The organism is Ensifer sp. (assembly GCF_031989085.1).
GTDB lineage: Bacteria > Pseudomonadota > Alphaproteobacteria > Rhizobiales > Rhizobiaceae > Ensifer.
Genome location: NZ_DALZXU010000002.1, coordinates 1 through 55,694 on the forward strand (window position 1 = coordinate 1; position 55,694 = coordinate 55,694).

53 protein-coding genes (1 of these 53 running past the window's edge) are annotated in these 55,694 nt (G+C 62.8%); 23 read left to right on the forward strand and 30 right to left on the reverse strand.

The window, feature by feature from the left end; all coding sequences use genetic code 11:
- Positions 1–82: 82 nt before the first annotated feature.
- Positions 83–1,021: a sugar phosphate isomerase/epimerase family protein gene (locus tag RTP54_RS13010; protein WP_312363279.1), complete on the forward strand. Its 939-nt coding sequence runs from the start codon at positions 83–85 to the stop codon at positions 1,019–1,021.
- 14 nt (positions 1,022–1,035) lie between these two features.
- Complete coding sequence (locus tag RTP54_RS13015) at positions 1,036–2,754, forward strand: dihydroxyacetone kinase family protein (RefSeq protein ID WP_312363280.1); 1,719 nt, start codon at positions 1,036–1,038, stop codon at positions 2,752–2,754.
- 111 nt (positions 2,755–2,865) lie between these two features.
- Here the strand turns inward: RTP54_RS13015 and RTP54_RS13020 are convergent, their stop codons facing one another.
- The 7 genes from RTP54_RS13020 to phnG all read right to left on the reverse strand — a co-directional run bounded on the left by RTP54_RS13020 (position 2,866) and on the right by phnG (position 8,083).
- The gene (locus RTP54_RS13020; protein ID WP_112811368.1) at positions 2,866–3,480 is read right to left on the reverse strand and encodes a DapH/DapD/GlmU-related protein; all 615 of its coding nucleotides are present in this window, start codon (positions 3,478–3,480) and stop codon (positions 2,866–2,868) included.
- Positions 3,477–4,184 (reverse strand): phosphonate C-P lyase system protein PhnL, encoded by a 708-nt coding sequence (gene phnL / locus RTP54_RS13025; protein ID WP_112811369.1) that lies wholly within the window; start codon positions 4,182–4,184, stop codon positions 3,477–3,479. Before phnL ends, RTP54_RS13020 begins: the two co-directional genes overlap by 4 nt.
- A 65-nt stretch (positions 4,185–4,249) precedes the next feature.
- Positions 4,250–5,026 carry a phosphonate C-P lyase system protein PhnK gene (gene phnK, locus RTP54_RS13030; protein ID WP_112811370.1) on the reverse strand — a complete coding sequence of 259 codons (777 nt, stop codon included), beginning with the start codon at positions 5,024–5,026 and terminating at the stop codon, positions 4,250–4,252.
- Positions 5,023–5,901, reverse strand: coding sequence for an alpha-D-ribose 1-methylphosphonate 5-phosphate C-P-lyase PhnJ (locus RTP54_RS13035; protein ID WP_112817964.1), 879 nt, complete (start codon positions 5,899–5,901; stop codon positions 5,023–5,025). Before RTP54_RS13035 ends, phnK begins: the two co-directional genes overlap by 4 nt.
- On the reverse strand, positions 5,898–7,004 hold the full coding sequence (locus tag RTP54_RS13040) for a carbon-phosphorus lyase complex subunit PhnI (RefSeq protein ID WP_112811372.1): 1,107 nt from the start codon (positions 7,002–7,004) through the stop codon (positions 5,898–5,900). The genes RTP54_RS13035 and RTP54_RS13040 overlap by 4 nt, the downstream gene beginning before the upstream one ends.
- A 3-nt stretch (positions 7,005–7,007) precedes the next feature.
- The gene (gene phnH, locus RTP54_RS13045) at positions 7,008–7,616 is read right to left on the reverse strand and encodes a phosphonate C-P lyase system protein PhnH (protein ID WP_312363282.1); all 609 of its coding nucleotides are present in this window, start codon (positions 7,614–7,616) and stop codon (positions 7,008–7,010) included.
- A complete protein-coding gene (gene phnG, locus RTP54_RS13050) occupies positions 7,616–8,083 on the reverse strand; it encodes a phosphonate C-P lyase system protein PhnG (RefSeq protein ID WP_112811443.1) in 468 nt (155 codons plus the stop codon). Before phnG ends, phnH begins: the two co-directional genes overlap by 1 nt.
- A gap of 84 nt (positions 8,084–8,167) precedes the next feature.
- On the opposite strand from phnG, the gene phnF reads away from it, so the two are divergent.
- The 4 genes from phnF (at position 8,168) to RTP54_RS13070 (ending at position 11,755) form a co-directional block, all read left to right on the forward strand.
- The gene (gene phnF, locus RTP54_RS13055; protein WP_112811374.1) at positions 8,168–8,905 is read left to right on the forward strand and encodes a phosphonate metabolism transcriptional regulator PhnF; all 738 of its coding nucleotides are present in this window, start codon (positions 8,168–8,170) and stop codon (positions 8,903–8,905) included.
- Positions 8,906–9,009: 104 nt separating this feature from the next.
- Entirely contained in the window at positions 9,010–9,462 is a 453-nt protein-coding gene (locus RTP54_RS13060; RefSeq protein ID WP_312363283.1) for a hypothetical protein, read from the forward strand.
- Positions 9,463–9,701: 239 nt separating this feature from the next.
- Positions 9,702–11,096, forward strand: a complete 1,395-nt coding sequence (locus tag RTP54_RS13065) for a selenium-binding family protein (protein ID WP_312363284.1) — start codon at positions 9,702–9,704, stop codon at positions 11,094–11,096.
- Positions 11,097–11,128: 32 nt separating this feature from the next.
- The gene (locus RTP54_RS13070; protein WP_312363285.1) at positions 11,129–11,755 is read left to right on the forward strand and encodes a hypothetical protein; all 627 of its coding nucleotides are present in this window, start codon (positions 11,129–11,131) and stop codon (positions 11,753–11,755) included.
- A gap of 22 nt (positions 11,756–11,777) precedes the next feature.
- Here the strand turns inward: RTP54_RS13070 and scpA are convergent, their stop codons facing one another.
- The 4 genes from scpA to RTP54_RS13090 form a co-directional block, all read right to left on the reverse strand.
- Positions 11,778–13,916, reverse strand: coding sequence for a methylmalonyl-CoA mutase (scpA, locus tag RTP54_RS13075; protein ID WP_312363286.1), 2,139 nt, complete (start codon positions 13,914–13,916; stop codon positions 11,778–11,780).
- Positions 13,917–14,089: 173 nt separating this feature from the next.
- Positions 14,090–16,093, reverse strand: a complete 2,004-nt coding sequence (locus RTP54_RS13080; RefSeq protein WP_312363287.1) for an acetyl/propionyl/methylcrotonyl-CoA carboxylase subunit alpha — start codon at positions 16,091–16,093, stop codon at positions 14,090–14,092.
- 30 nt (positions 16,094–16,123) lie between these two features.
- Entirely contained in the window at positions 16,124–16,414 is a 291-nt protein-coding gene (locus RTP54_RS13085; RefSeq protein ID WP_312363289.1) for a hypothetical protein, read from the reverse strand.
- Positions 16,415–16,425: 11 nt separating this feature from the next.
- Entirely contained in the window at positions 16,426–17,958 is a 1,533-nt protein-coding gene (locus RTP54_RS13090; RefSeq protein WP_312363290.1) for an acyl-CoA carboxylase subunit beta, read from the reverse strand.
- A 141-nt stretch (positions 17,959–18,099) separates the two neighbouring features.
- Here RTP54_RS13090 and RTP54_RS13095 point away from each other — a divergent pair, with 141 nt between their 5' ends.
- From RTP54_RS13095 to mmsB, 4 genes are all read left to right on the forward strand, one after another.
- A complete protein-coding gene (locus RTP54_RS13095; protein ID WP_312363291.1) occupies positions 18,100–19,518 on the forward strand; it encodes an XRE family transcriptional regulator in 1,419 nt (472 codons plus the stop codon).
- Positions 19,519–19,741: 223 nt separating this feature from the next.
- The gene (locus RTP54_RS13100; protein ID WP_312363292.1) at positions 19,742–20,884 is read left to right on the forward strand and encodes an isobutyryl-CoA dehydrogenase; all 1,143 of its coding nucleotides are present in this window, start codon (positions 19,742–19,744) and stop codon (positions 20,882–20,884) included.
- A gap of 12 nt (positions 20,885–20,896) precedes the next feature.
- Positions 20,897–21,961, forward strand: a complete 1,065-nt coding sequence (locus RTP54_RS13105) for an enoyl-CoA hydratase/isomerase family protein (RefSeq protein ID WP_312363293.1) — start codon at positions 20,897–20,899, stop codon at positions 21,959–21,961.
- A gap of 54 nt (positions 21,962–22,015) precedes the next feature.
- Positions 22,016–22,912 carry a 3-hydroxyisobutyrate dehydrogenase gene (gene mmsB / locus RTP54_RS13110; RefSeq protein WP_312363294.1) on the forward strand — a complete coding sequence of 299 codons (897 nt, stop codon included), beginning with the start codon at positions 22,016–22,018 and terminating at the stop codon, positions 22,910–22,912.
- Between the two features lie 73 nt (positions 22,913–22,985).
- On the opposite strand, the gene RTP54_RS13115 is transcribed toward mmsB, so the two are convergent.
- On the reverse strand, positions 22,986–23,396 hold the full coding sequence (locus RTP54_RS13115) for a 4-oxalocrotonate tautomerase family protein (RefSeq protein WP_312363295.1): 411 nt from the start codon (positions 23,394–23,396) through the stop codon (positions 22,986–22,988).
- 105 nt (positions 23,397–23,501) lie between these two features.
- Here RTP54_RS13115 and RTP54_RS13120 point away from each other — a divergent pair, with 105 nt between their 5' ends.
- Complete coding sequence (locus RTP54_RS13120) at positions 23,502–24,365, forward strand: LysR substrate-binding domain-containing protein (protein WP_312363296.1); 864 nt, start codon at positions 23,502–23,504, stop codon at positions 24,363–24,365.
- 21 nt (positions 24,366–24,386) lie between these two features.
- Here the strand turns inward: RTP54_RS13120 and RTP54_RS13125 are convergent, their stop codons facing one another.
- From RTP54_RS13125 to RTP54_RS13140, 4 genes are all read right to left on the reverse strand, one after another.
- A complete protein-coding gene (locus tag RTP54_RS13125; RefSeq protein WP_312363297.1) occupies positions 24,387–25,136 on the reverse strand; it encodes an SDR family oxidoreductase in 750 nt (249 codons plus the stop codon).
- Positions 25,137–25,314: 178 nt separating this feature from the next.
- Complete coding sequence (locus RTP54_RS13130) at positions 25,315–26,094, reverse strand: methyltransferase domain-containing protein (protein ID WP_312363298.1); 780 nt, start codon at positions 26,092–26,094, stop codon at positions 25,315–25,317.
- Positions 26,087–27,448 carry an NAD(P)-binding protein gene (locus tag RTP54_RS13135; RefSeq protein ID WP_312363299.1) on the reverse strand — a complete coding sequence of 454 codons (1,362 nt, stop codon included), beginning with the start codon at positions 27,446–27,448 and terminating at the stop codon, positions 26,087–26,089. The genes RTP54_RS13130 and RTP54_RS13135 overlap by 8 nt, the downstream gene beginning before the upstream one ends.
- A gap of 30 nt (positions 27,449–27,478) precedes the next feature.
- Positions 27,479–28,480, reverse strand: coding sequence for a GNAT family N-acetyltransferase (locus RTP54_RS13140; RefSeq protein WP_312363301.1), 1,002 nt, complete (start codon positions 28,478–28,480; stop codon positions 27,479–27,481).
- Positions 28,481–28,835: 355 nt separating this feature from the next.
- Between RTP54_RS13140 and RTP54_RS13145 the strand changes: the two genes are divergently transcribed.
- From RTP54_RS13145 to RTP54_RS13165, 5 genes are all read left to right on the forward strand, one after another.
- The gene (locus tag RTP54_RS13145) at positions 28,836–29,879 is read left to right on the forward strand and encodes a Gfo/Idh/MocA family protein (protein ID WP_112817980.1); all 1,044 of its coding nucleotides are present in this window, start codon (positions 28,836–28,838) and stop codon (positions 29,877–29,879) included.
- 109 nt (positions 29,880–29,988) lie between these two features.
- Positions 29,989–31,119, forward strand: a complete 1,131-nt coding sequence (locus RTP54_RS13150; RefSeq protein ID WP_312363303.1) for a DegT/DnrJ/EryC1/StrS family aminotransferase — start codon at positions 29,989–29,991, stop codon at positions 31,117–31,119.
- Complete coding sequence (locus RTP54_RS13155) at positions 31,109–32,749, forward strand: glycosyltransferase (protein ID WP_312363305.1); 1,641 nt, start codon at positions 31,109–31,111, stop codon at positions 32,747–32,749. The genes RTP54_RS13150 and RTP54_RS13155 overlap by 11 nt, the downstream gene beginning before the upstream one ends.
- A gap of 512 nt (positions 32,750–33,261) precedes the next feature.
- Positions 33,262–34,323 carry a GNAT family N-acetyltransferase gene (locus tag RTP54_RS13160; protein WP_312363307.1) on the forward strand — a complete coding sequence of 354 codons (1,062 nt, stop codon included), beginning with the start codon at positions 33,262–33,264 and terminating at the stop codon, positions 34,321–34,323.
- Between the two features lie 65 nt (positions 34,324–34,388).
- Positions 34,389–34,847, forward strand: coding sequence for a GNAT family N-acetyltransferase (locus tag RTP54_RS13165; protein WP_312363309.1), 459 nt, complete (start codon positions 34,389–34,391; stop codon positions 34,845–34,847).
- Positions 34,848–34,888: 41 nt separating this feature from the next.
- Here RTP54_RS13165 and RTP54_RS13170 read toward each other — a convergent pair whose 3' ends face one another.
- From RTP54_RS13170 to RTP54_RS13180, 3 genes are all read right to left on the reverse strand, one after another.
- Positions 34,889–35,665 carry an ABC transporter substrate-binding protein gene (locus RTP54_RS13170; protein WP_312363311.1) on the reverse strand — a complete coding sequence of 259 codons (777 nt, stop codon included), beginning with the start codon at positions 35,663–35,665 and terminating at the stop codon, positions 34,889–34,891.
- Positions 35,666–35,794: 129 nt separating this feature from the next.
- Positions 35,795–36,190: a VOC family protein gene (locus RTP54_RS13175; protein WP_312363313.1), complete on the reverse strand. Its 396-nt coding sequence runs from the start codon at positions 36,188–36,190 to the stop codon at positions 35,795–35,797.
- 89 nt (positions 36,191–36,279) lie between these two features.
- Entirely contained in the window at positions 36,280–37,188 is a 909-nt protein-coding gene (locus tag RTP54_RS13180; protein WP_312363315.1) for a DMT family transporter, read from the reverse strand.
- A gap of 450 nt (positions 37,189–37,638) precedes the next feature.
- Between RTP54_RS13180 and RTP54_RS13185 the strand changes: the two genes are divergently transcribed.
- Positions 37,639–38,742, forward strand: a complete 1,104-nt coding sequence (locus tag RTP54_RS13185) for a DUF475 domain-containing protein (RefSeq protein ID WP_112817987.1) — start codon at positions 37,639–37,641, stop codon at positions 38,740–38,742.
- Between the two features lie 124 nt (positions 38,743–38,866).
- The gene (locus RTP54_RS13190; RefSeq protein ID WP_312363318.1) at positions 38,867–39,142 is read left to right on the forward strand and encodes a hypothetical protein; all 276 of its coding nucleotides are present in this window, start codon (positions 38,867–38,869) and stop codon (positions 39,140–39,142) included.
- 195 nt (positions 39,143–39,337) lie between these two features.
- On the opposite strand, the gene RTP54_RS13195 is transcribed toward RTP54_RS13190, so the two are convergent.
- From RTP54_RS13195 to RTP54_RS13215, 5 genes are all read right to left on the reverse strand, one after another.
- Positions 39,338–39,505, reverse strand: coding sequence for a hypothetical protein (locus RTP54_RS13195; RefSeq protein WP_112811398.1), 168 nt, complete (start codon positions 39,503–39,505; stop codon positions 39,338–39,340).
- Positions 39,506–39,752: 247 nt separating this feature from the next.
- On the reverse strand, positions 39,753–41,270 hold the full coding sequence (locus tag RTP54_RS13200; RefSeq protein ID WP_112811399.1) for a tripartite tricarboxylate transporter permease: 1,518 nt from the start codon (positions 41,268–41,270) through the stop codon (positions 39,753–39,755).
- 14 nt (positions 41,271–41,284) lie between these two features.
- Entirely contained in the window at positions 41,285–41,776 is a 492-nt protein-coding gene (locus RTP54_RS13205) for a tripartite tricarboxylate transporter TctB family protein (protein ID WP_112811400.1), read from the reverse strand.
- Positions 41,773–42,717, reverse strand: coding sequence for a Bug family tripartite tricarboxylate transporter substrate binding protein (locus tag RTP54_RS13210; RefSeq protein WP_112811401.1), 945 nt, complete (start codon positions 42,715–42,717; stop codon positions 41,773–41,775). Before RTP54_RS13210 ends, RTP54_RS13205 begins: the two co-directional genes overlap by 4 nt.
- A gap of 434 nt (positions 42,718–43,151) precedes the next feature.
- Entirely contained in the window at positions 43,152–43,949 is a 798-nt protein-coding gene (locus tag RTP54_RS13215) for an NAD(P)H-dependent oxidoreductase (protein ID WP_312363323.1), read from the reverse strand.
- A gap of 95 nt (positions 43,950–44,044) precedes the next feature.
- Here RTP54_RS13215 and RTP54_RS13220 point away from each other — a divergent pair, with 95 nt between their 5' ends.
- Positions 44,045–44,959, forward strand: coding sequence for a LysR family transcriptional regulator (locus tag RTP54_RS13220; RefSeq protein ID WP_312363325.1), 915 nt, complete (start codon positions 44,045–44,047; stop codon positions 44,957–44,959).
- A gap of 85 nt (positions 44,960–45,044) precedes the next feature.
- Here RTP54_RS13220 and RTP54_RS13225 read toward each other — a convergent pair whose 3' ends face one another.
- Positions 45,045–46,112 carry an ABC transporter substrate-binding protein gene (locus RTP54_RS13225; protein WP_112817990.1) on the reverse strand — a complete coding sequence of 356 codons (1,068 nt, stop codon included), beginning with the start codon at positions 46,110–46,112 and terminating at the stop codon, positions 45,045–45,047.
- Between the two features lie 77 nt (positions 46,113–46,189).
- Between RTP54_RS13225 and RTP54_RS13230 the strand changes: the two genes are divergently transcribed.
- Genes RTP54_RS13230 through RTP54_RS13240 form a run of 3 tightly spaced genes read left to right on the forward strand, consistent with a single transcriptional unit; the run spans position 46,190 to position 48,681 of the window.
- A complete protein-coding gene (locus RTP54_RS13230) occupies positions 46,190–46,867 on the forward strand; it encodes a response regulator transcription factor (RefSeq protein ID WP_112811405.1) in 678 nt (225 codons plus the stop codon).
- Positions 46,867–48,246, forward strand: coding sequence for a sensor histidine kinase (locus tag RTP54_RS13235; protein WP_112811448.1), 1,380 nt, complete (start codon positions 46,867–46,869; stop codon positions 48,244–48,246). The genes RTP54_RS13230 and RTP54_RS13235 overlap by 1 nt, the downstream gene beginning before the upstream one ends.
- Before the next feature lie 36 nt (positions 48,247–48,282).
- Positions 48,283–48,681 (forward strand): hypothetical protein, encoded by a 399-nt coding sequence (locus RTP54_RS13240; RefSeq protein WP_312363329.1) that lies wholly within the window; start codon positions 48,283–48,285, stop codon positions 48,679–48,681.
- Here the strand turns inward: RTP54_RS13240 and RTP54_RS13245 are convergent.
- The 4 genes from RTP54_RS13245 to RTP54_RS13260 form a co-directional block, all read right to left on the reverse strand.
- A complete protein-coding gene (locus RTP54_RS13245) occupies positions 48,651–49,676 on the reverse strand; it encodes an ABC transporter permease (RefSeq protein ID WP_312363331.1) in 1,026 nt (341 codons plus the stop codon). The two genes, RTP54_RS13240 and RTP54_RS13245, sit on opposite strands and share 31 nt — an antisense overlap.
- A gap of 135 nt (positions 49,677–49,811) precedes the next feature.
- Positions 49,812–51,353, reverse strand: a complete 1,542-nt coding sequence (locus tag RTP54_RS13250; RefSeq protein WP_112811408.1) for a sugar ABC transporter ATP-binding protein — start codon at positions 51,351–51,353, stop codon at positions 49,812–49,814.
- A 164-nt stretch (positions 51,354–51,517) separates the two neighbouring features.
- Complete coding sequence (locus RTP54_RS13255) at positions 51,518–52,447, reverse strand: sugar ABC transporter substrate-binding protein (protein ID WP_112811409.1); 930 nt, start codon at positions 52,445–52,447, stop codon at positions 51,518–51,520.
- 235 nt (positions 52,448–52,682) lie between these two features.
- Positions 52,683–53,495 carry a TIM barrel protein gene (locus tag RTP54_RS13260; protein ID WP_312363334.1) on the reverse strand — a complete coding sequence of 271 codons (813 nt, stop codon included), beginning with the start codon at positions 53,493–53,495 and terminating at the stop codon, positions 52,683–52,685.
- A 327-nt stretch (positions 53,496–53,822) separates the two neighbouring features.
- On the opposite strand from RTP54_RS13260, the gene RTP54_RS13265 reads away from it, so the two are divergent.
- Entirely contained in the window at positions 53,823–54,854 is a 1,032-nt protein-coding gene (locus tag RTP54_RS13265) for a capsular biosynthesis protein (protein WP_312363336.1), read from the forward strand.
- A gap of 53 nt (positions 54,855–54,907) precedes the next feature.
- Here RTP54_RS13265 and RTP54_RS13270 read toward each other — a convergent pair whose 3' ends face one another.
- Positions 54,908–55,694, reverse strand: partial view of a LacI family DNA-binding transcriptional regulator gene (locus RTP54_RS13270; protein WP_312363338.1) — the 3' portion only. It continues 245 nt past the right edge of the window; 787 of the gene's 1,032 nt are visible here — the last part of the coding sequence; the start codon falls outside the window, past its right edge; the stop codon is at positions 54,908–54,910.

Sequence of the window (55,694 nt, forward strand, 5' to 3'; positions counted from 1 at the left end):
CGATGCGACATCGCACGGCGACGGCAGCGCGGCGGCTTGACGGAGCCGCCGCACCAAACTTCAAGACCTCGGGGGGAACACCATGGCCAACGCGCCGCGCAAATGGAACCGTGAAACCTGGCCGATCGCGGCCGCCATGATCCAGTATCCGAACATCCTTTCTGATGGCAGTTCGGTTCAGGACCAGTCGATCGAGGAATGGGCGCTGACGCTCGACGACGTCGTCGATGCCGGCTTCACCGAGCTCGATCCGACCGACAGCTGGATCCGCCTTGCCGACCTTTCACCGGCGCGGCTCGAAAGCTTCGTCAAGCTGACGCGCGATCGCGGCCTGACGATGCCGGGCATCTCGACCGCGCGTCGCAGCGTCATCGACCCTGTCAATGGCGACGAATACCTCGACTATGGCCATCGGGTGATCGAGACTGCAGCCGCAATCGGCGCAGGTTCGGTCTCCTTCGGCTTCTTCGGTCCCTTGACCGATGGGCAGAAGAAGGCGTTGTGGTTCTGGACCGTGGACGGCGTCAAGAATCCCGACGATGCCGCGATCTGGCAGAAGGGCGTTTCGCGCATTCGTGAGCTTGGCCGCCATGCCGAAGAGCTCGGCATCGAGCTTGCCATGGAGATGTACGAGGACACCTATATCGGCTCGGCCGACAGCGCCGTGCGCTTCGTCACCGATGTCGGGCTTGCCAATGTCGGCATCAATGCCGACCTCGGCAACCTGGTCCGCCTGCACCGTCCGGTCGAGCACTGGCAGGAGATGATGGCCAAGGTTGCGCCTTTCGCCAAATACTGGCACGTCAAGAACTACAACCGCACCGAGGACGAGACGTCGGGGCTGATCGCCACCCATCCGGCCCCGCTGGAGTTCGGCGTGATCAACTACCGGACCGCCATTCGTCTGGCGCTCTCGCACGGGTTCCAGAGCCCGTTCCTCTGCGAGCATTACGGTGGCGACGGCCTTTCCGTCAGCGCGACCAACCGGGATTATCTGAGGCGCATCCTGCCTCGCGACTAAGGGAATAAGTAGCGATGACCACGATCTTTGACGCACCGGAAGATTTCGCCGTAACTGCGCTCGCCGGCTTCAGCTCCATCTATGCCCGCAACGTCCGCCTGGTGAAGGGTGGCGTCGTGCGCTCGACCAAGGTACCGAAGGGCAAGGTCGCAGTCGTTATCGGTGGTGGTTCGGGCCACTACCCGGCGTTCGCCGGCTATGTCGGCCCGGGTTTGGCGGACGCGGCCGTGGCCGGCGACGTCTTTGCCTCGCCGTCGACGGCTGCCGTCGCGCGCGTCTGCCGCCATGCCGACCAGGGCGGCGGCGTCCTGCTCGGCTTTGGCAACTATGCCGGTGACGTGCTCAATTTCGGCGTTGCCGCCGAACGGCTCCGCGCTGAGGGCATCGATGTGCGCATCGTGCCGGTGACGGACGACGTCGCCAGTGCTTCGGTTGACACCGCGTCCAAGCGCCGCGGCATCGCCGGTGACCTCGTGGTCTTCAAGATCGCAGGCGCTGCCGCCGAAACCGGGCTGTCGCTCGACGAGGTCGAGCGGATCAGCCGCCTTGCCAACGATCGCACTGTTTCCTTCGGCGTCGCCTTCGGTGGCTGCACGTTGCCGGGCGCAGCCCAGCCGCTCTTCACAGTTCCGAAGGGCGAAATGGCGCTCGGTCTCGGCATCCATGGCGAGCCTGGTATCAGCGAAGAGAAGATCGTATCGGCCACAGAGCTGGCAAAGCTGCTCGTCGGCAAACTGCTCGCCGAGCGCCCGGCGGGCACCGCAAAGGTTGCACCGGTCCTGAACGGCCTGGGTTCGACCAAGTACGAAGAGCTTTTTGTCCTGTGGGTCGCGGTCGAGAAGGAACTGAAGGCGGCTGGCCTCGAGATCGTCGATCCGGAATGCGGCGAGTTCGTCACCAGCCTGGACATGCAGGGCTGCTCTCTGTCGCTGCTCTGGCTCGACGACGAGCTTGAAACCTACTGGCGCGCGCCCTGCGACGCACCGGTGCTGCGCAAGGGCGCCATCATCAGTGCCGAGCCGGCGACTGACGTGATTTCCGATGAAGATGGTCCGGCGAACTTCGCGCCTGCCTCGCAGGCGTCCAAGGAAAGCGGCAAGTGCATCGCCCGGCTGGTCGCCAAGGTTGCCGATGCCCTGAAGGAGGCCGAAGACGAGCTCGGCCGCATCGACGCTTTTGCCGGCGACGGCGATCACGGTCAGGGCATGCGCCGTGGTTCGGCGGCTGCCAACGAAGCTGCAAACGCGGCCGTGGCCGCTGGCGCGGGTGCAGCGAGCGTGCTGGCAAGCGCTGGCGATGCCTGGGCCGACCGCGCAGGCGGAACGTCCGGCGCCATCTGGGGCCTGCTGCTTCGCGCCTGGAGCAGCGCGTTTTCCGATGACGACAAGCCGTCGGATGCGGCTGTTGTCGAAGGCGCACGCCTGGCGCTTGACGGCGTCACCCGTCTCGGACGCGCCCGCGTCGGCGACAAGACGCTTGTCGATGCGCTGGTGCCCTTCGTCGATACGCTGGAGCGGGAGTTTGCGATCCACAAGTCGCTGAATGCGGCCTGGGAATTGGCGGCCAAGGCCGCGACCGATGCGGCCGAGGCCACCTCCAGCCTGACGCCGAAGCTCGGTCGGGCCCGTCCGCTTGCAGAAAAGAGCATCGGACATCCCGATGCAGGCGCCGTGTCGCTGGCGCTGACAGCGCGGGTTGCTTCCGGCTTTCTGAAGGAAGCCGTCGACGCCTGAGTTACCAGGTCTTCGGACCTGGTATGAGCCGTCCGGTCCATTCCTCGCAACAAGGGCGCGGGTCCTCCCAACCGCGCCCTTGTTGTTGTCTTGTGCCGCCAGTGGGGCCGTTCAGGCGTAACGCACGAGGAATTCCTCGGCCGTCAGGTCGCGGAAATCGTCAAGCGCCTTGCGCAGGCGCAGGTGATCCCAATCCCACCAGGCAAGACTGTCCATGCGCTCGCCGATGCCATCGTTGAACCTGTTGCGGATGAGCTTGGCGGGCACGCCGCCGACGATGGTGTAGGGCGCGACGTCCTTCGAGACGACGGCGCCGGCACCGATGACGGCGCCATTGCCGACATTGACGCCGGGCAGGAGCGTTGCGCCGTGACCGATCCAGACGTCGTGGCCGATGGTCACGCGGTTTGACCGGCGCCAGGCGAAGAGATCGTGATCGACGTCCGTATCGTCCCAATAGTTGGGCGCGCGGTAGGTGAAGTGGTGTAGCGTCGCGCGCCAGGTCGGATGGTTGGTGGCGTTGATGCGCACGGCGGCGGCGATGTTGACGAATTTGCCGATCGTCGCGCACCAGATCGAACCGTCCTGCATGATGTACGAATAATCGCCGAATTCGACCTCTTCCAGACGCGAGCGCTCCTGGATTTCGGTGTAGCGGCCGAGCGTCGAGTTGTTGACGCTGGCCGTTTGGTGGATGAAGGGCTCGAGCCCGAGCTTCTGGCTCATGCGGCAGCCTTTCCAGGCGAGAAGGCCGACACGTCGAGAATCCGGTCGGCGACCGCATCGCGCACTTCCTCGTCGTGGAAGATGCCGATCAGTGCCGTGCCCTTCGCTTTCTTTTCGGCGATCATCTCGACGACCACCGCACGATTTTTCGCATCGAGCGAAGCCGTCGGCTCGTCGAGAAGCAGGATCTTGTGATCGGTTATGAAGCCGCGAGCGATGTTGACGCGCTGCTGCTCGCCGCCGGAGAAGGTCGCCGGTGGCAGGGACCACAGCGCCGTCGGCAGGTTGAGCTTCGACAGAAGCTCGGCGGCACGGGCGCGTGCATCCTCGATGGCAACACCGCGTGCCTGCAACGGCTCGGCGACGATGTCGAGCGCCGACACCCGCGGCACGACGCGCAGAAACTGGCTGACATAGCCGAGCGTTGCGCGCCGCACGTCAAGTACGGTGCGCGGTTCGGCAGTGGCCAGGTTCACCAGCTTGCCGTCGTGCTCCATCAGGATCTGGCCTTCGTCGACGCCATAATTGCCGTAGAGCATTTTCAGGATCGAGCTCTTGCCCACACCCGAGGGGCCGCCGAGCACGACGCATTCACCGGCTTTTACCGAGAAGGTGACGTTGGCGACGACGGGCAGGCGGATGCCGTCGCGCAGGTGCATGGTGAAGCTCTTTGCGACTTCGGAAACTACAAGGGGCGTAGCCATGGTACTTACTTTCCTTTGCGCATGATCTTGGCCAAAAACCGATTTTCACGTTTCGGGATCATGCTTCAGACCTGCAGAATGGAGGAGACGAGGAGCTGGGTATAAGGCTCGCGCGGATCGTCGAGCACGCGGTCGGTCAGGCCCTGCTCGATGACGGCGCCGTCCTTCATCACCATCATGCGGTGCGACAGCAGTCGGGCGACGGCGAGATCGTGCGTCACGATGATGGCGGCAAGCCCGAGGTCGTGCACCAGGCCGCGCACGAGGTCGAGCAGGCGCGCCTGGACCGACACATCGAGGCCGCCGGTCGGCTCGTCCATGAAGACGAGGCGAGGGGAGGTGACGAGGTTTCGGGCGATCTGCAGGCGCTGGCGCATGCCGCCGGAGAAGGCGCGCGGCTGGTCGTCGATGCGGTCGATACCGATCTCGACCCGTTCCAGCCAGTCGCTGGCGGCGGCACGGATGTTGCCGTAATGCCGGTCGCCGATAGCCATCAGCCGCTCGCCGACATTGGCGCCGGCCGAGACCGTCATTCTCAGGCCATCGGCCGGATTCTGGTGGACGAAGCCCCAGTCGGTGCGCATGAGGAAGCGACGCTCGGCCTCGCCCATGCGAGCGAGATCTCGGTATTGACCATCGCGCATATGATATTCGACGATGCCCGACGTCGGCATCAGCCGGGTCGAAAGGCAGGAGAGCAGCGTCGTCTTGCCGGAGCCGGATTCACCGACGATCGCCAGCACTTCACCGGGGAAAAGGTCGAAGGAGACGTTCCGGCACCCGATGCGGCTGCCGTAGAACTTCGAGACGTCGTTGACTTTGAGGAGCGGTACGGCACTCATTCTGCGGCTTCCTTTCGGGCGAGCATGTGTCCGGCATGGCCGCAATCGCGGCGGTCTTCGCAATGGTCGGTGTCAGAGCAGACGAACATGCGGCCGCCCTTGTCGTCGAGCACCACCTCGTCGAGGTAGACGTTCTCGGCGCCGCAGAGCGCGCAGGGCTTGTCGAACGTCTGCACCTCGAAGGGGTGATCCTCGAAGTCGAGGCTGACGACCTCGGTATAGGGCGGAACCGCATAGATCCGCTTCTCGCGACCGGCGCCGAACAGCTGAAGCGCTTCCGACATGTGCATTTTCGGATTGTCGAATTTCGGCGTCGGCGAGGGATCCATGACGTAACGGCCCTCGACCTTCACCGGATAGGCATAGGTGGTGGCAATATGGCCGTTGCGGGCGATGTCTTCGTAAAGCTTCACATGCATCAGCCCGTATTCCTCGAGCGCATGCATCTTGCGGGTTTCGGTCTCGCGCGGTTCGAGGAAACGCAAGGGTTCAGGGATCGGCACCTGATAGACCAGTGTCTGGCCCTCGCGCAGGCCCTCCTCGGGAATGCGGTGACGCGTCTGGATGATGGTCGCTTCCTTGGTCCTGGTCGTGACGGCGACATCGGCGACCTTCTGGAAGAAGGCGCGGATCGAAACGGCATTGGTGGTGTCGTCGGCGCCCTGGTCGATGACCTTCAGCACGTCCTTCGGGCCGAGGATCGAGGCGGTGACCTGGACGCCGCCAGTGCCCCAACCATAGGGCATCGGCATTTCGCGCGAGGCGAAGGGGACCTGATAGCCGGGGATCGCGATCGCCTTGAGGATGGCGCGGCGGATCATCCGCTTGGTCTGCTCGTCCAGATAGGCGAAGTTGTAGGTGGCGAGGTCGGTCATTCGGCGGCCTCCTTCATGCCGTCCTGGCTGCCGGTGCGGGCAGCGTCATAGTCGCGGCGCATGCGCCGGACGAGATCGAGTTCAGCCTGGAAGTCGACGTAATGCGGCAGCTTCAGGTGCTCGACGAAACCCGTCGCCTGGACGTTGTCGGCATGCGAAATGACGAACTCCTGGTCCTGCGCCGGTGCGACGATGTCCTCGCTGAATTCGTCGGTCCTGAGCGCGCGATCGACCAGCGACATCGACATGGCCTTGCGCTCGCTCTGGCCGAAGACGAGGCCATAGCCGCGGGTAAACTGCGGTGGCTGCTTGGCCGAGCCCATGAACTGATTGACCATCTGGCACTCTGTGACGCGAACGACACCGAGCGAGACGGCAAAGCCGAGTTCGGGCAGATCCAGTTCGACTTCGACCTCGCCGATGCGCACTTCGCCGACGAAGGGGTGGGTGCGGCCATAGCCGCGCTGGGTGGAGTAGGCGAGTGCCAGCAGGAAGCCCTCGTCACCGCGGGCCAGAGCCTGCAGGCGCAGGTCGCGGGCCATTGGAAATTCCATCGGCTCGCGGGTGAGGTCACCCATGACATGGCCTTCCGGCATGCGACCGTCGCCTTCGATCAGGCCCTCGCCGTCGAGAATGTCGGAGACGCGCATCACATGTTCGCCCGGTTCCTTAAGAGCCGGTTCCTCGACGGCGGCGTCATCGATCAACGAGGGATCGAGCAGGCGGTGGGTATAGTCGAAGGTCGGGCCGAGCAATTGCCCGCCCGGCAGGTCCTTGTAGGTGGCAGATACGCGGCGCTCGACCTTCATGGTCGCGGTGTCGACCGGCTCGGAATAGCCGAAGCGCGGCAATGTCGTGCGGTAGGCGCGCAGGATGAAGATCGCCTCGATCATGTCGCCACGCGCCTGGCGCACGGCAAGGGCGGCCAGTTCCCGGTCGTAGAGCGAGGCTTCCGCCATGACCCGGTCAACGGCAAGGCCAAGTTGCTCGACGACCTGCTGGATGGTGATCGACGGCAATGTGCGGTCGCCACGGCGGCGGTCGGCCAGGAGGCGGTGGGCGTTGGCAATGGCGGCTTCGCCGCCCTTTACAGCAACATACATGAGTTAAACCTCCTGTCGGGCAATGCGGGTGGTGCGCGGCAGGCAGAGCACGCTGTCACCAGCCGTCAGCACGAGATCGATGCCACGCGGGAAGATCGCGCGGTTGGCGCTCCAGAAGTCGAGGAACACGTCCGGCAGGCCACGCGCGGCGATGGTGACGTCATCCTTGATGCCCGGTCCACGCGCCGTGAGCGGCACGCCGCCCGAAAGCGCATCGATCTCGATGACGAGCGTGGTCGAACGATCCGGATATTCCTGGGTGCCGAGCGAAAACTGGTCGAAGCCCGGAACGGGCGCGCCCTTCTCGACGAAGGCAAAGCGTGCCTCCGTCTTGCTGGCAGTAACGGTCGCGCCGGTGTGGAAGGCGATCCATTGCGGAACGGCGGACTTGGCAAGCGCCGGCGTCAGCCAGACGGGGGTGTCGTGATCGCAGAGCGTGAGAGCGACTGCGCCGGCAGCAGCGCCCAAGGGCGCTGGGGGAACGCTCGTCGCGTCCAGGCGCATGATCTGCCCGGGGCGGGCAAAGCCGTCCATCAGGCTCTTGAAAACGGATTGGGCGGAAAATACCGGATCGGCAAAGGCGCCGGCGAAGATTTGCGATTGGCTGGCCATCAGTCGTCTCCGCGAACCATGGTGAAAAAGTCGACGCGCGTGGCTGCGGTTTCCTCGGCCGAACGCCGATCTTCCGCCTCGATGCGCGAAGCGATCTGCCGGTGAAGCGCCTCGACGGCCGCCCGGTCGGCGTCGCGCTGGAAGAGGGCATCGAAGATCGCGGCTAGGCGGGCGCGCGTCTTGTCGGTGCCAAGCAACTGGCCATGGCCGATCTCGCCGGTCGAAAGCCGGATCGTTGCGCGCGACACGGTCGCCTCGCCGAGATTGAAGGCATCGCCGCCGCCGCCGATGCGGCCGCGCACCATGACCAGACCGGTTTCCGGTCCGCGCACCGGCGAGACATCCGGCTTCTCGCCAAGGGCATCCCACGCGGCTTCGAGTTCCTCAAAAGACGCACGCGCAAGCAGGCGCATGCCTTCCTTGCGTGCCATATCCGGCGGACTTTCCTGTTTCAGCTTCGCATCCATCATCTTCACCTCAAATGTCTATTGATCTAGACAAGTGTACATCTTATACCTTTCCTTAGCGTCGGCAAATGACAGGCTTGTGACATGGCAATTCGAAAAGTGGTTGAACGGCAGACAGGTGTCGCGCTCTGGCGCCAGATCGCCGACCGCATCCGGTTGGCAATCAGCAATGGCGACTACGACGCCGCGGGCATGGTGCCGCCCGAGACCGTTCTTGCCGGCGAGTTCGGCGTCAACCGGCACACGGTCAGAAGCGCCCTGGCAGCCCTTGCCGAGGAGGGGCTGGTGCGCGCCGTGCAGGGCCGCGGCACGATGATCGAGCGCAAGGAACGGGTGAGCTACCCGATCTCCCGCCGCACTCGCTTCTCGCAAGGGTTGGGGCGGCAAGTGAAGGAGATCGGCACCCGCCTGCTCGGTCATGCAGGCATCAGCGCGTCCGGTGAAATCGCCACCTCGCTCGGCATTGCGCCCGGCGACCCGGTGATCGAACTGCGCACCGTCAGCAGCGGTGACGGGCGGCCGCTATCGGTTTCTTCAAGCTATTATCCAGCCGCCCGCTTTCCGCGCATGGCTGAGGAGTTCGAGCAGTTGCACTCCGTGACAAAGGCATTTGCCGCCCACGGGCTTGACGATTACGTGCGCGTTTCGACCGAAATCGTCGCGCGGCACGCCGACGGCGACGAGCTTGCCAAGCTGAAGCTTTCTGCCGGCGCGATCGTACTGGAAACGCACTCGATCAACGCGGATCTCGACGGCAGGCCGGTCGAATATTCCCGTAGCTGTTTTGCCGCCGACCGCATGAAGCTGAAGATCGAAACCTAGTCGACGCAATTGCATTCTTCGTAAATAACCCTCATGGGTTGCGATCCCTCTGCGAATCGGCTGAGGAGAGGCTGTCGTGGACTGTTTCATGGAGAGGCACTCAATTGAGCGGACGCATGGGAGCATCGGCTCTTCTGGCGGCATTGCTGCTGACGGCGCCATCCGCCGGCGCGGAAGAAGAACGGCTGTCCGGGCTTTGGCGTGAAGTCGGATCGCCGCCGATCGACTGCCAAGGCTGCCTCAGCATCGTTCGCCACGGCAAGGTCATGACCGTCGTCAGCGAGGCGGGTTGGTCTGGTGTCGCGATCGTCGACAGCTATGCATATCAGCTCTACGCCCGCGGAACCGCGCAATGGCGGCACGATATCGGCGACACACATGCCGAGGCACCATCGCAGGTGCAGTTCGCCCTTCGAGGCGGTCGGCTGTACGTCGTCCTGGTCACGAAAGGCGCGGGTGGTCTGCCATCGCACATCAAGGCCATCTACGAACGGCGGCCTCCTGTCGAAGACAAGGGTGCGGCTGGGGTTCTCAAGATTGGTGTGGGCGGCGGATGATATCGGCACATGGCTCGGGCTGAAACATCGGCAAACCACCGAAAAGGTTGGGGCGCGGACGTCCTTTGCCGGTCCGGACTTTCGGCCGCTCAAAGCCTCAATCGATCCGCTTGCCGGCGGGAAGCCAGTTGCTCCTTCAGGGAATAAGGCAAGGCGCCGCATTTCCGACGCCTTCTTGCCTCATCACCAAACCTCGCATCAGGATCCGCGCATTGGGAATTCTCTAAGGGAGAATGGAAATGGCGACGTGGCGACCCGATCCTTCCTTCTATCCATCACCCCGCATGGCGGCCAAGGCACCAAGGGAAACCCTGGCCTATGTCGCGGCTTTCGATCCCGAGCGAGCGAGGCCCGATGCCATCGCCGTCGTCGACGTCGATCCGGCGTCGCCGCGCTATTCGCAAATCGTCGGGCAGGTCGATATGCCGAATGTGGGTGACGAGTTGCACCATTTCGGCTGGAATGCCTGTTCTTCCTGCCTCTGTCCGAACGCGCCGCACCCGCATGTCGAGCGTCGCTATCTGATCGTGCCGGGATTGAGATCCTCGCGGCTTCATATCATTGATACCAAGGCGGACCCTCGCAATCCGAAAATTATCAGGGTGATCGAGCCCGAGGAGATTGCCGAAAGGGCGAACTACTCGCGGCTGCACACGACGCATTGCGGCCCGGAGGGCATCTACGTCAACGCGCTCGCCGACCGCGACGGCAAAGCGCCCGGCGGCATTTTCCTTCTCGATCACCAGAGCTTCGATGTGCTCGGCCAATGGGAAATGGATCGCGGGCCGCAGAAGCTTGCCTATGATTTCTGGTGGCATCTCGGCCATGACACGATGGTCACCAGCGAATGGGGCACGCCGGACACATTTGAAAACGGGTTGGTTCCCGAGGTTCTGCTCGGCTCGAAATACGGACGCCGGCTGCATTTCTGGGACCTGCACAAGCGCAAGCACGTGCAGGAGATCGATTTCGGGGAGGAGCACCAACTCGTCTTCGAGCTGCGCCCGGCCCATGATCCGACCAAGGCATACGGCTTCGTCGGTTGCGTCATCAGCCTCAAGGATCTCTCCGCGTCGATCTGGACCTGGTATCGTGACAACGACCGCTGGGCCGTCAAGAAGGTGATCGAGATTCCGGCGGAACCTGCCGATCCGGAACTGTTGCCGCCTGTGCTCAAGGGTTTTGGCGCTGTCGCGCCACTCGTCACAGACATCGACCTGTCGATGGACGACCGGTTTCTCTACGTTTCCTGTTGGGGCACGGGCGACATGATCCAGTATGACGTTTCCGATCCCTTCAACCCGAAGGAGACGGGCAGAGTTCGTATTGGCGGCATCGTTTCGCGCGCAACCCACCCGAAGGCCAAAAACGGAGCGTTGAACGGCGGTCCGCAAATGGTGGAGATCAGCCGGGATGGCAGACGGGTCTATTTCACCAACTCGCTCTACGGGGCGATCGATCCGCAGTTCTACCCCGAGGGCATCGACGGCTGGATGGTTAAGCTGGATGTCGCCGACGGTGGCGGGATAGCGTTCGACGAAAAGTTTTTCGTCGACTGGCCGAAGGGCCATCGTCCGCACCAGGTGCGTCTCGAAGGCGGCGATTGCTCGTCCGATTCCTACTGCTATCCCTAAGGAGGGGCGACCGTGCAGCCCAGTCTGGGTGAATGACGACCTTTTGGCCCTGGCTCTCGCTCGCTGGCCTCGGCGCCTTTCACGGCGTCAATCCGGCCATGGGCTGGCTGTTTGCCGTGGCGCTCGGGCTTCACCGCCAGAGCCGGCGGACCGTCTGGCTGTCCCTCATTCCTATCGCCATCGGCCATGCCCTTTCCATCGCAACTGTCCTTCTCGTCTTCGCCGCATTCGGCACGGCGCTCGATCCGAACCGTTTCCGGATTGCCGCGGCCGTCCTCATCCTTGGTGTTGCCGGCTACAGCGCAGTTTATGGACATCGCCACCGCGTCCGGGTCGGAATGCAGACCGGCATGGCCGGCCTGACGCTCTGGTCGTTCCTCATGGCAACCAGCCATGGGGCGGGCCTGATGCTTGTGCCCGCAGTCCTCAGCCTGTGCTTGGCTGGTAACGGCGGCGAGTTGGCGCTCGCCAGCTCGTTGCCGGTCTCGCTGGCGGCGCTTGCGGTTCATAGCGGCGTCTTGCTCGCCGTCATCGCGACGGTGGCTTTCGCCGTCTACGAGTGGCTTGGCCTTGCGGCACTGCGCTCCGCCTGGATCAATTTCGATCGGATCTGGACAGTGGCGCTCGGCGCAACCGGCATCGCGCTTCTTGTCCAGTGAGCGACCGGCCCGACATCCGAAATCAGATGTTGCGGCGCTTGCCCTCGATCAGGTCGAGCACCGCGCGGGCGGCGTCGAGCACATTGGTGCCGGGACCGAAGACGGCCGACACACCGTTGTCCATCAGATACTCGTAGTCCTGCCGGGGGATGACGCCACCGCATATGACAATCACATCTTCGCCGCCGCTCTTCTTCAAGGCTTCGGCAAGCTGCGGCATCAGCGTCTTGTGGCCGGCGGCAAGCGACGACACGCCGATGACGTTGACCTTGCTGGCGAGCGCCATGTCGGCCGCCTCTTCGGGCGTCTGGAACAGGGGGCCGGCCAGAACATCGAAACCGATATCGCCGAAGGCCGAAGCGATCACCTTGGCACCGCGATCGTGACCGTCCTGGCCGAGCTTTGCCACCATGATCTTCGGCTTGCGGCCGAGCTTGCCCGAGACCTCGCCCAGTCGCTCTGTCAGCACGGCCAGTTCGGGCTCGCCCTCATAGGCCTTGCCGTAGATCTTGCTCACCACCTTGGGCGTGGCCGCATGGTCGCCGAAAGCTTCGCGCATCGCGTCGGAGATCTCGCCGACGGTTGCCCGGGCGCGGGCCGCTTCGACGGCGGCCGCCAGCAGATTGCCTTCGCCGCTCCGCGCAAACGCAGTGATCGCCGCCAGCGCCTTTGCGACGTCGGCGGAATTGCGCCGCCGCTTGGTTTCCTCGATCCGGCGGATCTGGGCGGACCGCACGGCGGTGTTGTCGATCTCCAGGATGTCGATCGGCTCCTCATTGTCGAGGCGGTATTTGTTGACGCCGACGATCACTTCCTCGCCCTTGTCGACGGCGGCCTGGCGGCGGGTGGCTGCCTCTTCGATCAGCCGCTTCGGCAATCCGGCATTGACCGCCTCGGTCATGCCGCCCATAGCCTCGACTTCCTCGATCAGCGCCCAGGCTTTTTCGGCCAGCTCGTTGGTCAGGCTCTCGACATAGTAGGAGCCGGCCAAGGGGTCGACGACCTTAGTGACGCCAGTCTCATGCTGCAGGATCAACTGCGTGTTGCGGGCGATGCGGGCGGAAAACTCGGTCGGGAGCGCGATCGCCTCGTCGAACGAGTTGGTGTGCAGCGACTGGGTGCCGCCAAGGGCGGCCGACATCGCCTCGAAGGCGGTGCGGATGATGTTGTTGTAGGGATCCTGTTCCTGCAGCGAGACGCCTGACGTCTGGCAGTGGGTGCGCAGCATCAGCGAGGACGGCTTCTTCGGTTCGAACTCGGTCATGATCCGCGTCCATAGGAGCCGGGCGGCGCGCAGCTTGGCGGCTTCCATGAAGAAGTTCATGCCGATCGCGAAGAAGAAGGAGAGGCGGCCCGCGAACTCGTCGACATTCAATCCCTTGGCAAGGGCCGCGCGCACATATTCGCGGCCGTCGGCGAGCGTGAACGCCAGTTCCTGCACCAGCGTCGCACCGGCTTCCTGCATGTGATAGCCGGAGATCGAGATCGAATTGAACTTCGGCATCTCCCGTGCCGTATACTCGATGATATCGGCGACGATGCGCATCGAGGGTTCCGGCGGGTAGATGTAGGTGTTGCGGACCATGAACTCCTTGAGGATGTCGTTCTGGATGGTGCCCGACAGCTTGTCGCGCGTGACACCCTGCTCCTCACCGGCGACGATGAAGGAGGCGAGGATCGGAATGACCGCGCCGTTCATGGTCATCGACACCGACATGTCTTCCAGCGGTATGCCGTCGAACAGGATCTTCATGTCCTCGACACTGTCTATCGCGACACCCGCCTTGCCAACATCGCCCTCGACGCGCGGGTGGTCGCTGTCATAGCCGCGATGGGTGGCAAGGTCGAAGGCGACCGAAAGGCCCTTCTGGCCGGCCGCAAGGTTCTTCCGATAAAAGGCGTTGGAGGCTTCGGCGGTCGAGAAACCGGCATATTGCCGGATCGTCCAGGGACGACCGGCATACATCGTTGCGCGGGGGCCGCGCAGGAACGGGGCGAAGCCGGGCAGGGAGCCGACATGGTCGATGCCGTCGAGATCATCGGCTGTGTAGAGCGGCTTGACGGCGATGCCCTCCGGCGTCTGCCAGGTGAGGCTTTCCGGCGACGCCTTGAGCTCGCGCTCGGCGAGGTTTTCCCAGTCCTTGATGGTCTTCTCGGTCATCGACGTCTCCTTCGCCTCGAAAGGCGCCTTGTCTACCTCATCCCTGTGCTCGTCACAGGGATCCAGCCACGCGAAGTCCTTCGCGTGAAAAACGAGCTATGCGCGCCGTTGACGCGGCACTGCTGGATTCCTGTGACGGGCACAGGAATGAAGGTGGTGATTGCAGTGAATCCTCATTCGAATTCCATAATCAGTTCGTCGACCGCCAGGCTCGACCCGGCAGCAACGGCGACGCGCTTGACGGTCGCGCGTTTTTCGGCACGCAGGATGTTTTCCATCTTCATCGCCTCGACGATTGCCAGCGACTGTCCCGCCTCCACCGTGTCGCCGGCCTTTACCGAGACCGAGGTGATGACGCCGGGCATCGGGCAGAGCAGCATCTTCGAGGTATCAGGCGGCAGCTTCTTCGGCATCAGCCTGGCAAGTTCGGCAACACGCGGGCTCCTCACCCGGGCGATGACATCGATGCCGCGCCAGCGCAGCCGGATCGCGGTTCCCGTCAGGTCCACCTTCACGCTCATCGGCTGATTGTCGATGTTGAAGGTGGCGAGCGTGCGGCCCGGCGTCCAGTCGCCGGCGATCGAGGCGGAGGCGCCGTCGTTAAAGCGGACATAGGCGCCGTCGGCCGAGGCCCCGGATGTCAGCGGCAAGGTCAGGTCGGCGAGCGTGACGACCCAGTCGTTGCCAACGATGCGGCGGTGATTGCCGATGGTTCCGGAAATCTGGCTGGCGCGCTCCTGCAGCACCTGGTTGATGGAGACGGCGATGGCCGCAAGCTTGCGCGCCGACGCGTCGTCCGGTGTGACGCCATGAAAGCCGTCGGCAAACTCCTCGGCGATATAGGCGGTCGTCAGCCGGCCGTCGCGAAAGCGCTGCTGCTGCATGACTGCCGACAGAAAGGGCAGGTTGTGGCCGATGCCTTCGACCTCGAACTGGTCGAGCGCGTCTGCCATGGCCTCGATTGCGGTCAGGCGGTCCGGCCCCCAGGTGCAGAGCTTGGCGATCATCGGATCGTAATACATCGAGATTTCGCCGCCCTCGAAGACGCCGGTATCGTTGCGCGTCACCGTGCCGTCGTCATTGGTGCCTTCGGCCGGCGGGCGATAGCGCGTCAGCCGGCCGATCGAGGGCAGGAAGTTGCGATAGGGATCTTCGGCATAAAGCCGGCTCTCGATCGCCCAGCCGTTCAGATTCACGTCCGCCTGACCGAAGCTGAGTTTTTCGCCGGCTGCTACGCGGATCATCTGTTCGACCAGATCAAGCCCGGTGATCAGTTCGGTGACCGGGTGTTCGACCTGCAGGCGGGTGTTCATCTCGAGGAAATAGAAGTTGCGGTTGCCGTCGACGATGAACTCGACGGTGCCGGCCGAGTGGTAGCCGACGGCCTTCGACAGCGCGACTGCCTGTTCGCCCATGGCCTTGCGGGTGGCGGCATCGAGGAAGGGCGAGGGGGCTTCCTCGATGACCTTCTGGTTGCGGCGCTGGATCGAGCATTCGCGCTCGCCGAGATAGAGCGTGTTGCCGTGCTTGTCGCCAAGCACCTGGATTTCGATATGGCGCGGCTCGGTCACGAATTTTTCGATGAAGATGCGGTCGTCACCGAAGGAATTCTTCGCCTCGTTCTTGGAAGACTGGAAGCCTTCGCGCGCTTCCTGGTCGTTCCAGGCGATGCGCATGCCCTTGCCGCCGCCGCCGGCCGACGCCTTGATCATGACGGGGTAGCCGATCGATCCGGAGATCTTGACCGCCTCGTCGGCATCGGCAATCAGGCCCATATGGCCGGGAACGGTGGAGACGCCGGCTTCGGCCGCCAGCTTCTTCGAGGTGATCTTGTCGCCCATCGCCTGGATAGCGCCGACCGGCGGGCCGATAAAGGCGACGCCTTCCTTCTCCAGCGCTTCGGCGAAAGCTGCATTTTCCGACAGGAATCCATAGCCGGGATGGACGGCATCGGCGCCGGTCTTGCGGATCGCCTCGATGATCCTGTCGATGACGATATAGGACTGCGCCGAGGGCGAGGGGCCGATGTGGACGGCCTCGTCGGCCATGCGCACATGCATGGCATCACGATCAGCGTCGGAATAGACGGCGACCGTGGCGATGCCGAGCTTCTTCGCGGTCTTGATGACGCGGCAGGCGATTTCGCCACGGTTGGCGATGAGGATCTTCTTGAACATGCGTCTCTCTTTCAAATCCTGGATGTCGCGTCAGCGTTTGAATTTGCGCCGATAGGGCAGGAGCGCGATCGCCGACGCCGCAACAGCGCCGCCGAACAGCAGCGCGAAGGGCACGACGACCATGGCCGTAGCGAGAATGGGGCTGGTGGAGCGGGCAATATGGGTGCCGACCGCGCCGATATTGAGCCAGATCAGCACGCCGGCGACGGTCGCCCCGGTCGCCATGCCGTAGAGTGCATTGAACCCCATGTAGCGCAGCATCTCGCGATGGTCGCGGCGGGCCTCTTCCGGCGTCATGATGCGTTCGCGTTCCGGCTCCATGCTTGCCTCCATCATAGGGGGATGGTGTCGTGCTTGCGCCAGCGCAGATCGACCTGTTTGTTGCGCAGTGACGCGAAGGCGCGCGCGATCCGGCGGCGCGACGAATGCGGCATTATCACCTCGTCGATGAAGCCACGTTCGGCGGCGACGAACGGATTGGCGAAGCGCTCCTCGTATTCCCGGGTGCGCTCGGCAATTTTCTCGGCGTCGCCAAGTTCGGAGCGGTAGAGGATTTCGGTTGCGCCCTTGGCGCCCATGACGGCGATTTCGGCGGTCGGCCAGGCGTAGTTGACATCGGCGCCAATATGTTTGGACGCCATGACGTCATAGGCGCCGCCATAGGCTTTGCGCGTGATCAGCGTCACCATCGGCACGGTCGCCTGGCTATAGGCAAACAGCAGCTTGGCGCCGTGCTTGATGACGCCGCCATATTCCTGGGCGGTGCCGGGCAGGAAGCCCGGCACGTCGACCAGCGTCAGGATCGGGATCGAGAAGGCGTCGCAGAAGCGCACGAAGCGGGCGGCCTTGCGCGAACTGTCGATGTCGAGGCAGCCGGCGAGCACCATCGGCTGGTTGGCGACGACGCCGACGGTCTGGCCCTCCATGCGGATGAAGCCGGTGATGATGTTGCGGGCGAAACTCTGCTGCAGCTCGAAGAAATCGCCTTCGTCGGCGAGCGCGAGGATCAGTTCCTTCATGTCGTAGGGTTTGGCCGCGCTATCGGGGATCAGGCTGTCCAGCCGCCGTTCCAGCCGTGACGGGTCGTCGTGGAATGGACGGACCGGCGGTTTTTCGCGGTTGTTGAGCGGCAGGAAATCGAAGAGCAGGCGCACATTTTCCAGCGTCTCGATGTCGTTTTCATAGGCAGCGTCGGCGACGGAGGACTTTTTCGTGTGCGTGCTCGCTCCACCAAGCTCTTCGGCCGTGACGATCTCGTTGGTGACGGTCTTCACCACATCGGGACCGGTGACGAACATGTAGGAGCTGTCGCGCACCATGAAGATGAAGTCGGTCATGGCGGGCGAGTAGACCGCGCCACCGGCACAGGGGCCCATGATCACCGAGATCTGGGGAATGACGCCCGATGCCTCGGCATTGCGGCGGAAGACTTCGGCGTAGCCGGCAAGCGAGGCAACACCCTCCTGGATGCGGGCACCGCCACTGTCGTTGAGGCCAATGACCGGCGCGCCGTTGCGGACCGCCATGTCCATGATCTTGCAGATTTTCTGCGCGTGCGTTTCCGAAAGCGAGCCGCCGAGCACGGTGAAGTCCTGGGAGAAGACATAGACCTGCCGGCCGTTGATCGTGCCCCAGCCGGTGACGACGCCATCGCCGGCGACCTTCTGGCTATCCATGCCGAAGTCGACACAGCGATGGGTGACGTACATGTCGTATTCTTCGAAGGAATCGTCATCGAGCAGAACCTCGATGCGCTCGCGCGCCGTCAGCTTGCCTTTGCCATGCTGGGCGTCGATGCGGCGCTGGCCGCCGCCGGCCCTTGCCTCCGCCCGGCGAGCTTCGACCTGTTCGAGTATGGCGCGCATAAATCCCTCCCGGTTTTTCCGTGATTGTGCAGAGGCGTTTGTCGCTTCGCAATAGCGTCGAAGGCCGGATGGTAAAACGGCCGTTCATGTGCAAATGTGAAATAGAGAATATTGCGAAATGTAAATTGCAAAGTTGCGAACATGGCGATCGGAAAACTTTATATCGGCCGCAAGGTCCGGGAAGTCAGGGATGCAAACAAGGCGACACAGGGGCAGTTTGCCGAGCGCATCGGCATCTCGACCAGCTACCTCAACCAGATCGAGAACAACCAGCGGCCCGTTTCGGCTTCGGTGCTGTTGGCACTTGCCGAAAAATTCCAGATCGACATCGCGGAATTGTCGACCGGCGAGGGCGACAGGCTGCTATCTGCCTTGTCCGAGGCGCTGAGCGACCCGCTGTTCGAGACCTATTCGCCGAGCCTGCAGGAATTGAAGCTGATCACCCAGAATGCGCCGGGCCTGGCGCATGCGCTGATCAGCTGCCACCAGGCCTATCGCCGCAACAGCGAGCAGCTTGCCAGCATCGACGACACCCTTGGCCGCGGTGGGCCGTCGGTGGAAACGACACCCTATGAGGAAGTCCGGGACTTCTTTCATTTCGTCGACAACTACATCCACGACATCGATCTTCTCGCCGAGCGTCTGGCGGGCGAGCTCGGGCTCGGCGAGGGCGACAATCATGCGGCGCTCGTCACCTATCTCGAACAGCGCCACGGCGTGCGCGTCGTGCGCGGTGCCGCCGGCGACGAAGCGATCCGGCGCTACGATCCGCGCGCGCGCCTATTGACGCTGAACCCTTACGCGCCGGCCGCCACCCGCGACTTCCAGGTGGCGCTTCAGATCGCCCAGCTGCACGCGCGCGAAGAGATTGACCGCGTGGCCGGCGCTGCCGGTTTCCGCACGGAGGAGGCCTACGAGATCTGCCGCATCGGGTTGCAGAACTATTTCGCCGGCGCGCTGATCCTGCCCTATCAGGCGTTTCATCGGGCGGCGCGCGAACTGAGACACGATATCGAGCTTCTGGCAGCCCGTTTCGGTGCGTCGCTGGAGCAGGTTTGCCACCGCCTGTCGACGCTGCAGCGCCCGGGCCAGAAGGGCGTGCCGATCTTCTTTGCCCGCATCGACCGGGCCGGCAACATCACCAAGCGCCACAGTGCGGCCAAGCTGCAGTTTGCCCGCTTCGGTGCCGCCTGTCCGCTCTGGAACGTGCATCAGGCCTTCGAGACGCCGGGCCGCATCATTCGCCAGCTGGCGGAGACGCCGGACGGTGTGCGCTACCTCTGTCTCGCCACCCAGATCAGCAAGGGCGGCGGCGGCTTTCGCGCCGCACAGCCGCGTTATGCCCTGGCGCTCGGCTGCGAGATCTCCTACGCCGACGCCTTCGTCTACGCCGATGATCTCGATCTCGGCAACCGCGCAGCGTTCGATCCGATCGGCATTTCCTGCCGGATCTGCGAGCGCACGAAATGCGCCAGCCGCGCCGTGCCGCCCTTGAAGCGAAGGCTGATCGTGGACCATGACTTGCGCGGCGCTCTGCCGTATCGTCTGAGCGAGAACTGAGGGAAATTGCCAGGTTCTGTCCATTTTTGAACAGAACCTGTGAGAAGTTGCACCTGTGCCTGTGCAGAATTTGGTGTAACTAGCCCCAATCGACGACAGCGCCGCGTATCGAGGACGCGCAAGGCTGCTGTGGCACTTTGAGTTCCTGCGTGGCTTTTTCCCTTGATCGGCAACGGTTGCGGGAAAAACATGCAGCGGGTATGCGGTCAGGGAGGACATGCATATGGATTTTCGCCTGTCAGAGGAACAGGAAGCCATTCGCCAGATGGCGCTTGATTTCGCGCGCGACGAATTGGCGCCCAATGCGATCGAGTGGGACCAGCAAAAACATTTTCCGGTCGACAAACTGCAGGCCGCAGCCGCGCTCGGAATGGCTGGCATCTATGTGCGCGACGATGTCGGCGGCACGGGCCTGACGCGGCTTGATGCCGCGATCATCATCGAGGCACTTGCGACCGGATGCCCGGCCGTCGCCTCCTTCGTGTCCATTCATAACATGTGCTCCGGCATGATCGACCGCTATGGCACCGACGAGCAGCGCCATCGGCTGCTGCCAAAGCTGCTGAGCATGGAGACGCTGGCAAGCTACTGCCTGACAGAGCCGGGATCGGGCTCCGATGCGGCGGCGCTGAAGACCAAGGCGGTCAGGGACGGCGACAGCTATGTGCTGACCGGCCAGAAGCAGTTCATCTCCGGAGCGGGCGTTTCCGGCCTCTACGTGATCATGGCACGAACCGGCGAGGATGGTCCCAAGGGCATCTCGACCTTCGTGGTGGACAAGGATGCGCCCGGCCTGACCTTCGGCGCCAACGAGAAGAAGATGGGCTGGCACGTGCAGCCGACCCGCGCCGTGATGCTCGATGGTGTTCGGGTGCCGGCGGAAAACCGACTTGGCGGAGAAGGCGACGGCTTCAAGATCGCCATGGGCGGGCTTGATGGTGGCCGGCTCAACATTGCGGCAGCCTCGCTCGGCGGCGCGCAGGCCGCCTTCGACCGGGCGCTTGCCTATGTCCAGGAGCGCCGCGCCTTCGGCAAGGCGATCGGCGAATTCCAGGCGCTGCAGTTTCGTCTGGCCGACATGGCGACCGATCTCGAGATTGCCCGCACCTTCCTCTGGCGCGCCGCCTCGGCGCTCGACGCCGGCGACCCGGAAGCGACCAAGCTCTGCGCCATGGCCAAGCGCTTCGTCACCGATCGCTGCTTTGCCGTCGCCAACGACGCGCTGCAACTCCATGGCGGCTACGGCTACCTCGCCGACTACGGCGTCGAGAAGATTGTCAGGGACCTCAGGGTGCACCAGATACTCGAGGGCACAAACGAGATCATGCGGCTGATCGTGGCACGATCGATCATCGGCCGGAAATAGGAAGGGCCTTTCATGGAAATGCAGGCGGCAGCACCCGAGGTCATCGTCGAACGCCAGGGCGCGATCGGCCGCATCCGGCTCAATCGCACCAGGGCGCTGAACAGCCTCAACGTTCCGATGATCCGGCTGATCGCCGATGCGCTGAGTGAATTCGAGAACGATCCTTCGGTCGCCGCCGTCATGGTGACGGGCGAGGGCGAGCGCGGGCTTTGCGCCGGCGGCGATATCCGCATGATCTATGAGAGCGGGCGCGAGCGGCCGGCCGAAGGCGCGCAGTTCTGGCGCGAGGAGTTCGTCGTCAACAGCCGCATTTCAGCCTATGCCAAGCCTTATATCGCCATCATGGACGGCATCGTCATGGGCGGCGGCGTCGGCATCTCCGCCCATGGCAGCCACCGCATCGTCACCGAGCGCACCCGGCTCGCCATGCCTGAAACCGGCATCGGCTATTTCCCGGATGTCGGTGCCACCTGGCTCTTGCCGCATGCGCCCGGCGAGTTCGGCACCTATCTCGGCCTGACCGGCCGTGACATCGCCGCCGCCGATGCGATCCATGCCCGGCTTGCCGATCGCTTCGTTCCGGCCGGCAAACTCGAAGACCTGTTTTCTCGCCTTGCAGCACTGCCGGCTTCGGCCACGGCGGCGGACGTCGACGCCGCCATGGCAGGCCTTGCCGAAGATGCGCCGGCCTCGTCGCTCGCGCCGCATCTGAAGGCAATCGACCGCTGCTTTGCCTTCGACACGGTCGAGGAAATCCTTGCAGCGCTGGAAGCCGAAGACAGTGATTTCGGCTGGGAGACGCTGGCGCTGCTGCGTTCGCGCTCGGCCTTGAGCATGAAGCTGACGCTCGATCTTCTGCGGGCAGGGCGCGCAAGCGCCTCGCTCAACGAATGCCTCGAGCGCGAATACTCGGCCACGCTGGGCATGCTGTCCAATCCCGATTTCTATGAGGGCGTGCGCGCCGCCGTCATCGACAAGGACCGCAATCCAAAATGGACGGTCGGGCTATCCGACGTGACCGAGGAAATGCGCGCGCGCTTTGCCAATCGGGATCACCTGCCATTGTTTGTCGCCTGAGGGAGCGTCGGCTCCAATCGGCGTCGGTCGAACTGCATTTCAGGAGGAGTGAAGATGACGAAGATCGCCTTTATCGGGCTTGGCAACATGGGCGGCCCAATGGCGGCCAATCTGGTGAAGGCCGGTCACGCGGTGACCGGGTTCGACCTGTCCGAGGCATCGCGCACCGCCGCCGCCAAAACGGGTGTTTCGGTTGCAGGCTCGATCGCGCAGGCGGTGCGTGAGGCCGAATGCGTCATCACCATGCTGCCGGCCGGCGCGCACGTGCTTTACGTCTGGGATGAATTGCTCGGCTTCGTGGATCCCGGGACGCTTTTGATCGACAGCTCGACCATCGACGTCGACAGCGCCCGCAAGGCGCATGCGCTGGCGGAAAAGGCCGATTGCCGTTCGCTCGACGCGCCCGTCTCGGGCGGGACTGGTGGCGCTGCCGCCGGCACGCTCACCTTCATGGTCGGCGGCGCCGACGACGCCTTTGCCCGCGGCAAGCCGCTGCTCGATGCCATGGGCAAGAAGATCGTCCATTGCGGCGACGTCGGCGCGGGCCAGGCGGCAAAGATCTGCAACAACATGATCCTTGGTATTTCCATGGCCGGCGTCTGCGAGGCCTTTGTTTTGGCTGAGCGTCTCGGCCTGTCACACCAGGCGCTGTTCGACGTGGCTTCGACCTCGTCTGGCCAGTGCTGGTCGCTCACGACCTATTGCCCGGTGCCGGGACCGGTGCCGACATCGCCGGCCAACAATGATTACAAGCCGGGCTTCGCCGCCAGCCTTATGCTGAAGGACCTGAAGCTGGCGCAACAGGCGGCAAGCACATCGGGCGCATCGACGCCGATGGGCGCACAGGCCGCGCAGCTTTATTCGATGTTCGAAAAGCTCGGCCACGGCAGCGACGATTTTTCCGCGCTCATCCATCTGCTTCGCGGGAACGACGAAGCAAAGGCCGGCTGACCTGGTCTGAATGGAAGCGGCGTCGGTCTGGTCGACGCCGCCTGTCCCTCGTCTCGAAGACGAGCGCCGACGCTCACACCGTGGCCTTGAGCTTGTTGCTGATGTAGCGAAACTCTTGCGTCTTGCCTTCGAAGCCGTAGGCGGCGGCGGAAACCTCGTGCACGAGGATGTAGCTTTCCGAATGCACGTTGCCGAGCAGTTGCTGGAAGCCGGCAAAGACCGCCTCGAGATAGTTCGCCATCTCCTGCTTGGTGTTGGTGCCGTCTACCACCTTGATGTCGAGCCAGAAGCTGTTGGCGCCCTGGTCGGCGAGCGAGCGACCGCCGGCGAACCAGTGCGCCGGATCGACATAGCTGACGACGACGGCCGTAATCGTCGGGTCCTTGTGCAGATGCTTGGCGGTCAGTTCGCTGACGGCCGTGGCGATGCGCTGGGAAATGGCCGGGTCGGCCTTGCCGGTGACGCTGACATTGATGATGGGCATGATGTGCTCCGTGAGCTGCGGGTTGGTGTTGACGCCAATGTCGCATCCAATTCGCTCAATAAAAATCGAATTGTTTTGCAATTATAGTTCGATTATCATGAAGTTATGCAAACGCTTGATCCCGACCTTTTGCGCACGTTCCTCGCCTTTGCCGAAAGCGGCTCGCTCTCACAGGCCGCCGCGACTGTCGGGCGCACGCCGTCGGCGGTCACCGCGCAGATGCAGCGGCTGGAAGCGGTGATCGGGGAAGAGCTGTTGGCTCCGTCCGGCCGCGGCCGTGTGCTGACGCCGGCCGGCGAAGATGTGGTCGTGCAGGCGCGCAAGATCCTCGAGGTCCATCGTGACGCCTGGCTCAGTCTCAAAGGTGGGCGCACCGACGGCCGCGTTTCGCTCGGCTGCACCCAGGATTTTGCCGACAGCACCCTACCGGCGCTGCTGCGCCAGTTTGCGCGTGCTCATCCGCGCGTCCAGCTGGATCTCAGGGTCGGGCGCACCAGAGAGCTGCAGAGCCAGTATGATCAGGGCATGATCGACGTGCTGATCGTCATGCGGCAAGGGGCTGCGGCAGACGAAGTCGCCGTGATTGAGGAACCGATGGTCTGGCTCTGTGCTTCACCGGATGCCACGTCCTTCGACGATCAATTGCCACTCGCCGTGCTCGATCCACCCTGCGGTTTCCGTTCAGCGGCGATCGAGGCGCTCGACGGGCAGGGCCGACCCTATCGGATTGCTGCGACCAGCCCCAGCCTCTCGGGCATCAGGGCTGCCATCCGCAGCGGTATCGCGGTGACGGCGCGAACCGGGCGCTTCGTTGGTGACGGCGTGGTAATCGCGCCAGACCGATTGGCCCTGCCTGCCTTGCCCGACGCAGCGTTCAGCCTGCATCTGAAGCGAAGCGCTGAGAAGGCGGCGATCACGCTAGCCGACCTTCTTGCCGACGGACTTGTAAGGACAGTTGCCGAGCCCTGATCGCTCCGTCGCCAAAGCGGCTTACATCTGTACCGTCATGCCGCCATCGACCGTCAGGGTGATGCCGTTGACGAAGCTTGCAGCCGGCGATGCGAGGAAGACGGCCGCGGGTGCGATCTCCTCCGGGCGACCCCAGCGCTTCAGCGGAATGCGGATGTCGACGAACTGCTGCAGCGCCGGATCGGCGGCAAGCGCCGCGTTTGTTTCCGTTGCAAACCAGCCGGGCGCAATTGCATTGACGGTCAGCGTGTCTGAGCCGAGCTCGACCGCAAGCGATCGCGTCAATGCTTCAAGTCCCCCCTTGGCCGCCGTATAGGCGGGATCGCCGGCACGGGCGGCAACGGCTGCAATCGAGGTGACGAAGATCAGCCGGCCGGCGTCGGACCGCCGGAGATAGGGCAGTGCCGCCTTCGCCATGCCATAGGCGGCAGTCAGGTCGGTGTTGATAAGGGTGGCGAAGCCGGCGGCATCCATGTCGTCCGTGCCGCGTCGGTCACGCACGCCGACGGCGTGGATCAGAATATCGAGCGCCTGCCCGTTCCCGGTCGCGTCATCCAGAATCCGCTCGGCATCCGTGACCACGTCACCGGGCGCGACCTCAAGGATCACGCCTTCGCTTGCTAACTGATCGCGCACCGCCTCAAGCGCTGTCCTGCTGCGACCGTTGATGGCAACCGACGCACCTGCCTTGGCGAGCGCCTTTGCCATTTCCAGGCCCAGCCCTCGCCCGCCGCCCGTCACCAGGGCGGTTCTTCCCGTCAGATCGAACATCAATCGCCTCATCTCGTTTCCGGTCGCGACTTTGGCGGCGCCGACGGCTGCATGCAAGTCGCACGTGGGGCCATGGCTGCGATCGGTCGACGCGGTCGACCATAGCGACTGGCGGTCGGTTGGCGTGAATTGAAACGCGATCCCGACAGGGACCGGGCTTCAATTCGCCAAACCAGTGCTAAAGCTTGCGGGCGAAGACCGCGATTTCGGCGGCATTCTCGGGGAAACGCTGGCCGAGCCGGACCAGTCCTTCCACCGTGCCATTGCCGACGATGTCGAGCACCTCGCCCATCTGGCCATTGGAAAACGGCTTGAACATGTAGCCCGAGAACGCGAGTTCGCCGAAGCCGGCCTCAACGACCATTTGTTCCAGGGTCTCCCGGTGGAAGACATTGGGCTGGCCGAGTTCGACGTTCCGCTCGGAGAGTTGGGTTGGCGATTGCATCAGCCCCATTTCGACGCCGAGCAGGCGATGAAACGACAGGGCGTTCGGGACGCTGACGAGGAGCGCGCCGCCCGGTCTCAGCAGCGCGTTGGCGGCGGACAGCATGGTCTGCGGATTGGTTGTTTCATGCAACAGGCCCGAAAGCAGTACGGCGTCAAATCCGCCCGGCCGTCTTGCTCTTGCCGCTTCGACCCGCTCCTCGAGATAGCCGCGCTCAAGCTCAAGCTTGCCGAGCGACGCGCGCTTCTGCTCGATCAGGTCGGCATAGAACGAGGGCTCGATCACCAGCCAGCTCTCGATGGACGAGGCGGAAAAATCGAAGCGGTCGATCAGCAGGTCAGGGCCGCAACCCACCTCGACGACGGACGCTGGCGAATAGGTGTCGAGGAACTCCAGGCAGTTGTCCTGGCGGGCGGTGATGAGATGCCGTTCGAACGCCATGTCGACCAGATACTTGCGGGCATATTCCTCGGCGCCAATCAATTTGGACGCTGTGGCAATGGCGTCAGGCATAGTTTTCGGCTCCGATCGTTGTTTTGATTGCCAATGCGGCTTCCTGGATAATTCCGTCAAGAAACGGTGTGCCTGCGGAGCGGCCGACAAAGCGCAGATTGGGGACGCGGTCGAGCGTATCGCCCTTCAGCTGTGCGGTCGCCTTGCCGTAGTCCACGGTGGGGACCGGAATAATGTTGCGATAAAGATCGCTGTGGCTGCCGAGAACGGTGGCGTTTGGATCAATGATGCCACAGCGCCTGCATTCATCGAGCGCTGCACGCGCAAGGTCTGCGGGCAAGAGTTCGTCGACGAGGTGTTCGAAGGTGATGATGTGGCTGCCGGCCTCGGTATCACCGATGTTGTCGTGGAAGATGGCGCGGAAGAATGCCGGGTGGCGGTTGAAGTTGAGCGCATATTCCGCCTGATGGCTGACAGGCCGATCCACGAGCACGTGGGAGATCTGCAGATGGCGGAACCGCGGCAGTGCTCCGGGGGAGACGCCCATGGCGCGGGCGACGAGCGCGGGTGCAATCGTGCTGATCACACCGGCCGGGCGGATGACGGCACCCGAGCGCAAGACGATGCGCTCCACGCGCTGCGTGACCGGCGCGCGATCGATGTCCTGAACCGCGTCGTTGAACAGGAACGTCACGCCGTCTGCTGCGAGGCTCTGCTGCAGGGCGTTGATCCAGGTGGAAATGCCGCCGCTCTGCGGACGCAGGAACTGCCGTGCAGCGTTTTTGGGCAAGTCGCAGTACCGGGCATGCGCGATGCGACCGGCGAGCGCGTCGTCGTCGAGCAGCCGCGCGGTTGCCTGATGATCCCCGGCGATCATACGGCGCGGCAGGAACCATTTTACGGCGTTCGGCGCGAGCTCAGACAAGTCCGTTTCGAAGAGCCCGAGCACCGCGTCGCGAACGAGGCTGTTCGTCAAGGTCGGCCCGAACCAGTTCAGGCTGTAGTCTTCGGCATTTTCGGCACCTTCGACCGGCCGCGTCGCGCGGATCTCGTCGAGCGCGACACTGAGCTTCGCCCCGAGGACGGTTGTGTCGAGGCACGAGCTTTCCGCGTTGAAGCGGTCGGCGGTTATGGCGCTTTCGCGTGGCCAGCCGTCATAATAGACCCAGGAAAAGCGGAAGTCGGGGCGGTGGAAGATCGCATCGTCGATCGATTTCGTACCCGAAAGAACCGGGAGCCGCAGGCCGGCGTCGAGATGATGCGACCGCCCGCCAAGCTCGACGGCGGTCGACTTCCAGAGGCCGCCCGCCGAAGCGCCGGCCTCGATCACGGTTACCGACGCGCCTTGCGCCCTTGCAAGCGCTGCGCACACGAGCCCCGCGACGCCGGCTCCAATCACAACGAGTTCAGTCATCTCATGCATCCCCGATCCTGAGCCACATTGTCATCGTGCAAAACCTGCATCCAAATTCGCCAGTTGCTCCAGATCGACGTCGAAATGCCAGTGCACAGCGACGCCCGATCCGAAACGCAGTTTCTGCTTCAGCAGATTGGTGTTGATCGCATATCCGTCCGACAGGGTATTGATACCGAACGACATCACCTTGAAGCTGCTGGCGGCTGTCGCGTCGATCACGCCGGCCAGCAGGTAGTCCACGGCCCCAAGCTCGCGTCCGCGCGGATTGGAGGCGATGTACTGGGTGTGAAGCGTTTCGGCATTGTAGGCGAAGCACCATGTCCCGGCGAGAATCTCGTCATCGGGCCCGTATGCGAGCCAGAGCTGGTTTTCGTCCTCGAGGCGACGTCGCAGGTCGAGCATTTCGGTGAGGCTGTGGACCGGCACGGTCGAATGCCGATCCTGCAGGTTGCTGGACAGCAGCGTGTGGAAGGCGACCCAGTCCGCTTCGTGTCGGGCTTGGCGCAGCTTCACGCCCTTGCGCTCGGCGGCTTTGATCGAGGCGCGCCTTTTGGCGGAGAATGCGTAGGCCCGATCGATCCGGATGAAACACCAGAGATCGGCGCGACGCACGGTGCCAGCTCTTAGGAACAACCGCAGATCGCTCTCGTCGAACTGCTGTCCGAAGATCGCCGGCACAGACTTGTAGATCAGCTTGCGATACCCTCGTTCAAGCAGCGTCGCGGCGACTTCTGCGAAAATCTCGGCCCGCTCCGAAGGGTCGATCACGTTGGCGATCATGCCGCCAAAGGTGCTTCCCGGATGGGAGGCTACGACATCGGTGGTGTTTGGTACGCGCGCCAGTGGAATGGCTGCCTTCAGCCGAACGCCGGGATCGCTCCAGACACACAGGCTTTCGTCCTTGAAGCGTTCGCCATGATATTCGAGGAATCGCCGGCTGTGCATGACCGTGCCGGATTGCGTCGTCGGCACGAATCCGTCCCAGGCTTCCCTGAAGCGGTCGTCATAGGAGGTGATGTGATGAACCATGCGCAGTTTCGCCGCTGTAGAGTTTTCGCAGACCTTGGCGCTTGGCACGCGGCGTCGGTCGGTGGTGAAATCCAATAGGCGCGGACAGAATTTCTTCGTCAGCCGCGCCCCTTGCAACGTTCCCTGAAATGTTTCCAGTGCGGAGTATTGCTAGTGAATCCATAGTCTTGCGGCAGCAACGACAATTGCTTTTCGAGGTCTGCCGCGATCATGTTGTATTGGCGCAATCTTTTGCCAGGCTTTCCTTCGATCAGTATTCGGCCAGCGAACATCAAATGCGAAATCAGCCGCGTTCAGGCCGGGACAAGCTTTGTGGTCCAGCTTGTCCCGAACGGTTTTCTTGATGGACGGGAATATGATCAAAGTCGCATTGTTTGGAATGGGATATTGGGGGCGGAACCTGTTTCGGGTGATCTCCAACAACCCCGGCCTTCAGCTGGCCGCTGTCGTTGACCCTGCGCCTGGCCTGCAGGAAAAGCTGGCGGCATCGCACCCGAGCGTCAAAGTCTATCCCGATGCGGCGCCCGTCATGGCCGACAGCGATATCGACGCGGTTGTCATCGCGACACCGGTTGCCTCGCACTACGATCTTGCGCGGGCAGCACTCGACGCCGGCAAGCATGTGATGGTCGAAAAGCCGATGTGCAGTTCGAGCGACGAAGCCGCCGATCTGGTTTCAAGGGCTGCCGCTCGTGGTCTGACGCTGATGGTGGATCACACATTCCTCTTCCATCCGGCTGTCATGAAGCTGGCCGAGCTCGTGCACACCGAGGCGCTTGGGCGCATCTCCTACTTCGATTCGCAGCGCGTCAATCTCGGCCTGTTTCAGCCCGACGTGAATGTCCTGTGGGATCTGGCGCCGCACGATCTGTCGATCATCGATTATCTGTTCAAGCATGAGCCGGTGGAGATCGAGGCGAGCGGCTATTGCCACGTCAATCCGACCTCGCCTGACATCGCCTACCTGACGTTCCATTACCCCGGATCGATGGTTGCGCATCTCAACCTGAGCTGGATGTCCCCGGTGAAGGTCCGTCGCATCGCCGTCGGCGGTAGCGCGCAAATGGCCGTCTGGGACGACCTCAATCGCGAAGAGCCGCTCAAGGTCTACGATTCGGGCATCACCTTCCAGTCGGAGCAGGAGCGCCACATGATCCTGCCGAGCTATCGCATCGGTTCGGTGCATTCGCCGCGGCTTGCCGGCTCCGAGCCGCTGGTCGATGTGCTTGAGCACTTCCGCCGGGTGATGCTGGGACAGGAGCGATGCAAGACGGACGGGCATCTCGGGCTTCGGGTCGTTCGCACCCTCGAGCAGGCGCAGGCGAAGCTGGACTTCAGCCTGTTGCGTGTTCGCAACGGACTGGCGGCGCAGCAGGCAAGCGTCATTGCCGCGGAATGAGGTCCGGCCGATCCGGCGCCCTCCACAGAAACAAGATGTATCAGCGTCGATCGCTTTCCCAGCCATTGCGGATGGGGTTGGTGGTCGAGTGCAACGGAAAGAGACCTAGATGAACGCGCATGCCACAGTGCCTTTCGTGGACCTGTCGATACAGTGGAACCAGATTCGTAGCAGCGTCATGCCGGACATGGAGCGCCTGTTCGAAGCAAGCGCCTTTTGCCTCGGCCCCTGGGCCAAGGACTTCGAACAACGGATTGCGGACTATCTCGGCGTCAAGCACGCCGTTGCCGTCAGCAGCGGCAGCGCCGCCTTGCACGTCGCCGTGATCGCAGCCGGTATTGTTCCGGGCGACAAGGTCCTGGTTCCGACCCACACCTTCATCGGCACGGTCTGGGGGCTGATCTATGCCGGCGCCATCCCGGTGTTCTGCGATGTCGAGGCGGGTGCCGGAACGATTGATGTGCGCGATGCCGAGCGCAAGCTCGACGATAAGGTGAAAGCGATCATCCCCGTCCACCTCTATGGCCAACCGGCCGATATGGCGGCGGTTCTCGACTTCGCCCGGCGTCACAAGCTGCTGGTCATCGAGGACGTGGCGCAGGCGATCGGCGCCCGTTACGACGGGCAGGCGCTGGGTTCGCTTGGCGATTTCGGCTGCTTCAGCTTCTATCCCGGAAAGAATCTCGGCGCTGCCGGCGAGGGCGGCCTGGTCGTGACCAACGACGACCGCAGCGCGGATGCGATGCGTGCCCTGCGCGAGCATGGCCAGGCACAGCGCTACGTCCATCAGATGATCGGCTACAACTACCGCATGGATGGCATTCAGGCGCTGGTGCTCGGCCACAAGCTTGGACATCTCGACGATTGGACGAACCAGCGCCGCGAGATCGCCTCGCGCTATGCCGAGGGACTTGCCGGGCTTCCGCTGAAGCTGCCGGAGGTTGTACACGGCGACCACGTGTTCCATCTCTATGTCGTGCGCACGCCGCAGCGCGACGCGCTGAAGGCCTATCTCGAGGGGCATGGCATCCAGACGGGGCTGCATTATCCTATCCCGCTGCACAAGCAGCCGTGCTTCGCCCATATGGCCTCGGGAGAGGACCATTTCCCCGTTGCCGAAGACTATGCCGGCACGGCCCTGTCGCTGCCGATGTTCGCCGGTCTGACGCCGGACCAGCAGGATCGGGTCATCGGTGCAGTCACGAGCTTCTTCGAGCGAGGTGCAGACAATGGCCGGTAAAGCGCCCCGTCGTCGGGTCCTGTGTGTCAGGCCGACGCTGAACCCGGAAGCTGGCCCGCTGCTGCGCAGAATCTCCAACGAGTGGGTGGATGCGCTGGCATTGCATTGCCATGTCGACACGATCGATCAGGATTTCGATTTCGAGCAGGTCTGTGAAAAGCTGAAGCCCGATTTCGTCGTCTTCGACGCCGTTCACTGGGTGCGGCCGCAACGGCTCAATATCGCCAACATCGATGCATTCCCGGAAATTCCGAGGGTCCTTTACCTCAATTGTGACCCGCACGATCCCATGCGGCCACTTCTTTTCGGCATGCTGGAAACCTATGGTATCGAGACCATATTCTGCGGCATCGAGCATTTGCAGCATATGCCCGAGCTGGAGCGTTTTACCTGCCATCTCCTGCCGCTGTTCGTCGATCGCAAGATCTTCAGGGACTACGCCGTCGAAAAGACGATCCCGGTCACGATCTTCAGCGGTCACCTGTTTCCCGCCTTCTACCCCTGGCGCGCCAAGATCACGCAGGAGATACAGCATTTCCTGCCGACGCTGGTCTATACGCATCCGGGATACCAGTCCGGCACGCCGGCACCTTTCGAGGTTCGCGACGAAAAATATGCGCGGCTGATATCGCAGAGCTATTTCTCGATCGCCGATACCACCCGGCTGGACTATGTGGTGCGAAAGCACCTGGAGATACCGGCTGCCGGCGCGATCCTGGTTGCGCCCGACTCAGAGGTGGTCAAGAGGTACGGCTTCGTCGATCTCGAGAACTGCATTCTGGGCAGCGGCGAGGAACTCTACGCCAAGATGATCGCGGTATCGGCCAAGCCCGACGTCTACAACCGCATCAAGAAGAATGGCTACCGGCTGATACAGGACAATTTCACCCGCGAGCAATGGACGTATCTGCTCGACTGGTATGAGTGCCGCATGGCGCTCAAGCCGGGTGAGATGACGCAGCAGACAAAGCAGTTCGGACGGTTCCGCAACGTGCCGGCCAGGCCGGATACGCCCGCAATCGACAATTTCGTGCTTCACGACAACCCGATGTCCGCCATCCTGCGCGATGCCCGTGACGCCATCCTGGCGGGCGACGATCTGGGGCCGACGCAAGCCGCGCTCAATGATGCGTGCCAGTGGATCGGGCATATCGCCGAACCGCCGTTCATGCTTGGAATGCTGGCGATGCTTCGGGGCCAGCTCGAGGAGGCGATCGTGCTCTTCACCCGAAGAGGCAACGCGCAGGGCCGCCTCAATCCGAACATGGGCCGGCTGGACCCGTGCGAGATTGCGTGGCTCCTGCTGCTGTCGGCGCTCTTGAACGACGGGGATCTACGCGAGATGATGATGGGACAGGCGCAAGCCGTGCCTCATGTCAGCATCCGTCGCGTCCTGTGGCTGATCTCGGGACCGGTGCAGTGCATCGATTTCGCGAAGGCCGGATTGGAAGGCCCGATGCCCGGCGACTGCCTGTCCGTTCATTGGTTCGGTCAGGAAGATTTCCCGCAATGGCTGGCGCTGATGGAACGGGTGCTGGACGGCTGCGGCCTGCCTGATCAGGCGGCGATGATCCGCGTTCTGGCTGACGGCCTTGCCGGGATCAATTCGGCCAAGGCAATCGCAGTTTAGCAAGATGATCCGCCAAGGCCGCCAATAGCCAAGTTGCTATTGGCGGCCTTGGCGCGTGGTACCCGCGCTCAATTTCCCGCGGCCGGGTCCGTGCGAGCGAACCGGGTCATTCCGGCCCGTTGCGCTATGGCCCATTCCAAGCAAGGCAGGCGCCATCGACCGCGATGGTTTTCTGTTCGTTGTCGAAAACTCCACCAAGTCTCGACAATCGTCGCCTAGTCCGTGCTGGTGTTTCCGCCTGCGGGTGGAAATTTTGCCAGGGCTCCGGATTTGGTGAAGCCCGCTGAAATGCCGCGCGCACGATATTGCGCATACACTTTAAAGTGGCTATTTGCGTCGGGTGCAATCACGTCCGAGCAGGACGCACGGAAAGAGAGAGGTAACAAGATGGCTGTTTCCAACGTCGGGGGCCGGCAGGCCAAAGCCGGATCGAAGGGGAACGATGTCTTCGTTCCAACTCTCTCAACTGTCGGCAGCGCCATCAGCCGCTGCCTCTACAGGATTGCATTACCATGCATGAACTCGAGCAAAAGGCCTATACGGTCGCTCAACCGCTTCTGAACACCTTGTCTGCCCAGCACGTGGAGGTCGCCGCCGTCTTGGCCGGTTGCCTCGATGGCGAAATCTGGGTCGATCGCATGACCGAGCCGACGGTTGCGCTCCTTGCAAGCGGCGAAACTTACTACCTCGCTGGTTCGCCTGAGCTTGCATCGCCCAAATGCGTTGCGGCCCTGAGACGGGAAATTCCAGCCTGGGCCTACCTGTTTGCGCAAGACCATTGGGCGGGACATCTGTCGCGCGTCTGGTCCAACCCGTATGCACGGCCGCATCCGCGCGTCCGATTTGGTCTGGCGGAGGGACGCGTGCCGGTGGCGGTCGCGGGCCTGCCGGACGGGTTCGAACTGGCGCGCATCGACCGCACCCTGCTTTCTGCTGCCGTGGTCAATCTGGACGTGGTGACGGACGGTATCGATAGCTGGCCGTCGACGGAGGACTTCCTAGACAAGGGGGTGGGCTTCTGCGTGCTCCATCAGCAAAGGATCGTCAGCCATTGCATGAGCGACAGCGTGACGGGTAGCAGATGTGAGCTCGGCGTTGGCACCGAGCCTGGCTTTCGCCGTCTCGGTCTCGCGAAAGTTGCGGCCGCAGCAGCGCTGACAGAGTGCCTAGAACGCGGCATCGTCGGGGTCGAGTGGCATTCGCACGCGTCCAACAGGGGCTCGATCGCGATCGCTAAGGCGATTGGCCTGGTCGAGAACGATCGCCACTTCGCCTATAGCGGCAATCTGCCTGCTGAAAATGTCGGCGATCTCGATCCGGAAACCTGCAGGGATTGGGCGACGCATCTGGAGGCCGCCAGCGCCCATATCGGCTGGTATCGCTTCCACGCGGCTGGCGCCTGGGCACTGATCGGGGAGCGCGAGCGAGCGCTCGCCAACATCGGCAAGCTGGTCGAAGACGGCTGGGACGGTCAGGCCGAATGGCTCGAAGGCCACTGGGCATTGGCAACGATGGCCGATGACCCGCAGTTCGAGACGCTTGTTGCCCGCCAGCGGCAGGCACAGGCGGACTAGCTTTCAAATGCGGCCGCGCTCGACAGGAGCGCGGCCGTTTCAAGCGGCAAAGGGGCGAGCAAAGGGTGGCAGATCGTTCGGGACTGGAAATCACCTTCCGCCTCTTCACGCAGGCAGACCTTGAGCGCTACCGTTCCTGGTTCGCCGATGCCGAAATCGCACGTTTCCTCGCCTATCCCACCGACGACTGGTTTTCGCATGTTACGGGAAGCGACAACGCAGGGTGCTGGGCCGCGGTTGGTTTCGATGAAACGATGTTTGCTGAAATCCAGGTTGATCGCGATGAAGAGGGTGTCGGTCACATCGAGTTGGCGGTGTCACCGCATCTGCGCGGCCGCGGTTACGGCACACGCAGTCTGCTTGCCTTCCTGAGTGGTCCGGGCAGCGTCTATGCCGAGCTTCACGCGCACATCGAGATCGACAACGCGGCAAGTCTCGCCTGTTTCCAGCGCTGCGACTTCATCGAGGCCGCCGAGCAGGGGGACGATGATTTTCGCCTGTTGGTCTGGCGCCCGAGGGGGTAGGCCCGGCCGCCCTGGCAGCGACCGGTCGCGACGGCTTTGAGTTACTTCATCGTATAGACGTCGATCGAGAAGTACTTATCGTTGATCTTCTTGTAGGTGCCATCGGCGCGGATTTCGTCGAGTGCCTTGTTCAGCTTTTCTCGAAGGTCGTTGTCGTCCTGGCGCACGGCAATGCCGACGCCATCGCCGACGAACTTCTTGTCGGTGATCGGCTCGCCGATGATTTCGCAGCAGGCCTTGCCGTCGTCGTTCTTCGTGACCCAGTCGAGCAGCGGCAGCATGTCGCCGACCTGCAGATCGAGGCGGCCGTTGACCATGTCGAGATTGGCTTCATCCTGGGTCGGGTAGAGCTTGATGTCCGCGTCCGGATAGGTCGCCGCGATGAAATCGGCCTGCGTCGTGCCGGACTGGGCGCCGATCGTCTTGCCCTTCAGCGCATCGTTGGTAAACGTGGTGATGCCGGCGCCCTTCGGCGCCACATGCGTCATCGCCGCGAGATAATAGGGGTTGGTGAAGGCGACCTGCTTCTTGCGCTCCTCGGTGATGAACATCGACGCGATGATGAGGTCGTATTTCTTGGCGAGCAGGCCGGGAATGATGCCATCCCAGTCCTGCGCGACGACTTCGCACTCGGCCTTCATCCGTTCGCAAAGCGCCAGGCCGATATCGACGTCGAAGCCGCCGATTTTGCCGGCGGAATCGACGAAGTTGAAGGGCGGATAGGCGCCTTCCGTACCGATCCTGATCTTGTCGGCGGCACTTGCCGACGTTGCCGTCGCCATGACGGCCAGCATCATCGCTGCAATCTGCTTCTTCATCCGTGTTCCCCTTGTTGGCGCATCATTCTTGATGCTTCCGGGGAACACTAAGTCCGCTCTGCCTATAAGCGAAATAGATAGGCGCGATAATCGCTATTGTTTTGATTGATTGCAATTGAGGCTAGGCGATCACTTGTAGCGGCCGTGACGCTGCAGAACTTCGATCTTGTAGCCGTCCGGATCGGTGATGAAGAAAAACCGCGCCAGCAGTGCGCCGTCGCGATTGAATTCGACGATCTTGTTCGGGCTGAGCCCGGCCTCGGTCAACCGCGTGTGCTCGCTGTCGAGGTCGCTCACCGACAGGGCGAGATGGCCGTAGCCGTCGCCGAGCGCGTAGGGTTCGGTCCTCTCCCTGTTGACAGTCAGCTCGAGCTCGAATTCGGTCTCTTCGTTTGCAAGGTAGATCAGCGTGAAGGTGTCGAAATCGAGCCGCTCGGCGATCTCGAGCGCGAAGGCTGTCCGATAGAAATCCACCGACTTCTTTTCGTCGAGTACGCGGATCATCGAGTGGATTGCCTTGGCCATGTGAGCCTCCCTTCAGCGTTGAGACGGGTGCCAGGTATCAGAGGAAGACGCCAAGCGAAACCCTGCCCGTCGTTCCCACAGGCTTGCGGTCACACGTTTGTGGCCTGTTTCTTCAACTGCTGTTCGCGGAAGAAGATGAAGAGCCCCGAGGCGACGATCAGGGCGGCGCCGATGATGACGGTCGGACGCGGCATGTCGCCGAAGAAGAACCAGCCGAAGACGACGGCCCACAGCAGCAGCGTGTATTGCAGTGGCACCACGGTCGCGGCATCCGCAAGCTTCAGTGCGCGATTGACCAGGATGTGCGCGAGCATGGCAACGATGCCCAGCATGCCGAGCTGGAGGACGGCCTCGCCGTCGACGGGCGCCCATCCGGACGGGTTGGCGGCAACGCCGACCAGCGAGAAGACGAGCGCGCCGATCACCTGCCAGAAAACGAGCGTCGTATCCGGCGTCGAACGCAGGGTCCGGCCGAGCATCAGCGCGAAGGCGAAGGCGGCACTGCCGACGAGCGCGATCAGCGCCGGCAGGCTGAACGTGTCCTTCGACGGTTCGAGCGCGACCACGACGCCGGCAAAGCCGATGAGAATGGCCGTCCAGCGTCTCCAGCCGACTTTTTCGCCGAGCAGGAACGGCGAGGCCGCGGCCACGTAGATCGGCGCTGCCAGCCAATAGGTCATGGTGTCGGCGAGCGGCATGTAGGCGACGGCAAAATAGAAGGCCGAAGCGTCGACGGCAAAGAGCAGCGAGCGCAGCGCTTGCAGCCAGGGGCGTTCGACGCGCAGCATCGAACGCAGGCCGCGCCGGAGGATGAAGGGTGAAAGCACGAGCAGTGCCGCGATACTGCGGATCACCATCAGCTGGCTGACGGAATAGGTCGCAACCAGCCATTTGCCCATGACGTCGTTGAGCGAGAACATTAGCATGCCGAGCAGCATGATGATGACACCCGTGCGCGCGGCGTTCGGCGCGGTTGCGGAGGTGGCGATGAGGGTCATGGCGGCGGCTTTCAAACGTGTTCGCACGAGCCTTTTGCACATTCCGCAGCAGCAATCCATCGCCCACTCGGTATGGGACCATAAGTTTTACGAATGAATGGATCGGGGCGAATTCGGCGCTGCAATCCAGGATTTCGCATTGGAGGCACCCGATCATCCTGTGGGCGGTGGCGTTGCCTCTTGACGTAACGCACGGCGCTGCTAGTTAAGGGGTGATCTCGCCGACCAGACATCGGACCGCGGGATGAACACTGGTGCCGGGCCCCTCTGGCGAGAGTTTTTACGGCGCTCTCGTGATGTCGGTACCGCCAGCAAAGTAGCCGGCGGATTAGCTACCATGAAAACTGATCTCATGCCTAACGCATGTGCCCTTTCGGCCGTGCGTATTTTCGTTTCAAAACCCCACTTCTTCTCGGAACCGGGAGTCGTGCGCGCGAAGGAGGCCCGTCGATGACACAGCCTCACACGCACGCAAGCTCGCTTGGCTACTTCAAGTGGGCCTTCATCGTCACCGCGGTCGGCCTCGCGCTCGGCGCGTGGCTCGGCTGGCAGTCGACCGGCACGATCGGCGGCATGGCTTCGGTGTTCTTCATCTGCACCGTGCTGGCCGTTCTTGAAATCTCGCTGTCCTTCGACAACGCGATCGTCAACGCGAACAAGCTGAAGGACATGACCCCGGAGTGGCAGCACCGCTTCCTGACCTGGGGTATCATCATCGCCGTCTTCGGCATGCGTATCGTCTTCCCGCTGCTCATCGTCGTGATCGCGGCAAGCATCGGCCCGATCGATGCCATCATGCTGGCAGCGACCAGACCGGAAGAATATGCCCGCATCATGAACGATGCGCACCTTCCGATCGCCGCCTTCGGCGGAACCTTCCTGATGATGGTCGGTCTCACCTACTTCTTCGACAACGAGAAGGACGTGCACTGGATCTCGTGGGTTGAAAGCAAGATGGCGCGCTTCGCCACGATCAAGGGCATTGAAATTGCCTTCGTGCTGGCGCTCATTCTCGGCTTCTCCAGGCTTCTCGAGCCTGCCGACGCGCACACCTTCGTCTACTCGGGCATCTACGGCCTGCTGACGTTCCTCGCGGTCGAGGTGGTCGGCGGTCTGCTCGACGCGTCCCAGCAGACGCTGGACGCTTCGGCAAAGGGCGGCTTCGGAGCCTTCCTCTACCTCGAAGTGCTGGATGCGAGCTTCTCGTTCGACGGCGTTATCGGCGCCTTCGCCCTGACGCAGAACCTCTTCATTATCGCGATCGGCCTTGGCATCGGCGCCATGTATGTGCGCTCGATGACGATCATGCTGGTGGAGAAGGGGACGCTGGCCGAGTACCGCTATCTGGAACATGGCGCGTTCTACGCGATCCTGATCCTTTCGGTGGTGATGTATTTCCAGACGCTGGTGCACATCCCCGAAGTGATCACCGGCCTTGGCGGCGCTGCCCTGATCGGCATCTCGCTCTGGTCGTCGATCCGCCACAACAGGCGGGAGCGCGAAGCGGAACTGCGTGGCGAAGCAGGCCACGGTCAGGCCCGCGTCGAAGCCTAGTTCGCTCGACCACTGACATGCACTCAAGGGCCCCCGGTGCAGACTGCACCGGGGGCTTTTTGTTTCGGAGAGGCGGGGCTGCACCGCCATTGCCAAACGACGTCAGTCCCTGGATAAACAAGGGATGATTTCAGGCGATTTGCAGCGAGTGCTGGAAGAGGTTTACCGGGCGGGTGGGCACCGGGTGCCGGCCGACGAGATCGATTGGCCGCAGGAGCTTCATGCTGCCGTGTTTCGCGCCTTGAACATGCAATACATCGTAAGGCGCGAGATCGACGGCCATGTCCGCTTTTCGCTGACGCAGGCCGGTTACCGTGCAATCGACGCCGAGGTACCATGGGGCCGCATCCTGCGAGAGCGCATGCGCAGTCTGATGAGGATGGCGACCGGGCGCCCCTGAGCCGGGCTGCAGGTCGCCATCGCCCCTGGGGGAGCCTTATCCGTGAGGTTGAGCAGGGCACAAACGCGATCCGCGTTGTCGCGTTCACAAGGTCCATCACCAAAAAATAACGGCCCGCCATCCCTCGATGTCGAGCCGTCTCATCCTTGGGAGGATAGGGCGCCCTGTCGTGACGACGGGCGCCGGAATTGTCTGTTAGTTGCGGCCTGCGTCCGGGAAGTTCGCCGGATCGATGCCGAGGGTGCGCAGGTCGCTTGCCTTGGGGCGGCGGTGGCCTTCGACAGCAGCTGCAGCAGCGCTAGCGGCGCCGAGAACTGCGAATGCGCGGCCGATGAAACCCTTGCGGTAAGTTGTGGTAGCCATCTCTTTGCTCGCTTTCGTTTTCTCTCTGATGAGCAAAAGATGGGACTTGGCAGGTCTTTTTGCAATGCACAATTGGACACCCCAGCCATGCAACGGAAGCAGGCCCGGTCGACTATCCATCGACCGGGCCTGCTATTTGAGCCTTGGGAGGCTCCTGCACGGTTCCCGGATCGGACGAGATCGATAGAACGATGCAGAAGGTCGGGACCACGCCACCCCTGAACAGGTGATGGCGCGGCGTTGTTCGTCAGTCTTCGTTGGCAGCGAGCTGCGAAAGCACTTCACCGCGACCGCGAGCCCTGAGGATCAGCGGGATGATCAGCGCTGCGGCGGCAACGACCAGAAGCACGGCTGCGATCGGCGAGGTGAACAGCACGCTGACGTCGCCCTGGCTGATCGCCAGCGCCCGGCGGAGCTGCTGCTCGGCGAGCGGGCCGAGGATCAGGCCGACGACGACAGGCGCAATCGGATAGCCGAAGACGCGCATGGCATAACCGAGCAGGCCGAAGGCGAGCAGCATGCCGAGCTCGTAGACCGAAGGGTTGGCGCCGATGGTGCCGAGCGTGGCAAACAGCAGGATGCCTGCGTAAAGCCAAGGTTTGGGGATGGTCAGCAGCTTCACCCAAAGGCCGATCAGCGGCAGGTTCAGGACGAGCAGCATGAAGTTGGCAATCAGCAGGCTGGCGATCAGGCCCCAGACGAGCTGCGGGTTGGTCGCAAACAAAAGCGGACCGGGCTGCAGGCCGTACTGCTGGAAGCCCGCGAGCATGATGGCGGCGGTTGCCGTCGTCGGCAGGCCGAGCGTCAGGAGCGGAACGAGCGTGCCGGCAGCCGAGGCATTGTTGGCAGCTTCCGGACCGGCGACGCCTTCGATGGCGCCGTTGCCGAACTCTTCTGGATGTTTGGTCAGGCGCTTTTCAGCGGCATAGGACAGGAAGGTGCCGATCTCGGCGCCGCCGGCCGGCATGGCGCCGATCGGGAAGCCGATGAACGTACCGCGGAGCCAGGGCTTCCACGAGCGCGCCCAATCGAGCTTGCTCATCCAGATCGAACCGCGCACGGCCTCGACCTTGTCCGGGCCCTTTGCGCCCTGGGCCGCAATGAACAGCGTCTCGCCGATTGCAAACATCGCCACGGCCAGCGTGGTAACTTCGATGCCGTCGAGCAGTTCGGGAACCCCGAAGGAGAGGCGCGCCTGGCCGGTCAGCTGGTCGATGCCGACGACGGACAGCGCCAGGCCGACGAAGAGCGCCGTCAGGCCACGAAGCGTGCTGTCGCCGAATGCCGAAGACACGGTGACGAAGGCGAGAACCATCAATGCAAAGTATTCGCGCGGACCGAAGACCAGCGCCAGCTTGACGATATAGGGCGCGATGAAGGCAAGTCCGAGCGTCGCGATCAGGCCGGCCACGAACGAGCCGATGGCGGCGGTTGCAAGGGCGGGTCCGCCCCGTCCGGCGCGCGCCATCTTGTTGCCCTCGAGCGCGGTAACGATCGAGGCGCTTTCACCGGGCGTGTTGAGCAGGATCGACGTCGTCGAGCCGCCATACATGCCACCGTAATAGATGCCGGCGAACATGATGAGCGAGCCGGCCGGATCGAGCTGATAGGTGACCGGCAGCAAGAGGGCCACGGTCAGGGCCGGGCCGATGCCCGGCAGAACGCCGACGGCGGTTCCAAGCGTCACGCCGATCAGTGCATAGAGCAGGTTCATCGGCTGGGCAGCAACCCACAGCCCCTGAAGCAGGAAATCAAAAGTAGCCATGGTTGACGGCCCTCTTAGAAGAACAGATGTTCAAGCGGCCCTGCGGGCAGCGACAACTGCAGGAGCTTAGCGAAAATCACCCACACGGCAAAACAGAGCGCAATGCCGACTGGTAGGGAGAACCAGAGCTTACGCTTGCCGAAGCCACGCGCGGTGAACGCAAAGAGAATGCCGGTGGCGATCGAAAAGCCTGCGACGTTCAGGAGCAGCATCTGTGCTGCAAGCCCGGCGACGATCCAGATGACCGGCGAGATTTCCTGGCGCTCGCGCTCGGGGAAATCGTTGCGGAATGCCGCAAATACGGTCCAGACGGCAAGACCGGCGAGACAGCATGCGATTGCATAGGGTACCGTCGTCGGCCCGACCTGGGAGTAACCGGCAGCGCCCGAAAGGCGTGACACGTCCCAGAAAATGAGGCCGGCGATGGCGGCAAGCACGGCCGCGATGAAGAGCGCCGCCCGATCCGGGCGACGCGTTGCGGTTGAAGGGTTGTGGCCCTTGCTCATTTCACCAGTCCAATGTCTTTCAGAACGCCTTCGGTGGCCGAAACGTCCTTGTCGAGCTGGGCGGCGAATGCGTCGCCAGAGAGATAGCTATCCTGCCAGCCCTTGGTCTTGAGCACTTCCTGCCAGCCGGCCGACTTGGCGAGCTTTTCGACGTCAGCCGAAACGGCTGCCTTCTGCTCGTCGGTCAGGCCAGGAGCGGCTGCAACCATGCGCCAGTTTTCAACGACGACGTCGAGGCCGGATTCCTTCAGCGTCGGGGCGTCGATGCCGGCGAGGCGTTCGCCGCTCGAGACTGCGATGAGGCGCAGCGTGCCGGCCTTCACCTGGGCTTCGAATTCGCCGTAACCGGAGATGCCGGCGGTAACCTGGCTGCCGAGAATGGCTGCAAGGGCTTCGCCGCCGCCGGAATAGGCGATGTAGTTGATCTTGGTCGGGTCGACGCCAGCCGCCTTGGCGATCAGGCCAACGGCGATATGGTCGGTACCGCCGGCAGAACCGCCAGCCCACGACACGGCGCCCGGATCCTTCTTCAGAGCCGCGACGAGGTCAGCCATCGTCTTGATCTCGGAAGCGGCCGGAACGACGATCGCTTCAAATTCGCCGGTGAGGCGCGCGATCGGGGTAACGTCCTTCAGGGTAACCGGCGACTTGTTGGTCAGGATTGCGCCGACCATGACGTAGCCGCCGACGATCAGGGCGTTCGGGTTGCCCTTCTGCTGGCTTGCGAACTGGGCGAGACCGATGGTGCCGCCGGCGCCCGGTACGTTCTGAACCTGAACGTTGCCGGAGATGCCTTCCTGCTGCAGGACGGTCTGGAGCGAGCGAGCGGTCTGGTCCCAGCCGCCGCCCGGATTTGCCGGAGCGATGATGGTGTAGTCAGCCGCATAAGCCGGCAGCGCCATTGCGCCGGCGAGAATGGATGCCAGGAAAAAGTGTTTCAAGGTCAGTCCTCCATGAGGCGCGATTTTCCACGCGCACGTTGTTTCTGCGTGCGAACGGGAAGACGCGACGGTGCCCAAGGACCCTTGTCGCTGACCGGATTGGTAACTTCCTCCCAGTGCGCAACCAGCGATCCCGCCTCCACGGGGGCGCCAGCGACTGCTAAGCCATCATAGAAAGCTGACATCAAGCTGACATCAAGCCCTCAATGCAGAAATGAAGCGTCGAGTTTACGAATTCTTAGGCGGTTCTTGATCCGCGCCGTCCGCCTGCAGGGCCAAAAGTTGGACCTTCAGTCACTTGCCGCTGCAGATTGGATGAGCATCGCTGCCTCACGGACAGAATCAGCTGCTCTCGACGCCCGGGTCCGCGGAGTGGGATCACAGCTCGCCGCGCGCTACTGCGAGCAGCACGCCGGCGGCCCCGAAACGCTCGTCTAGCCTGCAGTCTCTGAGCCTTCGAGGTGGAGGGAGAACCCGGTTGCGGTGGGCTTGCCAAGGCCCGGACGCAGTTCCAAGCTCGGGATGAGATAATCGCCGCCGTTCTGGCGCCGATAGGGGATGGGCGGTGTGGTCGAAAGCGTCCTCATCCGTGTGCGCAGGCGCTCGGCGAGATCCTCGAAGCCTGCCTCGTCAATCCGGTCGACGCGGTAGGCGACGAAAGGTGGCAATACGTCATAGCCTGGATAATAGAGAATGCCGTGATTGATGGGGAAGAGGAGGTCGTCGATCGGTCCGTTGACCCCACGGGCGGAGTAATGTTCCTGCCAGCCGCCGGTGGTGACGATCAGCATCGCCCGCTTTCCCTTGAAAGTTCCTTCACCGAAGCGATCGCCCCAATGGGCGTCGCTGTGTTCGCCGACACCATAGGCAAATCCATAGGCATAGACCCGATCGACCCACCCTTTCAGGATCGCCGGCATCGTGTACCACCACAGCGGAAATTGCAGGATGAGCGTATCCGCCCAAAGCAGCTTTTCGTGTTCTGACTTTACATCGTCGGTCAGAACACCGGCTGCAAACGCCGCTTTCGAGGCGCGGCTCGGCTGAAACGGCGGTTCGGTTTCGAGCGAAGGAAAGTCGGCCCGATCGATCTCCGATTTCCAGTTGTCGGCATAGAGATCCGTAACACGGACTTCGTGGCCTTGCGCTTGCAATTCGCGGATGGCGACGTCGCGCAGCGCTCCGTTGAGCGAGCGCGGCTCCGGATGAGCAAAAACGAGCAGAACTTTCATGGTCAGCAATCCCTGTGATGAAAAACCGACCTTTGATGTAGACGCCGTTCGGCCCTTTCACTACATCTTGGGAATGCATATGATTGTGCCGGAAAATGGATAAATCGGATATCACGCTCGAACGGATGAGGACATTCGTTCGCGTCGCCGAACGGGGCAACCTCTCGGCCGTCGCGCGCGAGCTCGGGCTTGGGCAGTCGACGGTGACGCGGCACTTGCGCGAACTGGAGGAAGCACTGGGCGTCCCGCTCATCAGTCGCACGACCAGGCGCGTGACGATGACCGACGAGGGCAGCCGATATTACACCAACAGCGTGCAGATCCTGCGCCTCGTAGAGCAGGCCGGCGATGAGGCGCGGGGCACACGCGGGGCCTCGGCTGGCACCATCCGGATCTCATGCACGGCTGCGTTCGGCGTTCTCCATGCCACGCGGCTGATCTTTGCGTTCCAGGAACTCTATCCGGATATCGGCGTCGATCTCAGCCTGACCGACGAACGCATCGATCTTGTGCGAGAGGGCATCGACATCGCGCTTCGGCTGGGGCCGCTCACCGATAGCTCGATGAAGCTGCGGGTGCTCGGACAAAGCCAGCGACTGCTGGTCGCGTCGCCGGAGTATCTCGCAAGCCGAGGCATACCGATCGCCCCAAGAGACCTCGCCAAACACGAGGGCATTCGCATGTCGAATGTGGCAGGAAGCGACATGGTGGAGCTCCACGGGAAGAACGGGGAGCGACATATGGTGCCTTTCCATGGGCGCCTGCGAGTGGACCACGGACTGGCTGCGCGCGAAGCGCTTGTCGCCGGTCGCGGGATCGCGCCCGCCCATCGCTGGCTCGTCGACGACCTGCTCGCGGCCGGCCGGCTTCAGGCAATTCTTTCCGACTACGGGCTGTCGTCGGTGCCGCTGAGCATGCTGATCGTGCCCGAGCGTGCAGGCATCGCGCGCGTGCGGTTGCTGGTCGATTTTCTGGCCGAGCAGATCGGCGGCATTCCCGGGCTGGAGTGAGCTGACAAGCGGCAACTCAGCTTGGATGGTCTCTTGTTCCATGCCGATTGAAACGAACATGCGCTTGCGCGCCGAAACCGGCGCGCTAATGGAGCCTGAGAACCTCGTTCCAGCGGGCGATCAGACGCGACCGCTTCACCTGATCGAGATAGACCATCAGGCCCGGGCTGACGGGAACGGGGCGCAATTGGGCCCCAAGCATCTCCTGCATGGTGTTGGCGGTGTTTTCGCCGGCAACATCGGGGCTTACGGCGGGGATTTGCAGTTCCCGCGCCATGATCGTCTGGCCCTCCTTGGACATGAAGAACTCCAGGTAGCGCCGGCCGAGGTCGGGGGCGGCGGCGGCCTGCGGCACGAGGCCGATCCGCGACATCACCACGGTATAGTCCTTCGGCAGCACGATGCCGACATCCGGGTGGCGCTTTGCCCAGTCGGCGGCGTAGGAGCCGAGGATGTTGTAGCCGAGGACGAAGCGGCCGTCGGCCACCCGCTCCAGGATTGCCTGGCTCGTTGAATAGAGTTTGACGCCGGCAGCGCCCATGGCCTGGATGACATCCCAGATGTCGTCAAACTGTTCCTGGTCGCGCGACATGAAGAGGAAGCCGACGCCCGAGCGCTCGATGTCGTATGTGCCGATCCGGCCGAAGACATCGGCGCCATGCCGTTTCAGGTAGTCGACAAATTCCGCGCGGGTCGAAGGCGGTGCTTCCCGGGTAAAGCTCGGTTTGTGGTAGACGAAGACCGCAGGCTCGAACGTCAGAGCATAGGCCGTATTGCGCCAGTTGGCCCACGCTGGCCAGCGACCGCTCATCGGCAGATCGCTGCGCTGGGCATAACCGTCGTTGCTGAGCTTGACTTGCAGGTCCATGGCGGACGAGAAGGCGAAGTCGGCGGTCTTCAGGCCCGCGTCGGTTTCCTGGACGATGCGATCGTAGATCTCTCCCGTCAGCATATCCTCATAGCGCACGGCGACATCCGGATTGGCCTTCTGAAAGCCGAGAATCATCGGTTTGGCGAGCGGCTCGTCGAGGGACGAATAGACGACCAATGTCCTTGCGTCGGAAGCGCCCGATAGTGCCGGAAATATCACGGGGGCCGCCAGGACAAGCCGTGGACAGAGCACGAAAAAGAGAAAAGAAATCAAGTACCGCATAAATCCACAATGCCTCAGCGCGCCACCGTTCACAAGCAAGCCAACGGCGGATAGAGTGGAGCGGGGAGTGAAGACAATTGCGCATATTGCTTGTTGAAGACAATCAGGTTCTTGCCGAGGGCCTGTCGGCCATTTTGCGCGGCAGCGGCTATGCCGTCGACGTCGTCAGCGACGGCGCTTCGGCCCATGCGGTTGCCGCCGCCGAGACGTTCGACCTCGTGATCCTCGACCTCAACCTGCCGGAGATGGACGGGCTCGATGTGCTGCGGGCGATGCGCGCGCGCCAGAATGGCGCTGCAGTGCTGATCCTCACGGCACGGGGTACGCCGGAGGAGCGCATCAAGGGCCTCGATCTCGGCGCCGACGACTACATGATCAAGCCGTTCGATATCGGCGAGTTCGAAGCGCGGGTTCGCGTGCTGCTGCGCCGGCAGGCGGGATTGCGGGCATCGACGGTCAGCTATGGCAATGTCTCGCTCGATCTCAACGCCCGCAGCTTTTCCTCCGGCGGCATGCCGATCGAAATCCCGGCCCGAGAGCTGGGGTTGCTCGAGCTTCTGTTCATGCGGGCGGGCAAGGTGGTCGCCAAGGAGGCGATCATGCAGTCGCTGACAGGTTTCGATGACGATCTCAGTCCGAACGCGATCGAGCAATATGTCAGCCGCCTGCGCAAGCGGCTTGCGCCGCACGGCCTGACAGTCAGAACCGCGCGCGGGATCGGCTATTATCTCGACAAGACGGCTGGCCCGGAATGATGCGGGCGGCGGTCTATTCCCTCCGCCGCAGGCTGCTCGGGTGGTTGCTGTTGTCGACCGCCGTCATCGGCGTCATCGCGCTGACCGATACCTATCGCGAAGCCGTCACGACCGCCAATGTCGTGTCGGACCGCGTGCTTGCCGGCTCGGCGCTGGCGATTGCCGAGCGCGTGGTCGTTGCCGAGGATGGCTCGCTTGAAGTCGACATTCCCTATGTGGCGCTGGAGATGCTGACATCGGCAGCGCAGGACCGGGTTTTCTACCGCGTCGACGGGCCGCCGGGACAGTTCATCACCGGCTACCAGACACTCCCCTCCCTGGACGAGGCTCCCGGCAGCTCGACGAGCTTTGCCGACTCGTCCTTCCGCGGCGAGCCCATCCGCATTGCCGCCCTCAGGCGGTCCGCCTCGACGGGGATCAACTCGGTTCCCTTCGTCGTGACCGTCGCCGAAACGACGATCGCGCGCCGTCAGCTGACGCAGACGATCCTCGTGCGCTCGGCGCTTCGCCTCGGGCTGATGATTGCCGGTGCGGCTGTCATCGTCTGGATCGCGGTTACCTTTTCCCTGAGACCGCTTTATCGCCTGGGCGATGCCATTGCGGAGCGCAGCCCTGACGATCTGCATCCGATCGGCGAGCGGGTGCCCAACGAAGTGCAGGGACTGGTCGATACCGTCAACTCGTTCATGGGGCGGCTGCAGTCGGCGCTCGATGCGTTGCGCAACTTCACCGGCAATGCCAGCCATCAGTTGCGAACGCCGCTTGCCATCATCCGCACGCAGCTCGCCTTGGCGCTGCGGGCCGGATCGATCGACGATACGAAGGCGGCGGTCAAGAAGGCGGACGAGGCGGTGGCGAACGCCGAGCGCATTCTGGCGCAGCTGCTGCTGATGGCGAAGATCGACGCCGCAGGCAAGGACGAGGCGCGCAAGCTCGAGCGGGTAGACCTGGTGGAGCTGGTGCGCGGCGTCACTGGCGAACATGTGCCGGCCGCCGGCGACGCCGGCATCGACCTCGGTTTCGACGGCGAGGGCGAAGCATTCGTGCGCGTCGAACCGCTGCTGTTGGGCGAGATGCTGAAGAACCTCATCGGCAACGCGCTGCTCTATGCCGGGCGTGGTGCCGAGGTGACCACAAGGGTCAGTGAGAGCGAAGGCTTCGTCTCCCTTGAGGTCGAGGACAACGGGCCGGGGATCAAGCCGGAATTGCGTGAAAGCGTGCTCAGGCGCTTCCAGCGCGGCGCAAGCGAGGCTCCGGGAACGGGGCTGGGCTTGCCGATCGTGGAAGAGATTGCAGCACTTTATGGCGCAAGAACGAGCCTTACCGACGGTGCCGGGGGACGTGGGCTAAAGGTCGCCATCCTGTTTCCGGCCGGATAAGCGAAGGGCCGGGCAGTCCTCATCCAGCGCCGACAGATGCGGCAGGCCAGACAAGGACCGGGTAGCGCGTTAACGGCTGCGCTGGCCGAAGAGGGAAGCTGTTTCGCGGGTCTGGACCCGAAGCATCGCGTTCCAAAGCTGAAGAACGAAACGCGGCTGGAACTGGCTCGCAAGCTTGCGCTGCGACAACATGATAAATCTCCGAAAGTTTTGGATGGCTTGCATATAGTCGATCGCGACTTGAATTGCCAGCGCAGCAACGCCGTGGCAGCCCTGCGCGCCAAGCATATGTCGAAACTAGGGTTGCGCGATGAAAGTACCTGCGCGTCGACAATAAAATGCCGGGATGATTTTCATCATCCCGGCCAGTTGGCTCACTGGGAGGAGAGGTCTTCTTTGGAGAATCAGGCTTTCTTGCGGTTCTTCTGTCGATAGACGTCGATGACGACGGCGGCGACGATGATCAGGCCCTTGACGATTTCCTGGTAGTAGGCGTCGACCCTGAGGAAGGTGAAGCCCGAAGTCATGACCCCGAGGATGATCGTGCCGATGACGGTGCCGGTGATGCGGCCGACGCCGCCGGTCAGCGACGTGCCGCCGATGACGGTCGCAGCGATCGCATCGAGTTCGTACATGACGCCCATGCCGGCCTGTGCGGTCTGGGCGCGGGCGGCGGTGACGACGCCTGCAAGGCCCGCCAGCATGCCGGCGATGGCATAGACCTTGATCAGATGCGCCTCGACATTGATGCCCGAGACACGAGCCGCCTGGACGTTGGCGCCGATCGCGTAGGTGAACTTGCCGTAGCGGGTATAGCGCAGCGCGATGTGGAAGATGACGGCAACGACCAGGAAGACGACGACGGGCCATATGCCGGTGCCGATGAAGTTGAACTGCTCGGTAAGGCCCGATACCGGCTGACCCTTGGTGTACCACTTGGAGATGCCGCGTGCCGACACCATCATACCGAGCGTGGCGATGAAGGGCGGGATCTTGGTGCGGGCGATCAGCTGGCCATTGATGAGGCCGGCGAGCAGGCCGACGCCGATGCCGAGCCCGATCGGCACGATGGCGGGAAGGTCTGTCAGTGACGGATAGAGCGCGCGCGGCCAGGTGGAGGCCTGGGCCACGCTTGCCGAGAACATGGCGGTCATGCCCACGACAGAGCCGGAGGAAAGGTCGATGCCGCCGGTGATGATCACCTGGGTGACGCCGACGGCGATGATGCCGATTACGGCGACCTGCAGGATCATGATCGTCAGGCGCTGCGGGTTCAGCAGGAAGCTCTGTCCGACGAAGATCCAGCCGAGGATTTCGTAGACAAGCGCGATACCGATCAGCACCAGGAAGATGCTGAATTCGGGCGGCATCCGGCGCTTGGCGGCCGGAACGGCCGAGCCGGTGCCCTGTGCGGCGACATTGGTTTCCATTGTTTGTTCCTCCCTTTGGTCCGTTCGGTGCCTGAAGCGCGTCACGATCTTTCAGCTTCGCGCCCTGCGCCTTAAGCTCTTGTTCCGACGCATGTCGTTATCGCAAAACCGCAGCACACTTTTGCGCGACATGCTTTAGCTGGCGGCGAGTTCCATGACCTTGATCTGGGTTGCCTCGGCCCGGTCGAGCACGCCGGTGACGCGACCTTCGTGCATGACCATGATACGGTCGCTCATGCCGAGCACCTCCGGCATTTCCGAAGAAATCATGATGACGGCGACGCCGTTGCGGGCGAGCTCGGTGACGAGGCGATGGATTTCCGCCTTTGCTCCGACATCGATGCCGCGGGTCGGTTCATCGAGGATCAGGATGCGCGGATTGGTCAGCAGCCAGCGGCCGATCAGCACCTTCTGCTGGTTGCCGCCGGACAGGTTCTCGATGCGCTCCTGGAGATTGGGCGTTTTGACCCTGAGCTTGCGGCTCATCTCCTCGCAGGCGGCGGTGATGTCCTTCTCGGTGACAAAGCCGCCCTTGACGAAGCGATCCTGCAGCACGGCGATCTGCATGTTTTCAAGAACGTCGAGGATCAGCAGACAGCCCGTGTCCTTGCGGTCTTCGGTCAGGAACGCCATGCGGTTGCGGATCGCGGTGTTGGGGCTGTCGATCGAGACCGGCTTGCCGTCGATCGCGATCGTGCCCGAACTGGCAGGCGTCACGCCGAAAAGGGTTTCGGCCACATTCGAACGGCCGGAGCCGACGAGGCCGGCAATCCCCAGGATCTCACCGGCGCGCACGTCGAAGGAAACGTCACGGAAGACGCCGTTAAGCGTCAGGTTCTTGACCGAAAGCACGACGTCGCCGATCGGCACTTCCTCTTTCGGGAACATCTGGGTGATTTCGCGGCCGACCATCATGCGAATGATGTCGTCGCGGGTCACGTCGCTCGAGGCATGCGTGCCGATATACTTGCCGTCGCGGAAGACCGAGAACTCGTCGGCGATCTCAAACAACTCGTTCATCTTGTGGGTGATGTAGACGATGCCGATGCCCTGCGAACGCAGGTCGCGGATGATTTCGAACAGGTGCGCGACCTCGCGTTCCGTCAGGGCCGAGGTAGGCTCGTCCATGATCAAGACGTCGGATTCGTAGGAGACCGCCTTCGCGATCTCGACCATCTGGCGATTGGCGACCGAGAGATGGCGCACTTCGATCTCCGGGTCGAGCTTGATATTCAGGCGGTCGAACAGCCGGGCGGTGATGCGACGCATTTCGCCGTGATCGACGAAGCCGAAGCGGTTCTTCGGTTCGCGCCGGATCCAGATGTTCTCGGCCACCGTCATGAACGGCATCAGGTTCAGTTCCTGATGGATCATGGCGATGCCGTTTTCGAGTGCGTCGAGCGGCGACTTCAGCCGGATGTCTGCGCCCTTCAGCCGGACCTCGCCCTTGTCGGGCGTATAGATCCCGGCGAGGATCTTCATCAACGTCGATTTGCCGGCGCCGTTTTCGCCCATCAGCGCATGGACCGTGCCGCGCTTGAGCCGGAAGGACACGTCGTCGAGCGCGACGACGCCCGGAAATTCCTTGCGAATGCCTTCGACATTGAGAAGGTATTCGGCGTTGGGTACGGCGCCGCTGGCGCGCACGGCGGCCATCGTTGTCGGACTGAGCGTCATTGTCATTGCCTCCCCGTCAATTCCGGCTTTCGCGGAAAAGTCCTCGCAGCCGGTGGGTCAACCGGCACTCTCTGCGCAGGCGCCAGTCTACAGGATCAGCGCAGCGGCAGCGGGACTGTTTTTGAATGAGAGCGCGGGGATACCCCCGCGCTCTCGATGCAGGATCAGTTCTTGGCCTGATAGCTGGCCATGTTGTCCTTGGTGACGAGTTCGAAGGGGATGTAGACCTTCTTCTCGATGGTTTCGCCCTTGGCGAGCTTGAGGGCGGCGTCAACCGAACCCTTGCCCTGGCCGGCGGCGTTCTGGAACACGGTCACGTCGAGGTCGCCGGCCGCCATTGCAGCAAGCGCGTCCTGGGTGGCGTCGATGCCGCCGATGACGACGCTGTCCATCGAACGACCAGCGGCTTTGAGCGCCTGGATTGCGCCGATCGCCATTTCGTCGTTGTTGGAGATCACGGCGTCAAACTCGAGGCCGGCCGAAAGCCAGTTGGTCACGAGGTCGGAGCCTTGCGTGCGCGACCAGTTGGCGGTCTGTTCTTCGACGATCTCGATGCCCTTGCAGGCTTCGGTCGCAAGCACGTCATGGATATCCTTGGTGCGCATGCGGGCGGCCTGGTTGGACAGTTCGCCCATCATGACGACAGCCTTGCCCTTGCCGTTCAGCATCTTGCAGATTTCCTGGGTCTGCAGCGTGCCGGATTCCTGTTCGTTCGAGGCGACGAAGGCCTGCTTTTCGGGCAGGGTGTCGACGTTGACAGGTTCGCGGTTGACGTAGACGAGCGGAATGCCGGCATCGGCGGCGATCTTCGACATGGCGGCCGTTGCGTCGGTGTCGACAGGGTTGACGATGATGGCGGTAACGCCGGCCGCGATGAAGTTCTGGATCTGGCTCTGCTGCTTCGAAACGTCGTTCTGCGCGTCCTCGATCTGCAGGTCGACGCCGCTGAGCGTCTTTGCATAGTCGGACATGCCGTTGCGCAGGACCGTCAGGAAGTTGTCATCGAACTGCGCCATCGACACGCCGATGGTCTCGGCATGCGCTGCCGTCGACATCATTACGGCCATGGCTGTACCCAGCAGGAACTTTTTCATTGTCTTTCTCCTCCACATTCGGTGCCCGGCCACACCTTCTCCAGCCGGAAACGCTGACCACGTCGGGCCGCGCCATCCCTGATCGGAAGCGGTACTCCCGCCGCGCTCCGATCAAAACGGAATAAAATAACCAGCGATTTGCAATTACGGAATATGTATTCCATTTTATGCGGGCGCCGTCAAGGGCGTCCTTCGGCGCCTCGCTTCGTTTTCCGGGGATGGCCTAATGTTTTGGTCAGAGCCCGGCTTCGATGTGCGCCACGCTCGCCTTGAGAGCGGCGGCCGGGTCGGAAAGCCCGTGGACCTCATCGGCAAAGGGTTCGAAGGAAAACGGACCGGTATAGCCAGCGGCCTTCAGGCGCCGGATCTGCCCGACATTGTCCAGGCTGTCGTTCGCGTCGACCAGAACGCGATGCGAGTCGCGCAAGTCGGAGACCGCCACACTCTTGTCGGTCACACCGGAAATATGAACAAGGCCGGTCATGTCAGGGTAGGTCGCCGCTTCGCCGGCAAGGTGATGGTGGAATGTGTCGTGAACGATGCGGAACGTTCCCTCGCCACCAATTGCCTTTATGCCTTCAACAGCTTCGGTCTTCGAGCGAAGCGAGCAGATCTCAAAGCCGAGCGGCTCGACAAGGCCGGTAATGCCCGCCGAATCAAGCATCGGCCTCAGCGCCGAAAGAGCTTCCCGCAGATTGGCCTGGCGCTCGCCGTCGGCCTGACCGCTGCCGTCGTTGACGGGAACCAGAACCAGTGCCCGGGCACCGCAATCTCGGGCATAGGCGATAAGGTGTCGAGCTTCCTCGGCGCGGGCGTCGTCCCATTCGTTGAAGCGCTGCAGCGCGTTGATGGAGATAATGCTGACGCCGTGGCTGGCCGCCAGGGCAGCGACGTCTGCAGCCGGCGTGCCATCGAGGATGGCGTTGCCGGTCAGATCGTTGCGGATTTCGACAGACGTCATGCCGAGCGAACGGGCGAGCGCGAAGAACTGATCGAGCGGCAGCGCGGGTGTTGTCATGTGATTGAGGGCGAAGGTAAGGGTGTCCATGGGAATTTTTCCTCCAGGCTGGATTCGTTTTTGGTAAAAATGGAACATTCGTTCCATTCATAGCTATCCTTCAAAATTCCCTGTGGCTAGAAGTCGAGAGGCAGGTGCGCCCCCAAAGGGCTTGCATCGTTGAGAGATTGATGCCGGCCGATGAGGTAAGTCTTGCATTTTGTCGCTCTGAATCCTGTGATCCTGGCGAACATGCCGGCCGCTGAATTCAGCCCGGCCGTTTGGAGCTTGCGGCCGATCGCGTTACACTCCGGCTGAGATCAGCGCATCCGGCGATTTTCGCATCTCGAGACCGGAGCGCTCGACGAGGTGAGCGGTGTGTCTTCGTTTGACGAACAGGACAATCCGGATGGGTGGGCGTGGCACCCCAGCCGGCAGGCAAGGCTCGGCGCGACCCACTTTGTCCGTCGCGCCTTTCCCTGGCTCGGTTTCTATTTCGATGGGGTCCAAAACCGCTCTACGCTGTCTCCAAGGCTCGATGGCGTCGTTTCGTGGGGAGGCCGACTTCCTGCAAAGGCGGCAATGACCATCGCTCGCGTCCGAGGTTTGCCCCACTGGCACCTGGAAGACGGTTTTCTGCGCTCCGTCGGTCTGGGGAAAGACGGCACTCGGCCGGTGTCGATCATCGTTGACGACCTGGCGTTGCCCACGGATGCCAGTAGCGCGTCGCGTCTGGAGTGGCTGATTTCGCGAGCAGTCGACGCTGACGGAGAGGGAACGGGTGAACGCATTCGCCAGCAAATGATCGAGCGAAGGCTTTCCAAATACAACAATCTGCCGAACGTCGAGCCGCACATCGGTCGAACATCGCGTCGTCGGATATTGCTGATCGACCAGGTTTACGGCGACGTTTCCGTCGAGAAGGCGTTGGGTTCGGCCGCATCGTTTCACCAGATGCTCGACGAGGCGGTGGCGACCGGCGCGCAATGTGTTGTCCGCCCGCATCCGGATGTCATGGCCGGTCACAGGCGCGGCTACCTGGCCGAGCGTGCCTCAAGGATCCCGGGCGTCGTGTTCATGAACGACCGCGTGTCCGTCGCCTCGATCCTGGAGGTGGTGGACGAAGTCTGGACCGTCTCAAGCCAGATGGGCTTCGATGCCCTTCTGCGCGAAATTCCCGTGCGTTGCTACGCGATGCCGTTTTACGCAGGGTGGGGACTAACCGAAGACCATGTTGACGACCGAGCGGCAACGGCGCGGCATCGTCGCGCCAGCGCTAGGCCGACAATCGGACAGCTGACGTCTGCAGCGCTCGGCACTTATCCCATCTACCGCCATCCGGGACATTGGGCTCCAATGAGCGTTTTTGCAGCGATGGATTTCCTGAGTGCGGAGATGGCATCGGGTTGAGAGGGTAGGGTGCTGGCCAGTGCTGGGCTGCCTGATTGTCGGTGCGACAGGCACTAGATATTCTCGGGCGTGAACAGATCGAATGGCAGGAACGTTTGCCCGGGCGCGCCCGTCGGACCCTTGGCGAGCGCCTGTATCATCAGATTGACCGTCTCGCGGGCAAGGGCGGCAGTCGGCGTCGAGATCGCGAGCGTGACGACGTCGTCGGCAAGGGCCGCGCGTGATTCAGGCGTCAGCTCGTTGACGACGGCGATCAGCTTGCCCTCGAGCCTTTCTTCGCGGATGGCCGAGATCGCACCTTCCATGCCGCCGCCGCAGACGTAAAAGCCGGTGAGATCCGGGTGACGTTGCAGGAGGTTGAGCGTCGCCTCGTGGGTGATCTCGGCGGTGTCGAGATTGACCATGGTATCGAGCACTTCGAAGTCAGGCGCGTGCTCGCGGAAATAGGAGCGAAAGCCGATCTCGCGCAGTTCATGACCCAGAAAGCGATGGCTGCCGACGAAGGCTGCGACCTTGCCGGGCTTTTTCGCGGCCTTGGCAATCATCCAGGCTGCGGTCCTGCCGACCTTGTGATTGTTGAGGCCGACATAACCTTCACGCACACCAGCGGCAAAATCGGAAAGAAGCGAGAACACCGGGATGCCACGCTCCTTCAACTCCTCGACCACGGCCGTGACTGCGGGATAATCCGGCGCCACGAGCGCGATCGCCTGATTGCGGGCCGCCATCGCCCTCAGCTTCTCGGTGATGCCCGTCGGCGTCGAATTGGCGACGAACTCCACCTGGGGCACGGCGCGGACGGTTGAAAGGGCGAGGGCGGCGTTCTCCATCTCCTTGGCG

Excerpts from the sequence above, each read along its gene's own strand:
- RTP54_RS13010 (WP_312363279.1), top strand. The coding sequence starts at position 83 with ATGGCCAACGCGCCGCGCAAATGGAACCGTGAAACCTGGCCGATCGCG.
- RTP54_RS13015 (WP_312363280.1), top strand. The coding sequence starts at position 1,036 with ATGACCACGATCTTTGACGCACCGGAAGATTTCGCCGTAACTGCGCTC.
- RTP54_RS13020 (WP_112811368.1), bottom strand. The coding sequence starts at position 3,480 with ATGAGCCAGAAGCTCGGGCTCGAGCCCTTCATCCACCAAACGGCCAGC.
- phnL (WP_112811369.1), bottom strand. The coding sequence starts at position 4,184 with ATGGCTACGCCCCTTGTAGTTTCCGAAGTCGCAAAGAGCTTCACCATG.
- phnK (WP_112811370.1), bottom strand. The coding sequence starts at position 5,026 with ATGAGTGCCGTACCGCTCCTCAAAGTCAACGACGTCTCGAAGTTCTAC.
- RTP54_RS13035 (WP_112817964.1), bottom strand. The coding sequence starts at position 5,901 with ATGACCGACCTCGCCACCTACAACTTCGCCTATCTGGACGAGCAGACC.
- RTP54_RS13040 (WP_112811372.1), bottom strand. The coding sequence starts at position 7,004 with ATGTATGTTGCTGTAAAGGGCGGCGAAGCCGCCATTGCCAACGCCCAC.
- phnH (WP_312363282.1), bottom strand. The coding sequence starts at position 7,616 with ATGGCCAGCCAATCGCAAATCTTCGCCGGCGCCTTTGCCGATCCGGTA.
- phnG (WP_112811443.1), bottom strand. The coding sequence starts at position 8,083 with ATGGATGCGAAGCTGAAACAGGAAAGTCCGCCGGATATGGCACGCAAG.
- phnF (WP_112811374.1), top strand. The coding sequence starts at position 8,168 with ATGGCAATTCGAAAAGTGGTTGAACGGCAGACAGGTGTCGCGCTCTGG.
- RTP54_RS13065 (WP_312363284.1), top strand. The coding sequence starts at position 9,702 with ATGGCGACGTGGCGACCCGATCCTTCCTTCTATCCATCACCCCGCATG.
- RTP54_RS13070 (WP_312363285.1), top strand. The coding sequence starts at position 11,129 with ATGACGACCTTTTGGCCCTGGCTCTCGCTCGCTGGCCTCGGCGCCTTT.
- scpA (WP_312363286.1), bottom strand. The coding sequence starts at position 13,916 with ATGACCGAGAAGACCATCAAGGACTGGGAAAACCTCGCCGAGCGCGAG.
- RTP54_RS13080 (WP_312363287.1), bottom strand. The coding sequence starts at position 16,093 with ATGTTCAAGAAGATCCTCATCGCCAACCGTGGCGAAATCGCCTGCCGC.
- RTP54_RS13085 (WP_312363289.1), bottom strand. The coding sequence starts at position 16,414 with ATGGAGCCGGAACGCGAACGCATCATGACGCCGGAAGAGGCCCGCCGC.
- RTP54_RS13090 (WP_312363290.1), bottom strand. The coding sequence starts at position 17,958 with ATGCGCGCCATACTCGAACAGGTCGAAGCTCGCCGGGCGGAGGCAAGG.
- RTP54_RS13095 (WP_312363291.1), top strand. The coding sequence starts at position 18,100 with ATGGCGATCGGAAAACTTTATATCGGCCGCAAGGTCCGGGAAGTCAGG.
- RTP54_RS13100 (WP_312363292.1), top strand. The coding sequence starts at position 19,742 with ATGGATTTTCGCCTGTCAGAGGAACAGGAAGCCATTCGCCAGATGGCG.
- RTP54_RS13105 (WP_312363293.1), top strand. The coding sequence starts at position 20,897 with ATGGAAATGCAGGCGGCAGCACCCGAGGTCATCGTCGAACGCCAGGGC.
- mmsB (WP_312363294.1), top strand. The coding sequence starts at position 22,016 with ATGACGAAGATCGCCTTTATCGGGCTTGGCAACATGGGCGGCCCAATG.
- RTP54_RS13115 (WP_312363295.1), bottom strand. The coding sequence starts at position 23,396 with ATGCCCATCATCAATGTCAGCGTCACCGGCAAGGCCGACCCGGCCATT.
- RTP54_RS13120 (WP_312363296.1), top strand. The coding sequence starts at position 23,502 with ATGCAAACGCTTGATCCCGACCTTTTGCGCACGTTCCTCGCCTTTGCC.
- RTP54_RS13125 (WP_312363297.1), bottom strand. The coding sequence starts at position 25,136 with ATGTTCGATCTGACGGGAAGAACCGCCCTGGTGACGGGCGGCGGGCGA.
- RTP54_RS13130 (WP_312363298.1), bottom strand. The coding sequence starts at position 26,094 with ATGCCTGACGCCATTGCCACAGCGTCCAAATTGATTGGCGCCGAGGAA.
- RTP54_RS13135 (WP_312363299.1), bottom strand. The coding sequence starts at position 27,448 with ATGACTGAACTCGTTGTGATTGGAGCCGGCGTCGCGGGGCTCGTGTGC.
- RTP54_RS13140 (WP_312363301.1), bottom strand. The coding sequence starts at position 28,480 with ATGGTTCATCACATCACCTCCTATGACGACCGCTTCAGGGAAGCCTGG.
- RTP54_RS13145 (WP_112817980.1), top strand. The coding sequence starts at position 28,836 with ATGATCAAAGTCGCATTGTTTGGAATGGGATATTGGGGGCGGAACCTG.
- RTP54_RS13150 (WP_312363303.1), top strand. The coding sequence starts at position 29,989 with ATGAACGCGCATGCCACAGTGCCTTTCGTGGACCTGTCGATACAGTGG.
- RTP54_RS13155 (WP_312363305.1), top strand. The coding sequence starts at position 31,109 with ATGGCCGGTAAAGCGCCCCGTCGTCGGGTCCTGTGTGTCAGGCCGACG.
- RTP54_RS13160 (WP_312363307.1), top strand. The coding sequence starts at position 33,262 with ATGCATGAACTCGAGCAAAAGGCCTATACGGTCGCTCAACCGCTTCTG.
- RTP54_RS13170 (WP_312363311.1), bottom strand. The coding sequence starts at position 35,665 with ATGAAGAAGCAGATTGCAGCGATGATGCTGGCCGTCATGGCGACGGCA.
- RTP54_RS13175 (WP_312363313.1), bottom strand. The coding sequence starts at position 36,190 with ATGGCCAAGGCAATCCACTCGATGATCCGCGTACTCGACGAAAAGAAG.
- RTP54_RS13180 (WP_312363315.1), bottom strand. The coding sequence starts at position 37,188 with ATGACCCTCATCGCCACCTCCGCAACCGCGCCGAACGCCGCGCGCACG.
- RTP54_RS13185 (WP_112817987.1), top strand. The coding sequence starts at position 37,639 with ATGACACAGCCTCACACGCACGCAAGCTCGCTTGGCTACTTCAAGTGG.
- RTP54_RS13190 (WP_312363318.1), top strand. The coding sequence starts at position 38,867 with ATGATTTCAGGCGATTTGCAGCGAGTGCTGGAAGAGGTTTACCGGGCG.
- RTP54_RS13195 (WP_112811398.1), bottom strand. The coding sequence starts at position 39,505 with ATGGCTACCACAACTTACCGCAAGGGTTTCATCGGCCGCGCATTCGCA.
- RTP54_RS13200 (WP_112811399.1), bottom strand. The coding sequence starts at position 41,270 with ATGGCTACTTTTGATTTCCTGCTTCAGGGGCTGTGGGTTGCTGCCCAG.
- RTP54_RS13205 (WP_112811400.1), bottom strand. The coding sequence starts at position 41,776 with ATGAGCAAGGGCCACAACCCTTCAACCGCAACGCGTCGCCCGGATCGG.
- RTP54_RS13215 (WP_312363323.1), bottom strand. The coding sequence starts at position 43,949 with ATGAAAGTTCTGCTCGTTTTTGCTCATCCGGAGCCGCGCTCGCTCAAC.
- RTP54_RS13220 (WP_312363325.1), top strand. The coding sequence starts at position 44,045 with ATGGATAAATCGGATATCACGCTCGAACGGATGAGGACATTCGTTCGC.
- RTP54_RS13225 (WP_112817990.1), bottom strand. The coding sequence starts at position 46,112 with ATGCGGTACTTGATTTCTTTTCTCTTTTTCGTGCTCTGTCCACGGCTT.
- RTP54_RS13235 (WP_112811448.1), top strand. The coding sequence starts at position 46,867 with ATGCGGGCGGCGGTCTATTCCCTCCGCCGCAGGCTGCTCGGGTGGTTG.
- RTP54_RS13240 (WP_312363329.1), top strand. The coding sequence starts at position 48,283 with ATGCGGCAGGCCAGACAAGGACCGGGTAGCGCGTTAACGGCTGCGCTG.
- RTP54_RS13245 (WP_312363331.1), bottom strand. The coding sequence starts at position 49,676 with ATGGAAACCAATGTCGCCGCACAGGGCACCGGCTCGGCCGTTCCGGCC.
- RTP54_RS13250 (WP_112811408.1), bottom strand. The coding sequence starts at position 51,353 with ATGACGCTCAGTCCGACAACGATGGCCGCCGTGCGCGCCAGCGGCGCC.
- RTP54_RS13255 (WP_112811409.1), bottom strand. The coding sequence starts at position 52,447 with ATGAAAAAGTTCCTGCTGGGTACAGCCATGGCCGTAATGATGTCGACG.
- RTP54_RS13260 (WP_312363334.1), bottom strand. The coding sequence starts at position 53,495 with ATGGACACCCTTACCTTCGCCCTCAATCACATGACAACACCCGCGCTG.